The sequence below is a fragment of the Faecalibacter rhinopitheci genome, assembly GCF_015234135.1.
GTDB lineage: Bacteria > Bacteroidota > Bacteroidia > Flavobacteriales > Weeksellaceae > Empedobacter > Empedobacter rhinopitheci.
On the sequence record NZ_JADGIK010000005.1, the window covers coordinates 172,493 to 230,163 of the forward strand.

Here is a 57,671-nt window from a genome sequence, read left to right on the forward strand (position 1 = left end):
TTGTTAAGATATCTGGTAAATTCTTAACTAAGGTACACGAAGTCGTATTGACATAATTATCGTACGTACAATGTGGCGAAACTCGAACCCAATCTGCTGGATAAACCTCATCCAATTCCGTTACTGGACCTGTATGATTAATAACTGCATCCAACATTATTCGAATACCTTTCGCGTGCGCTTTATTCACTAACTCTTCTAGATCCTTTTCCGTTCCAAAGTTCTTGTCTAAAGTCGTCCAATCCTTCGTCCAATACCCGTGGAAACCATACGTTGGACCTTGACCTTCGTCAACCGAACCGTGAATTTGCTCCACCAAAGGCGTCATCCAAATCGCATTTACGCCTAAATTGGTAAAATAACCTTCTTCAACTTTTTGGATTACGCCACGTAAATCGCCTCCTTCGAAACCTCTTAATTTCGCCGTTTCTTGCGTTCTTCCGTAATTCACATCATTGGATGTATCCCCATTGTTGAAACGATCTGTTAGTAAAAAATATACGTTTGCGCCGTTCCAAACAAATGGTTGGTCACTTTTCGAAATTTGTTGCGTGCTTTGTAAAGTTGTTTTTGAACAAGAAGTCAAAAACAAACTTCCTAACGCTATACTAAATAATACTTTTTTCATTGGATTTGTGTTTTGATGGATGAATTAGAAACTAAAATTGATTTGTGATTTACCTACAGCTTCTAAAGCTAATTCTACAATAAATTGTTTTTTAGTCGCATCATAAGTACCATTTAAACCTTCATTCAATTTCAAGTTAGATGGTGCATTATGAATCACTAATTTTACTTTCTTCGTTGAACCTTGATAATTCTTACCCTTTTCAGTTGCTATCTCAATCTTAAGAGATGATTTATCAACTTTTGATGAGAAGTTAATTTTTTCAAACATTCCTTTTTCAAAAGCATTTGGAGTTTTCCCATCATCATTATAGATATAATCTGAAGAATTTTTAACCTCTTGATCAAAGAAGTAATGTACCTCAAATTCATCTAAGTTATAATCTTCTGTTGTCTGAACCAATTTCGCCATCGGAATAAAACTTCCTCCACGCACATACGTTGGGATAGAATTTTCGACTGTTTTTATTGCTTTAACTTGTCCACCTTCTACTTTCTCGTCTGTATAAAAACCGAACCAATTTGCGCCTTTTGGGAAATGTACTTGCTGTGTTTTTAAACCTTTTTCTACAATTGGAGAAACTAAGAAGTTTTTACCCCAGAAATAGGTCGTCGAAACATTTAATAATTCTTTGTTCGAATCATCTTCAAAAAATAAAGGTAGCATTAAAGGTTGTCCAGAAATACTATTCTCGTAAACCAATGTATAATTGTAAGGCATTAACTGGTAACGTAATTCAATTGCTTGTTTCGCTAATTCTTTTGTCGCTAAATTTTTAAAGATTGGTTCTGATGGAACATCTTCTTGTGCGTGTGGACGATATATTGGTTGAAAAACTCCGTATTGTAACCAACGCGTGTACAATTCATCGTCTTCGTAATTACCTGCAAATCCACCCAAATCTGAATGCATATAAGGAATTCCTTGCATTCCCATTTGTAAACTGATTTCGGTTTGACCGTGAAGTCCACCCCACGTACGGTTTACATCACCCGACCACGGAATCATTCCATAACGTTGTGCTCCAGAATAAGCTGAACGCATTAATATAAAAGGTCGTTGTTCTGGGAAATCTTTCTTATAGCCATCATACACCAATTTTGCCCATTCTGAACCATAAATATTATGTACCTCATCAGCAGAACCATTGATGTGTTGTAATGCTTTTGGATGAACTTCTGGTTCACCTAAATCTCCCCACCAACCATCAATTCCTTGGTTAATGAATTTCTTGTACACATTCCAAAACCACGTTTTTGCTTCTGGTTTGAAGATGTCGATTAAACCTGTATTTCCAAAGTAGAAATCGTAGGTAAATGGTTTTCCATCTTTTGTTTTGGCTAAAACATCTTTTTGAACCGCTTCATCCCATTTCGATGAAGTGGTCAAAATAAAAGGCTCCGTAATTAAAACCGTTTTAACTCCTTGCTTTTTGTTATAAGCAATCATTTCATCAGGGCGATTGAAATTATCTTTATCCCAATCTAAATTCCCCATTGTTCCTTGCACCGTTTTTCCGAACCAATACAAGTCTAAAATGATTCCATCCAAGGGAATTGAATCACGACGGAATTTATCCACCACAAATTTTACTTCGGCTTGATCGTGATAGCCCATTCTTGAAGCAATATTTCCCATTGCCCATCGTGGTAACATTTCTTGTTTCCCCGTAAGGTTAGTATAATTGCTTACCATATCTGCCCACGAATCTCCTACGACCACTTGATATTTTTTATTCCCTGAAATGGTCTCGTACGTTAATTCGTTTGCTTTTTTCGAATCGAAATCTAAGAATCCAATTGGTGCATTATCAAAGTGAATCATATATTGATTCGATGAAATCGCAATCGGCATCGTAAAGTTCATCAACTTCGATTCCGTTTCGTAACCATAGTGCGCACGATTGTATAATTCTAATCGATTTCCACGACGATTCATTCCTAACACACGAGCTCCAGCACCATAAAGCGCTTCGTCTTTTGTTAAGTTGAATTGAATCGTTTCAGTCGAATCGTTCACTTGTTGATATCCTAACTTTTCAGAAGTGACTAATTTATCTTTGTAGTAATATTTCACTTGAAACGGCGCCTTATTAATCACCGTTTTTAAACCTTTCGTTTCAATCACTAATTCTTTTTTTGAATCTTTGATTTTAGATGAAACAGATTGTGGTTTCATAATTACAGCGTGAGAACCATCTTTTGATTGTTGACCATTCGGCACAAAAGAGGTTTCAACAATTTTTTCTGAATAAGGTTGTATATAATATGTTCCATCATTCGTCTTTACCTCTACTCCATTCTGTACTTTTTTGTACGATTGGAAACTACGATTTGGGTTTTGCGCCCAAGCTATAGTTGAAAGTAATATGATTGAAAGTGTTAGTTTTTTCATTTTTTTACGTTTTACGTTGTATGATTTTTATTTTCATTTTTGTCTTGACACAAAAACGAAACAAAAAAGTCAAGACTTCGATTTTCGACGATCAATTATCATTTCGTTTCACTAAAATGTTTAAATCATTCGCTATCGCTCAGTAAACATTTTTACGTTTCTCTCAATGAATTGACGCTCATCTACAAATCGGATGTCATTTGTTTTGTCAAGCTGAATTTATTTCAGCTTCTCGTCCTAATTTGATGAGATCCTGCACTTCGACTTCACTCTATGTGACAAATTGTTGATGAGAATTGAAAGAAGTTCCACGTAAAACGTATCACGTAGAACTTAAAACATTTTCTACTTTATAGGAAAAATCGAAATTGCTGTTCCTCCACTCGCCGCTAAATTCAATTTCAGTTTTGACTTTGAATTGACTTTCAATTTTTTGATGTCGTACGCTTTTGGATTTTTATCCCAATGTGCATTTTTCGCATCTTGGTAAATCGTTGCTTCGTACGTTACTCCTGGTGCTAAGAAATCTAATTTAATTTCTGTCTGACGAGCTTTTTCATCTGTAATCGCACCTACAAACCAATTCTCTGTACCTTTTGCTTGACGAGCTACTGTTAAATAATCACCTGGTTCAGCTTCTAAGTATTTTGAATCGTCCCAATCCACTGCAACATCTTTGATGAATTGAAAAGCATCAGCATATTTCTCGTAGTTTTCTGGTAAATCAGCTGCCATTTGTAACGGAGAATATAACGTAACATATAAAGCTAATTGTTTCGCTAAAGTCGTGTGCACTTTTGTATCACGACCAACATTATACACTTTCATTTCTGTTTCGAAAATTCCCGGCGTGTAATCAATTGGTCCACCTAATGAACGAGTGAAAGGTAAAATCGTTTCGTGCGCCGGAGGATTTCCATAACTCCATGCATTGAACTCATTTCCACGTGTTGCTTCTGCAGCGATATAGTTTGGATAGGTACGGTGATAACCTGAAGGACGAGAACTTTCGTGCGTGTTGACTAAAATTTTATTTTCCGCAAAACGCTCTACCGTCCAATTGAAGTGGTTCACCATCGTTTGCCCATCGTGAAATTCTCCTCTTGGAATGATTCGACCAACATATCCTGTTTTTACTGCAGGGTATTCGTATTGTTTCATTACCTCCATTGCACGATCAAAACGACGTTCATAATTAGCTACTGAACCCGAAGTTTCGTGGTGCATAATCATTTTTACACCTTTCGATTTTGCATAGTCAGAAATCTCTTTGATATCGAAATCAGCATAAGGTGTTGTGAAATCGAAGACATCTTCTTTCCAGTTCCCGTACCAATCTTCCCATCCTTCGTTCCATCCTTCCACTAAAACTCCGTCGAATCCGTGTTTCGCTGCAAAGTCGATGTAACGTTTTGTATTTTCTGTAGTCGCACCGTGAGGAAATTTAATAACCTCCTGTCCGACTTGGTTTTGTGCGTTTTGAGTTCCTTGACGATCCCATGTTGATTTCCCTACGTGCATTTCCCACCAAATTCCGACATACTTCATGGGTTTAATCCAAGACGTATCTTCAATTTTTGAGGGTTCATTTAAGTTCAGAATCATTTGAGGGCCCTTCCCTACAATATCACGAGCATCATCTGATACCATTATCGTACGCCAAGGTGTGTTGAAAGGCGCTTGTAAATAAGCCATATCACCAATTGCATTATTCGCAGAATGTGATTTGAATTGATACGTATTTTTATCAAATTCTAAATGCATTACGGGGTAATTAACCACTGCTGCTTCGAAAATATTCAAATAGATATTGTCGGCAGTTTTCATTTGTAATGGCGTTTGAACTGAATTTGGTTTCCCAATTGATTTCACTCCAATTCCATTATTCATATCAATTTTGCTGTGATCGATTCCTGAAATTTTAGATTCGATGTAGGTATATTCTTGTGTATCGAAGTCACCAGGTAGCCAAAATGTTTGGTGATCTCCTGTTAAATTAAATTGCGTTTTTTCTTCTTTAACGATAAAGTAATTTAAGTTTTGTTGCTTCGGAAATTCGTAACGGAAAGCCACCCCTTCATCAAAAACTCGAAACGTAACATTTACATTTCTGTTGGTAGAAGTTTGCGTTAATTGAAACGTTCCTTCGTTATGAATATCTTTAATTTCTTTGTATTCTCCTAAAACAGGTTGCCAAGCATCGTTCACCGATTTAGTCGTATAATTTGTAACTGTAAATCCATTTTCTAAAGCTTCTGCATCTTTTAAAACGAAACCTAATGTTGAAGGTTTTACAATTTCTTTTCCTTTATATATTACCGAATACGATGGTTGACCATTACCCGTTAACTCGAAGTTAACTTTTACTTGTTTTGATGGCGATTCTATGGTTTGGGCATTTAATGCGCCAATAGCAAGTAGGGTAAATATTGTTGTTGTTAATTTTTTCATTTTGATTAATGTATTTTATTTTTTCATTTTTGTCTTGACACAAAAACGAAACAAAAAAGTCAAGACTTCGATTTTCGACGGTCAATTATCATTTCGTTTCACTAAAATGTTTAGATCATTCGCTATCGCTCAGTAAACATTTTGACGTTTCTCTCAATGAATTGACTCTCGTCTGCAAATCAGATGTCGTTTTGATTTGTCATTTTCAATTTAGTTATTTCTTCAACTCAATAATCATTGAAGATTTTCCATCGATTGTAATTTCTCCAGTCGTATTGATTGTGAAATCTTGATTCGATAAAATATCTTTTCCTGAATTGTAACCTTGCAATGATTCTACAAATCGATCCAATTGGATGGTTTGCTTTTCTGATTTGTTATTTAAAATCACCATTACCGATTCGTTGTGATTGTATCGGAAATACACATAGACATCATTGATTGGCGCATAATGTTTTGTTTCACCAGAATGAATCACTTCCTTGTTTTTACGCCAATTGAATACTTTAGCAGTAAAATCATAAAAAGCATTTTGTGCTACTGTACGTGAATTTGGATTGAATGCATTTTGTGTATCATTCTTCCATCCTCCAGGAAAATCTTGACGAATCGCTGCATCTCCACCTATATTTTTATCACCTGCCATTCCGATTTCAGTGCCGTAATAAATTTGTGGAATTCCACGAACCGTTCCGATTAAAGTCGTTGCTAATTGATACGGCTTAATATCACCTTTGTAGATTTGATTCCAACGTTCGGTATCGTGATTTTCAAAAAAGACCAATAAATTATTGATGTCTGGATATAAGAAATCGTTTGTAAACGATTCGTAAATTTTTACCAAACCTTTGTCCCACGATTCTTCCTCTTGAAACGCTTTTGTCATATTCGTATACAACGAAAAATCCATTACCGCAGGTAAATTCGAATTGTAACCCGCCATTTCTCCAATTTTCGAATTTTTTTGCCAATATGAAACGTGAGCTGGCGAATGCATCCACGCCTCTCCTACAACATTTAGGTTAGGATATTCATCTGTAATCGCTTTTACCCAAGTTGCCATTCCCTCTTTGTTATTGTAGGGATATGTATCTACTCGGATTCCACCTAATTCAGCATATTCTACCCACCAAATCGCATTTTGCGTAATGTATTTTAAGACCAAAGGATTCGCTTGATTGATGTCTGGCATTGTGGTATCGAACCAACCGTTTAAGGCTCCGATTTTATCAATTTCAGATGCGTTAGGATCAAATTGAGTTGTTGTTCTGTAATTTGAACGACGGAACCCATTTTCTCCTTCAGGAAATGTATGCATCCAATCTTTTGAAGGTAAGTCTTGAATTATCCAATGTGAAATTCCCCAGTGATTCGTGACATAATCTTGAATCAAATACATTCCTCGTTGATTCAATTTTTGTGACAGTTCACGGTATTCTTCATTTGTCCCGTAACGTCCATCAATTTTATATAAATCCGTTTGGGCATAGCCGTGATACGAATATTCTTTTTCGTTATCCTCGTTAACTGGAGTTAACCAAACTGCAGTAGCTCCTAAATTTTGGATATAATCTAAGTTGTTGATAATTCCTCGTAAATCTCCCCCGTGACGACCACCTGGCAATTGACGATTCGCTTTCTCACGCAATTCTTTCATCGAATCATTGCTTTCATCTCCGTTTGCAAAACGATCCGGCATAATTAAATACACCACATCTTTTGATGAAAACGACGAACGATTTGCTGAATTCGGTTGACGATTTTTCAATTCGTAAGTATAAGAATCAACAATCTTGTTTTTGTTCTTGATGTTAATCTTGAAAGATGACGAATTGATTTCGTTTGTGTTTACCGTTACAAAAACATAATTTGGATTCTCTGTTTTTGTGATGTCCTTTATTTGGATTTTATCCGATAACTCGATGTTATATTTACTAATGTCTTTACCGTATACTAAAATTTGTAGTTCCGGATTTTTCATTCCTTTCCACCAAAACATTGGTTCGACCTTTTGGATTTGTGCAAAGGCAAAGGATGATAATAAAGAAGTTAGTATGAATAGTTTTTTCATTTTACGTGTTACGTTTGATGTTTTACGTTGTACGATAAATCGTCATTTCGAGTGATTCTGGTAAGAATTGTATCGAGAAATTAGACGAAATTTATTTTCATTTTTGTCTTGAGACAAAAACGATTAATTTCTTCAATACTTTTTTCTTGATAAAAAAGTATTCAAAAAATCAAGGCTATAAATCTATTTGACTAAAAATAAATTTCATTTCGGGAATGAATTAAATGATTCCCTTCGGTCACTAATTCATTCTAATCCTTCACTTCATTTATTTTCTTAACGTCATAGATTAAAAGGCCATTTTTATGTATTTTAATAACCAAGCTGAATTTCGTTCAGCTTCACTTCCTAATTTGATGAGATCCTGAAACGAGTTCAGGAAGACGGAAGTTTAATCTATGAATTGATAAAAAAATACCTCAAAAGCCGAAGCCTTCAAGGTATTCTATTTTCCTATATTAAATAGAAGGCTGAACCACTACTTTTTGGTCGAAAACATAAACCTCTAATGGTTCAGTTCCTTCCAATTCAAAAGTTGTTTCACCTTTATTTACATTTACTTTTAAGATTTGGTTACGGAAATTGATTTTGAACGAGAATCCTTCCCATTGTTCAGGCAAACGAGGCTCAAAATATAACGTATCATTTTTTACACGCATTCCACCAAATCCTTCTACAATCGACATCCACGTTCCCGCCATTGATGTGATGTGTAATCCTTCGTGAACTTCTTTGTTGTAATCGTCTAAATCTAAACGAGAAGTTCTTAAATAGAAAGTATACGCTTGTTCCATACGACCTAATGTAGCTGCTTGAATCGAGTGCACACAAGGCGATAAAGACGATTCATGAACCGTTAATGGTTCGTAGAAATCAAAATGTTTTTCTAATCGATCTTTCGAGAATTGATCTTCGAAATAATAGAATGCTTGTAAGGTATCCGCTTGTTTGATGTAAGCCGAACGTAAGATTCTATCCCAAGACCATTTTTGATTAATTGGACGTTCTTCTTTCGCTAATTCAGAAACAGGAGTTAAATCCTTATCTAAGAATCCGTCTTGTTGTAAATAAATTCCTAATTCTTCGCTGTATGGGAAATAAATATTAGCCGCGACTTCTTTCATTTCTGCTAATTCCACATCTGTGATGTTTGTTTTAGCAGCGATACGAGAGAAATCTTCCGGATAATTTGCTTTCACGTTTTCCACTTGCTCCACTAAATAGTTCATACACCATTGTGCACAGTAAGACGTGTGGAAATTGTTATTCACATTGTTTTCGTATTCGTTAGGACCAGTAACTCCTAACATTACGTATTGTTTTTTATCTGCAGACCAGTTTACACGTTGTTTCCAGAAACGAGCGATTCCTAATAACACTTCTAAACCAGCTTCAGGAATATAAGACTCATCACCTGTGAAACGTGTATAATTGAAAATGGCAAATGCAATGGCCGCATTACGGTGAATCTCCTCGAATGTAATTTCCCATTCGTTGTGACATTCTTCTCCATTCATGGTTACCATTGGGTATAATGCTGCTCCTTTGTTGAATCCTAATTTCTCAGCATTTTCAATGGCTTTATCCAATTGGTTGTAACGGTATGTTAATAAGTTACGCGCTACCTCTTGGTTTTTTGTCGCCATATAGAATGGTAAACAGTAGGCTTCTGTATCCCAATACGTTGATCCTCCGTATTTTTCACCAGTGAAACCTTTAGGACCAATATTTAAACGAGCATCTTTACCAGAGTACGTTTGGTTTAATTGGAAGATATTGAAACGAATTCCTTGTTGGGCTTTTACATCACCATCAATTGTGATATCTGCCATTTCCCACGTTTTTGCCCACGCTTCTTTTTGGTTTGTTAACAATTGTTCATAACCTAAAGCATTGGCTTGTGCTAACACATTTTTTGCTGCAGCAACTAACTCGTCTTCTTTATGATTGGTTGAAACGACATACCCCCCAAATTTTTGGATCGTTGCTGTTTCGTTTGCTTTAACATTAACTTCGTACGTGAACTCAACTTTCCATTCTGTTTTCTTAGCCGTTGGAGTAATGGCTTGTTTTTCACTGTTGATGAAAATTGCATTCTCCATATACGTTACTACATTGTAATGTGTTTTGAATGTACGCGCTTGTACAAAACCTTGTTCACCTTTGATTTCAGATCCGATCGATTCCCAAAAAATTTCTTCCCAGTTCGCATCTTCGTTCTTTACATGAGCATCTACATAAGGTTTAAAAACAATATTCGCTTTACCATTTAATGGTTTGATGTCATATTTAATTGCACCTAATTCATCTAAATCAGCAGCTAAGAAACGACGTACAAACACCTCAATTTCTAATCCTGAAGGTAAAGTTGCTACAAATGAACGATCTAAAATTCCTTCTTTCATATTTAATTCGCGACGGAAGTTTTTCACTTCTTTACACGTATTTAAATCGAATTGTTCTCCATTGATTTCAATGTTGATTCCGATCCAAACCGGTGCATTTAAAACTTTCGCGAAATATTCTGGATAACCGTTTTTCCACCATCCCACTTTTGTTTTGTCTGGATAGTAAACTCCGGCGATATAGCTTCCTTGGAACGTATCCCCTGAATAAAATTCTTCGAAATTTGCACGTTGCCCCATTGCACCGTTTCCTATAGATAACAAACTCTCAGAGGATTTTACTCGATCTATTTCAAACCCTTCTTCTATAATTGACCACGCATTCGGGATGATATAATCTTGATTCATTTTTGTTATATTGTATGTTTGTCTGTGTACTATTTATTAATCAATTCTGTTAAGAATTCTTCTGTAATCTCTGTGAAGTCGTTGAAAACAACATCTGCCTCATTTAAAACTGAAGCTTCACCGATACCGATACTCATCATTCCAGCAATATTTGCTGCTTGAATTCCAGCAACTGAATCTTCAAAAACAATTGCGTTTTCATTTGTTTGATTTGCTTTCTTTGCTCCTACTAAAAAAACTTCTGGATCTGGTTTTGCATTAGAAACATCATTTCCATCCACAATATCATCAAAGTAATTTAAGGTGTTTACCTTCTCTAAAATTGGACGCGCATTTTTTGAAGCAGAACCTAAAATAATTGGTTGATTATTCGCTTTTAAAAATTCTAAAACCTTCATCACGCCTGGTAAGATTTCAGAATCATCCATTTTATCGATATACTGTAAATAATCTTTGTTTTTCTGAACTAACCACTGCTCTTTTTGTTCTTGAGTCGCTTCTACATTACCCAATCCAAGAATAATTTCTAATGATCGCACACGAGAAACGCCTTTTAATTGTTCGTTATCGTCGTGTGTAAATGTAATTCCTAAAGACTCCGCTAATTTTTGCCAAGCTAAGAAATGGTATTTTGCAGTGTCTACTATAACACCGTCTAAGTCGAAAATAAATGCTTTAGTTTTCAAAATAATTATGCTTTGATTGGTTTTTCATCGTCCTGAACGCGTTGTACTAGTAAAGCTGCTATAATAAATGCAACACCACTCATCATGATTGCGTAAATTGGATTTCCACCATAAATATATTTAACAATTGGACCTCCTAAAATCGAATTGATGATTTGAGGAATACAAATAAAGAAGTTGAAAATTCCCATATAAACTCCCATTTTCTTTGCAGGAATTGAACCAGCTAATATGGCATAAGGCATCGCTAAAATACTTGCCCAAGCCACTCCAACTCCAACCATGGATAGGATTAATAAATAAGGATTATCAATAAAATAGATTGAGAGTAAACCTAAACCTCCCATTATAAGTGAAATTGTATGAGTTGTTTTACGTCCAATTTTTAATGCTAATGCAGGTAAGAAAAATGCGAATATTGCAGAAACAGCATTATAAACTCCAAAAATGATTCCGACCCAATCTCCTGCTTCATTATAAGTAGCTGAGGAAATATCAGACATTGGAAGTTTATATACGTGATGTGCAATAGCTGGTGTAGCAAAAACCCACATACCAAATAATGCAAACCAAGTAAAAAATTGTACCAAACCAAGCTGTTTCATCGTTTTGGGCATATTCTTGAAATCAGTAAATATTTGAGAGATACTTGCATGCTCTTCCTTTACAATCTCTTTACCTTCTGCACGATCAAAAGCCTCTAATTCTTCTGGTGAATACTCTTTTGTGGTAGTCACAGTAATTATTACTGAAAGAATTAAAACTAATGCACCTATTAAAAATGAAAATATAATATGAAAAGGGAGATGACCAGCTTGTGCAACACTTTCAATACCTATCCAATTACTTAAAATATATGGCAACCAAGAACCAAGAACGGCTCCGAAACCAATTAATGAAGTTTGAATTGAAAATCCTAATGTTCGTTGATCAGAAGGTAGTACATCGGCGACTAAAGCACGGAAAGGCTCCATTGCGATATTGAACGAGGCATCCATTATCATTAAAAATCCTGCTCCCATCCATAGCGCAGGTAATAATGCAGTGAATGCACCAGCTTGAGGCATTAAAATTAATCCTAAACTTGCTAATACAGCACCAACTAAAAAATAAGGTTTACGGCGACCGAAACGTCCCCATGTTTTATCAGAGTAATGTCCTATAATAGGTTGAACTATTAAACCCATCAAAGGAGCAACAATCCAAAACCAAGACAATTGATGTACGTCTGCACCAAATGTCTGGAGGATTCTACTTGCGTTTGCATTTTGTAATGCAAACCCCATTTGGATTCCGAAATATCCGAAACTTAAGTTCCAAATTTCCCAAAATCCTAATCTACGCTTTTCCATTATCGTAATTTTTATAAATTATTTACGATAAGCGTTTTCAGCTTATCAAAACTATATTTTAATTTTTGAGAAGTAAAAATATGTTTTGATTAAGCTACAATTTTATGAAATATATTTGGGATTATTACTAGTTAATCAGCAATTTAACGCTAAAAAAGTTACTATAACGATGTAGTTTCACGATGCAATAATTCTGTACCTATAACTTCTGTAATATAATGTTCATGTTCATTTTCCTCTTCTAATTTATTAATCAAAAGTTTAGCAGAAATTTCTCCCATTTTGAACGCATTTTGCTTAATTGTTGATATTGCTGGAGTAGAATGTTGTGAAATAATTCCGTCCGTAAATCCAATAATATTTAATTCATCCGGCACTTTAATTCCCCTTTTTAATGCAATTTTTAGAGCTGCTACAGCATACAATTCATTTACTGCTACTAAGGCATTAAACTTTTGAGTATCGAAGAGATGTTCTAATTGAGTTATTAATTCTTCTTCATTTGCAATACGAACGATTAAATCTTCATTAATTTCAATATCATTTTGTAACAACATCTTTGTGTAACCTTCCGTACGAAGACGACCTACTGAAATATAATCTGGAGTAGTGATGAATGCAATATCTTTTCTTTGTTTACTTAATAGAAATTGTATTGCCTCTTGTGTTGCTAAAACGTCATCTATAATTACTTTATCTGTATAAACTTCGCGCGTCACACGGTCAAACATTACTACGGGCATTCCTTGGTTAATAACTTCTTTGATATGATGATAATCTTTCTTTTCTTGGGATTCTTTTGCCAATGAAATGATGAACCCATCGATGCTGCCTGAAGCTAACATTTCAATATTTATAACTTCTCTTTCATATGATTCATTTGAAATACAAATGATAACATTATAACCGCTTTTATTGGCCACGCTCTCTATTCCACTGATTACCATTGCAAAAAAATGATGAACAATTTCTGGAATAATTACCGCAATCGTTTTCGTTTTTCTATTCTTTAAACTTAGTGCAATATTATTGGGTTTGTAATTGTATAATTTTGCAAAAGCTTGAATTTTTTGTCTAGTAGATTCACTAATTTCTTCACTATTTTTTAATGCTTTAGAAACAGTTGAAACTGAGACTTCTAATTCTTTAGCAATTTGCTTTAATGTTAAATTTTTTTTCATTTATATACTTTAACCTTTACTACATTCTATCCTAGGCTTAAAACTACCTTGATTTTTCCGTCATTTTAACAAAATACTTAATTAAGTTAGTTTTTTATTAACACGAAAACGTTTTCGTTAGTTAGATAGTGTAACTTCTACACAACTAATCATTTAAATAACTTAATTTAGTCCCGAGAAGTAAAAATATAACAAATAATCACACAAACAAAACAAATAACATATGAGAGTTTTAAAGCAATCTCTTATCGCTTTAGTTTTTTCATGCCCTGCCTTATTAATGGCACAAAATGTTGTAAAGGGTTCTGTTGCTGATCAAATAACTAACACGAATTTAACTGGTGCAGAAATCACCAACTTAACTTCGGGTAATTCAGTTATGTCTGACAACAATGGTAATTTTACAATTGAGGCAGAAAACGGTGATATCATTATAATCAGTTACTTTGGTTACGATGAACAAGAATATACATACAATGGCCAAAGCCAATTAACTTTCCAATTAAATAAAACATCTGAAACTAATTTAGATGAAGTTGTAGTGATTGGATATGGTACGGCGAAGAAAGAAGATATTACAGGATCTGTAAATCAGATCAGTGAAAAAGATTTTAATAAAGGTTCTATCACCTCTGCACAAGAGTTAGTTACAGGAAAAATTGCTGGGGTAGTTGTTACATCTGCAGGAGGTGCTCCTGGTGACGGACAGAACATTATTATTCGTGGTAATAGTTCATTATCATTAAACTCACAACCCCTTTATGTGGTAGATGGAGTTCCATTATCTAACGAAAACGTTGGAGGTTCTCGTAACCCTCTAGATTTCATTAATCCAAATGATATCGAGTCGATGACCATCTTAAAAGATGCTTCTGCAACAGCCATATATGGTTCTCGTGCTGCTAATGGAGTTGTAATGATTACGACTAAAAAAGGGAAAGGTCGCCAATTTACATTCAATTATAACGCAACAACATCTATTTATACTCCATCTGATTATGTAGATGTTATGAATTCAGATCAGTTCAGAGAGTTAGTAAAAAATGTTGGTTCAGCAGAGGAAATTGCTCGCCTTGGTACATCAAATACAAATTGGCAAAAAGAAATTTATAAAAAAGCTATCGGATTTGATCATAATTTTAGTGCAATGGGTAATATTGGTGGTAATATGCCAACGCGTTTCTCCATCTCTAATACAGATCAAGACGGTATTTTAAAAGGTGATAATATCAATAGAACTACTGCCTCTATCGCATTATCTCCTTCGTTCTTAGACAATCATTTAAAGTTTGAATTTAATGGTCGTGGATCTTATATCGAAAATAAATTCGCAAATAAAGGTGCTATTGGTGCAGCTTTAGAATATGATCCTACTCAGCCAGTTTATTCAGGTGCTTCTATATACGGAGGTTACCATACATGGATGGACGGGCCTGTAAAGCATAATTTAGCTCCTACTAACCCTGTTGCATTATTAAATGAACAAGATGACACATCAGAAGTTAGACGTTTTGTAGGGAACGCAAAGGTGGATTATAAGTTACATTTTTTTCCTTATATTACAGCTACGGTAAATGCTGGTTATGATATTTCTAATGCCAATGGAAGAAATAACGTAAGTATGAATATGCCTAACAACTCCTTAACATGGGATGGATCTAATACAAACTATAGCCAAGAATTTTATAGTAAGTTGTTTGATGCGTATTTAACATTCAACAAAGATTTTGGCTTAAGTAATATTAATGCAGTTGTTGGATATGGTTATCAATATTTTAATACTTTTAAATATAACTTTGATAGCGAATTATTACAACAAGGTAATGATGAGTTCGAATTTATAGATAGAGATCATAATACATTATTATCATACTACGGACGTATTAATTATAACTACGATAATAAATATATCTTAACTGTAACTTTACGTGCTGATGCTTCTTCTAAGTTTATTAAAGATGAACAATGGGGATATTTCCCTTCTGTTGCAGCAGCATGGAACATTACAAGAGAGGAATTTTTAAAAGGATCTTCTGTTGTAAATGATTTAAAACTTAGAGCTGGATATGGACAAGTAGGTAATGTAAATGGTTTAAGATCATTTCAATACATGACACGCTACGACGGTTCTCAATCTACTGCATATTATCAATTCGGAAATCAGTTTTACCAAACTTATCGTCCTGCGCCAATTAATCCTGAATTAAAATGGGAAATTGCAGAAACATTAAATGCTGGTATAGATTACTCTTTATTTAAAAATCGTATTTACGGATCTTTAGACGTTTATATGAAAAAAACAAAAGATTTAATCGCGAAAGTATACGTTGATCCATTCACAAACTTTGGAAATATGATCGATAGAAATATCGGTGATATGGAAAACAAAGGAGTTGAATTTAATATTAATGCAGATATCGTAAAATCTAAAGATATCGACTTTACGGTTGGATATAACATTGCATTTAACGATAATAAAATTACAAATTTATCAACTGATAACTTAACAGGTGGTATAGATGGTGGAACTGGAAATAATATTCAAATTCACCGTGAAGGATATTCTCCATATAGTTTTTACACTTATAAACAGATCTACGACTCTAATGGAAAACCAATTGAAGGAGCTTATGAAGATCTGAATGGTGATGGAATTATTAATGATAACGACCGTTATATTAATGAAAGTCCTTATGCAAAAATCACAATGGGATTCAATGCTTTTTTACGTGTTAAGAACTGGGATTTTAGTGCAAGCGCTCGTGCAAATTTAGGAAACTACGCTTACAATAACGTTGCTTCTGCTAAAGGTTACAGTAGAAAAGCAACAGGTAATGGACAAAACTATTTATCTAACGTGCATACAGATTACTATAACACAGGATTTGTTAACATAACAGAAACGAATTTATTAAGTGATTACTTTGTGCAAGATGCATCGTTTCTACGTATAGACAATATTACTTTAGGGTATAATCTTAATCAACCTATAAAAGGGATGGATATTCGTCTTTATGGTGCAGTACAAAATGTAGCTGTTTTCACAAATTACGATGGGTTAGATCCTGAAATGTTTGGTGGTATTGATAATAATTTTTATCCACGTCCTAGAACATTTGTATTTGGTTTAAATGTTAAATTCTAATTGAAAGAATCATGAAAAAAAATAAAATTACTAAATATATTTTAGCAGCGGCAGTAGCATTTTCTATTTCTTCTTGTCATGACGATTTAGATTTAATGCCAAACGATCCAGATGTATATACAGAGTTTGATGTATTTTCTAATGCAGAACAAGCAAAATTAGCTTTAGCTAAAGTATATGCTTCATTAGCTTTAACGGGTCAGAAAGGCCCATCTGACATGCCAGATATTGAAGGTATTGATGAAGGAGCATCTCAGTATACACGTTTATTATTTAATCTTAACGTTATTACAACAGATGAATCTGTTATAGGTTGGGGTGATCCAGGAATGCCAAATCTACATGCAATGTCTTGGGGAGCAAGCAACAGTTTTGTACAAGCTATGTACTATCGCTTAGCACAAACTGTAACTTTTTCAAACTCTTACATACAAAATGCACAAAAGTTAGTTGATTCAAATCCTGAATTAAAAACTTATATCGCAGAAGCTCGTTTTATACGTGCTTATGCATATTACAACTTAATGGATATGTATGCTAATGTTCCATTAGTTACAGAGATTTCATCAGAAACGCCTAAGCAAAGCAACCGTCAAGAGATTTTTGCATTTGTTGAAAGTGAATTATTAGATATCCAGAATTCTTTATCAGATACGAAAATAGAATATGGAAGAGTTGATAAAGTAGCATCTTATGCATTATTATCTCGTTTATATCTAAATGCTGAAACTTGGATTAATCAACCAAAATATACAGAAGCTATCACATATTCTAACTTAGCTATCCAATCTCATTACTCAATTCATACAAATGATGTTAATGAAAATGGAAGTGCTTACGACGAATTATTCTTAGCAGATAACGATTCTAACGGTGCCCAAAATGAATTTATTTTCGCTTTAAATTTTGACGGAAATAACTCTAAAACTTATGGTGGTTCAACTTTTATCGTAAAATCATCAATTGGTGGATCTATGAAACCAGCTGATTCTGGAGTAAATGGTGGATGGGGAGGTCCTCGTACGACTAAATCTTTGGTAAGCAAATTTGAATCTTCTCAGAACAACAATGATGGTAATCCTATTGCATGGAAAGATAAACGTGCCATGTTCTTTACAGATGGACAATCATATGAAATTTCGAATATCAGCCAGTTTGGAGAAGGATATGCAGTAACGAAATTTTCTAACAAAAAATCCAACGGAACAAATGGTAATGACGCAACAGGAGAATTTGTAGATACAGATATTCCTGTAATTCGCTTAGCAGAGATGTATTTAAACTACGCTGAAGCTGTAATTCGTGGAGGTGCTGGTGGAGACCGCGGAACTGCCGTTAATTATATTAATGCCTTAAGAGAGCGTGGATATGGTAACAACTCAGGAAATATTACTACTGCACAATTGGATTTAGATTTTATTCTGGATGAACGTGCAAGAGAATTATACTGGGAAGGAACTAGAAGAACTGATTTAATTCGATTCAATAAATTTACAACTGGTACATATTTATGGCCTTACAAAGGAGATGCTCCAAATGGAACATCAGTTTCGGATACTAAAAACATCTTCCCTATCCCTACAAATATCATCGTAATTAATCCTAATTTAACTCAAAACCCTGGTTACTAAGATGAAAAAATTAATCAAATATTTATCATTAGTCGGTATAGGAGCTATAGCTTTAAATAGCTGTTCTGATGATGACATTATACAATTAGACCCTCAGAATTATAGCACTCCTAAAATAACTACAACTGCATCTACAGCAGAATTATCTGAAGAGACACAAGTAGAAACTGCATTTAATTTTGAATGGTCGGCTGCAGATTACGGTGTTACAACACCTCCTAAATATGATATTGAAGTCATAGCAGAAAACGGATCTTTTGACAATGCTAAAATTTTAGGATCAACACAAGATTTAGCTTATGCAGTGAGTGGGAAAGATTTAAATTCATTTGTTGTGGAATCTTTAGGCTTAGTTCCGAATGTAGAAACTACTATTAACTATAGAATTGTATCTTATCTAGGAACACATAAAGCTGAAAAATTATTTTCAGAAACTAAATCAATTACGTTAACTCCTTTTTCTACTGATTTATCTACACCTTGGGGATTAGTAGGTGGCGCAACGGTAAATGGTTGGAATGGTCCTGATGTTCAGTTTTGGAAAACAACTACTCCAGGAGTACTAGAAGCTTACGCAAACTTATCTCCAGATAGTGATGGTAAAATGGAATTCAAAATCAGAAAAAATAATGAATGGGTTGAAGATTTTGGAGGTACTGTTACTGCAACGACAGATAATGGTTTTTCAGGAACGTTAGCTGCTGGAGGAAGTAACATTGTTGCTCCAAAAGCTGGAAATTATAAAATCACAATTGATTTAAATAATTTAACTTTTACAGCTGTTCTTTTTCAATGGGGAATAGTGGGTGACGCTACTCCGAATGGTTGGGATGGTCCTGATGCTCAGGTATTATCTTTTGATGGAACAAAAGAAATATGGTACTTCAATGGTGCTGTTTTAAAAGATGGAGAAATTAAATTCCGTCAAAATGATAAATGGGAAATTGATTATGGCCAAGGAGCTACTCCAGGAACTCTAATAGAAAAAACTGGGAGCAACATTCCTGTAAAAGCTGGGACATATGATGTGATAATGGATTTAAAAAATCTTACTTATACTTTAACGCCAGTACAATAAATAAGAATTTATATCTCTTAGTTTTATAAATAAAAAAAGGCTCATACAAGATTGTATGAGCCTTTTTATTGATACTGAAATATAAAATATTTAATAATTAAACGTATAAATTATTAATTAACAAGACCAATATAAATATTTAGGTAATAATCTTTAAAAATAAAGAGCTTTTATCAATTATTTTACTATTTTTACGATAGAGAGATTACTTCCTAAGAGATTTCTCCATATTAGCACTAAAACTTTTATAAACTAATGTCAAAAAAACTCCAATCTATTGATCGGAGTTTTTTTTATGTAGTACTAAAAGTTTAGTTTAATATTATGTTTTTCATAAAAAGCCTGTATATGGCCTACAGCCTCTTCAGCTGTATCTACCAAACGATATAATTCGAAATCTTCTTCACTAATATACCCCTCGGCAAACATTGTATTCTTTATCCAATCAAATAGACCAGACCAATATTTTTTACCTACTAAAACAATAGGAAAACGACCTGTTTTCTTAGTTTGTACTAAAGTTAATGCTTCAAACAATTCATCTAATGTTCCAAAACCTCCTGGCATCACAATAAAACCTTGAGAATATTTTACAAACATTACTTTACGAGCAAAGAAATAATCAAAGTTTATCTCATATTGTCTGTCAATATAATCATTTAATTTAGTTTCGAATGGTAATCTAATTCCTAAACCTACAGAACTACCTCCACCTTTCTGAGCACCTTTATTTGCCGCTTCCATAATAGCAGGTCCACCACCAGTAATTACCCCAAAACCAATTTTTGATAATTGAAAAGCAATATCTTCTGTTAATTTATAATAAGGATTATCTGGCTTAGTTCTGGCTGATCCAAAAATGGAAACGCATGGACCAATTTTAGACATTGTTTCATATCCTGTTACAAATTCATTCATGATTCTGAATAATGCCCAAGAATCATTAATTCTTATCTCATTCCAATCCTTTGGTCGGAATGGTGATTGTATTCTGTCGTCTTCTCTTTCTTTATCTGTCATTTTCAATCATTAAAAAAACCGTAACAAAAGCTACGGTTTTTTGAGTTTATAAAATAATAATTTTTAATCTCTACTCATAAAGATACGTAATACATACCAAAATAATAACATTAAAGATGAAAATAATCCTAATGCTGCAGGCACATATTGTGTAGTTGCATATTGATATTGTATTTGTTGCGTCTCATATAAAATAGATCCAGCTGCTAATGCACACATTGCTACTGAGAACCATAATCCTAAAGTAAATCCGAACATCATTCCTGCTATTATTGCACCTAAAGCTAAGATAAATCCTATTGTCATTATTCCTCTTAAAAAAGAAAAATCTACTTTAGACATAAATGCAATTGCTGATAATGCAACAAATAATGCAACTGTAACTGCTGCTGCTTGCTTTAGTACTACTGTTCCTGTATAATTTATAGCAATATATAGCATAGGAACAAATAATAAAGCTTGACCTACAATATATAAAAAATAGCCTAAATATTGTTTCGATTTTGAGACCTCATCCATCGCCATTTTTTGTGCTAACCAAGAAATTCCCATAAATCCTCCGATTAGTACTAACCAAAGATATCCTTGGGTAAAACTTAATAACGTATTTACAATAAATGGAACTTGTAAGAATAGCGTTTCTAAAATTATAAATACTAAAACTCCACCTGCTACATGCCCATAAGTGTGTCTATAAAAAGCTGCTTTTTCTGCAGATGTAGCTTCTGCCACTACTTGTTTATACTCTTGATACATCATAATTTTATTAAATGAATTATTACGAAGATAATGATTTTTCGTTTCTTATAACACTTTTCTTCCATTGTAATAGTCCTTGATAGGCTATAATTGTAAAGATAAAATATTGCAAAGAAGATATTCCGTACCCTTTATAAAGTAATAAAGGAATCATAACTATATCACCAACAATCCAAAAAATCCAATTGTCAATTTTTCGGCGTGCCATTAGCCACATTCCTATAAGAAAAACCCCTGTAAGAGTTGCATCTACAAAATCTATAAAAGTGTAATTCCATGTTAAAGTGGCAAACGATCTATAAGGTATAATTCCATCGATAATAGGTCTGAAATGATAAAGAAGCAATATGAATAAAAAAGTTGTAACAAAAAGCCAAATAGATTTTAGATAATCTTTAGCAAGTGCCCACTCAACTTCTACATGTATATTATCATCTTCCGTTTTTTTATTCCATAATATCCAACCATAGAAAGACATTGAGGTGTAGTATAAATTAATTAACGTTTCTCCATATAATCCCCAAGAAAAGAATAAATAGATATACAAAAATGTTGAGATAATTCCTGTTGGATAAACCCATATATTCCTATTTTTAGAAAAAATAACAGATAATATTCCAAAAAAAGAAGCGGTAATTTCTAAACCAATTTGCAGAGGAGAATAATCTCTATAAGGTGCAATTAAAAATTCTATGAGATTATTCATAATCTAAAACCCAAATTAAATAATGATCCTCTATCATCTTATAATGTGCAATATATCTTTGACTTTTATCATGATCAGAAATCCAGCAAATAATAGATTGGTTTTCGACAAGGTCAAATTGTTCAACACGATAGTGATGCAAGAAATTCCAAAGATTTCCTCCATTCAATTTATACAATCCTTCTTTTATTCCCCAAATAATATGTAAATATTCATTCTCATCTATTTTAGGTAACCATTCCTGCTCATCTAACCGAACAAATTTATTTTTAATATTACTAATCTTATGAGGACGAGAAAGTTCTATATCAATTCCTATCGCAAAATCGCTCACTCCTACTGACACTTTTCCGTACGAATGTGTAATAGAAATTTGTGCATCAGTAGGAAGATAAGGCTTTCCTTTCTCATCATAATTCACATCATAATCTACGCCCAACTCTTTAAGGCATGCGCGTAAGCCAAGGTATTCCCGAGCTTGTTTAGGCCTTAAATTTTTATATTTCTCAATTCTATAATCATTTAATTGAAGCAAATCGAGCAATTCCTCATTAGTTTCAGTCACTTCCCAAGTAATGATTTTAACATGGTTTGACTTATTGATATAATCGATGATTGGCATTTTTATAATCGTAATTTAGTTTGTAACTTTGTCTACTTTATTTATAGAAAATAATAGTTAAATATATCATTTTGATGGATACAAATACGCAATACATTCCATACAAAGTTAAAGATATTTCTTTAGCTGAGTGGGGAAGAAAGGAAATTACATTAGCAGAGGCTGAGATGCCTGGGTTAATGGCTATCCGTGAAGAGTATCAAGCATCTCAACCATTGAAAGGTGCTCGCATAGCGGGTTGTCTACACATGACAATTCAAACTGCGGTGCTAATCGAGACGTTGGTAGCTTTAGGAGCAGACGTTACATGGTCTTCATGTAATATCTTCTCTACACAAGATCATGCCGCTGCTGCAATTGCTGCTGCTGGTATTCCTGTGTATGCTTGGAAAGGGATGAACGAGGAGGAATTCGATTGGTGTATCGAGCAAACTTTATTCTTCGGTGAAGATCGCAAACCATTAAACATGATTTTGGATGATGGTGGAGATTTAACGAATATGGTTATTGATCGTTACCCAGAATTAGTTGCTGAGATCAAAGGATTATCAGAAGAGACAACTACAGGTGTGCACCGTCTTTACGAAAGAATGGAGAAGGGAACATTACCTATGCCAGCTATTAATGTAAACGATTCTGTTACGAAGTCAAAATTTGACAATAAGTACGGATGTCGTGAGTCTGCTGTAGATGCTATTAAACGTGCTACCGACTTAATGATTGCTGGTAAACGTGTAGTAGTTTGTGGTTTTGGTGATGTTGGTAAAGGAACTGCGGCATCTTTCCGCGGAGCTGGAGCTATCGTTACTGTGACTGAAATTGACCCGATTTGTGCTTTACAAGCTTCAATGGAAGGTTACGAAGTGAAGAAATTAGATACAGTGGTTGCAAACGCTGATATCATTATTACGACAACTGGTAACTTTGGAATTGTACGTGCAGAGCATTTCGAGAAAATGAAAGACAAAGTAATTGTATGTAACATTGGACATTTCGATAATGAAATTGATATGGCTTGGTTAAATACGAACTACGGTTCTACTAAAACTGAAATCAAACCACAAGTTGATATGTACAATATCAATGGGAATGATATCATCATTTTAGCGGAAGGTCGTTTAGTAAACTTAGGTTGTGCAACAGGTCACCCATCATTCGTGATGTCAAACTCTTTCTCTAACCAAACTTTAGCTCAAATCGAATTGTGGACTAACTCTGAAGCTTATGGTAATGAAGTTTATACTTTACCTAAGAAATTAGACGAGAAAGTTGCTCAATTACACTTAGCTAAATTAGGAGTTGAATTAGAAACTTTATCTACTGAACAAGCTGAATACATCGGTGTAACAGTGGATGGACCTTTCAAACCAGAATATTATAGATATTAATAATTTTTAATTAGATTTTATTTGAAGTAAAAAAATCATACACTTAACTATAGCCCTCGCCCTGAACAAGCGAGGGCATTTTTTTTGACTACCATTCAATTTTAAAAATTACATTTAAAACTTACATACTTTTATTTTATTCGTATCATGTTTAAATTCAAAACTTATTAATCATAGCATTACTTAGCACTTCATTTGTCCGTGCGCAATCTGAAAAACCAGCTGAAACATTCTGGAAAAATATATCCAAAAATTGCGATAACCCATAGGAGGGAAAGTTAGCAGCTCACATCAAAGAGATGATTTTGCTGGGAAATTATTAACCATGCACGTTAAAAGTTGTACTGAGAACGAATTTAAGATACTGATTTACTTTTTTATGAGTAAATCAGCATTGATTGATGGAGCTATTCCAAGTGGTGTTTTGTGCCATTGTTTATCATTCTCTGGTTGGTAATAGCATTTGGAAAACATAGCAGCATTAAAAAAAACAGGTTTTTGCGATTCCTCCAGCAATTCTACATAAATGTAAAATGCATCATTACCCTTAATATTTTGCTCCTTTAAGTTATAATGAAAAACATGTTCTTCGTCCTGTTGATCTTGATTTATCGTTAAAAAAAGTGGTTTTTCTAGTAACGATTCACTATCTAATTGTTTACGCAAATCAATTTTTAATTTCACATCTTCAGTAAGTAAATTTCCAAAATTAAAATTCAATTGTTCTACAGTATAAGATTTTTTTGGTGCATTGATGTATACCGAAAATCCTTTGACAATCTTAGGTAACGAATCTTTTTTCATGTTCAGATCTGCTTTTAAACCAACTAAAACAGTCTTTGACTTGGTATCTGGACCAACGCGTTTCAACTTAAACTTTGTCTTATCAAACAAAACCGTCTCATTTAGATTGATGGTGTCCTGATCCAATTGTTGCGCATGCGCTATAAACGTAAAAAAAGTTAAAATAAATAATGTATATATCTTCATATGAAATTGATTATATTTTATAGACTAATAATTATTGAAAAGGTTACAAGAGTTTGTTCTTAATTTATCCTTAAAAAAAAATCAACTATCCAAAGTGATATATATGTTATCATTTCTGTTAACTAATTAAAAAAAGCGAACCTTTCGATTCGCTTCTATTTATTCTTCTAATTGATTTAAGATTTCTTTTAATTCTTTCAATGGTTTTCGATATAATTTTTTTATCCACCATTTCAACATCCAAATGCAAAATCCAATATAAATAATTAATACTATAAAGTAAAAAATTCCAAAATTTATTAAACTATCAAAATGAGTATAAGTTTGTTTTTCTATCAAAACTGTACCTATAAATAATATACAAAGTATGCATAAAGTATACATATATAAACTAAAAATGGTTATTGATGATTTAAAGTTATAATAAAACCAATTGATGTTTCTTAACGAGTTATATTCTAATTTGTAAGATGAATTATAAAATTTTATTAAATAATATAAAGGTACAATCATTATGGCAACGATACATGCTAATACCCACCATACGATAGGCGTATTCAACCCAAATATATAGGGATAAATTAATAACATAGGAAAATTTGTTAACTGAAAAAAGAAATCTTTTTTCATCACTTTTCTTACCTTATCAATTGTCGTATTTGCTTCTTTTTTTATGTCTAAATCTGGGTTAATCTTTACTTCGTCTGAAGATTGACTATCCCACTGTTTTTTTAATTCATCAAAATTCATAGCCGTAGGTTTTTATGATGGTTTGCAATTTATCTTTTGTTCTATTTAATTTTACTCGTGCATTTACTTCCGTAATACCCAAATTTCGTCCAATTTCTTTATGACTTTGTCCTTCAAGAAATAAAAATATCAATGCTTTTTCGACTTTATTTAATTGGTGTACCGCTATATAAAATAATTCTAATTGGGTTTCTTTTTCTGATGGATCATGATCATCTACCCGATCAATATTTTCTAAAAAGGTATAATGAGTTGATTTTTTCTTTTCCTTTTTAAAATAGGTTAAAGCTGTATTTAAGGACACACGATACATCCATGTGGAAAATTGACTATTTCCTTCAAAACGGTCATAAGAATGCCATAATTGCAACACAATTTCTTGCACCAAATCATTTTGATCCTCCACATTATCCATATACATCTTGGAGACTTTGTGTAAAATTCCTTTGTGTTTTTCGATGAGGTTTAAAAACTCTTGTTGTTTCGCTTTCAAAGATTAAAAATTAAAATACTGGACTTACTTGATACCCTTTTGCTCTTAATAATGAAATTAAACCTTTTTCACCCGCTAAATGCCCAGATCCAACAGCTATTAATGTCGATTGCTTTGATATAATTTCAGGAATTCGCTCTGTCCAAATCATATTACGTTCTACCATCAAAATATCATACATTTCCGGATTTGCTCCTGTATATTTTACCATTATATTATCTAGCCCTACGATATCTTCTTTTTGGTATAAATGTTTTATCGATTCAAAAACAGTTTTAAATTCTTCACTATCTAATGATTTAATGGTTTGTACCATCTCTTTGACATTTACAAAACGATCTAAATAATTATACTGCTCTTTTACAGAAGATAAACCTCCCATCAACTTTTCTTCATTTTTTAGTTGATGAATAATTTCACCTTCTAAACTAGTCAACTCACAAGGGAATGAATATTGCATTAACATTGACATCACAATCATCGGCTTCATTTGATCAAATGCCTCGATTCCTGTTCCAAACTTGGTTTTTAGTTGTTCACTAATATAGGATGCATCTTCTTTAGATAGCTGAGAAGATATTGATTTATCTCCCATCATATTGGCTTGCATTTCGCTCATAAAGTTGGGATTGCCCATATCAATTTCAAAGTAAGCTTGTTCCGATAAATTGATTGCTTTTTGCAATTTATCCAACATTTGGAACTCATTTTTACAAATCATATGTACAGTTCCAAATAAATAAGAAGGTTTTTGTAATCCGTTCCCTTCAATTTTCCATAACAATGAATTTTGACTGAAGACAAAAACAAATAGGAATAAAAATAAGATTGAGAATAACTTTTTCATTTCAGTGATAATTTATAAAGTAAGTATTCGAATTAATGATTCGTTACACTATTTATAAATAAATTTTTCGAAAAAATATCAGAATATAAAATTTTAGGTAAAAAAAATACTCCCGAAAGGAGTATTAAAATATCGTTATTACTATAAGTTTAACCAAATTGGCAAACTAAATTCTTCTAATAAGTGGGCTAATTGGAATTCTTTATAATTATCTTTTGTCAGCCAAGCCATTTCTTCAATTTCTGAAGCTATTTTAAGCATTTCTAATGAATTTAATTGCACATGGAACACATTGGCATGTACACGTGTGTTTTCTTCATTAACAGCTGTCGTTTCATGCTTACCAAGAAACTTAACGCGGTGGAAATTTATATCTATATTAATTTCTTCTAAGAATTCGCGTCTTAAAGTCTCTAGAGCCTCTTCCTTTCCATCAATTTTTCCTCCCACCATCTGAAAATACTTTGAATTCTTTTTTCGAACAGCTAACATTCGTCCAACTGTATCTGTTACTAAAGCATTGGCTAAATAAATATGATTCATTATGCGTTATTCAAATTTTAAATAATAATGTAATAGGAATTCAAAAGTAAAGAAATAAAAAAAGCCTTACTAAAAATTAGCAAGGCTTTTACAACAATGTTGGCGATCCGGACGGGACTCGAACCCGCGACCACTTGCGTGACAGGCAAGTATTCTAACCAACTGAACTACCGGATCAGTTTCGTATAAAAATTTATAATTTCCAATATCGATCTAAAATAGAAAAAGAAATAGATGCGATCCGGACGGGACTCGAACCCGCGACCACTTGCGTGACAGGCAAGTATTCTAACCAACTGAACTACCGGATCAGAAATTATAAATTATAATTATAATTATATTTTTAAGACGAATTAACGTTGGCGATCCGGACGGGACTCGAACCCGCGACCACTTGCGTGACAGGCAAGTATTCTAACCAACTGAACTACCGGATCAGTTTATTTATAAAAATATAATTTATTTTAAAGAACGAAACTTTTTGTTGGCGATCCGGACGGGACTCGAACCCGCGACCACTTGCGTGACAGGCAAGTATTCTAACCAACTGAACTACCGGATCAGTGTTGTTTTGAGGTTGCAAATATAGGGGTGATTTTATATTTTCCAAAGAAAATTTCAAAAAAAATCTCGGTTTTTTTTCAACCGAGATTTTAGTATCTTATTTTCAGCAATTTAAGAACTTATAAAATTGCATTTAATTTTTCAATTAATTGTTCTTTTGGAACAACTCCTACAACTTTATCTACAACTTGACCATCTTTAAAGAACAAAATTGTCGGAATATTACGGATTCCATATTCAGCAGCTACTTCTTGATTAGTATCTACATCAACTTTTCCAACAATAGCTTTACCTTGGTATTCTGAAGCAATTTCTTCAACTATTGGTCCAACCATACGACATGGTCCACACCATACAGCCCAAAAATCAACCATAGCAGGTTTCCCTGATTCGATAATATCTGAAGCAAATGAAGCGTCTGTTATCTCTAATGCCATAATTTCAATATTTATTAATTCAATTTAATCTTACAAAGCTAAGCAAAATATCTATGCTATAAAACTCCTGTTATATTTTCTATCAATATCTTGATAGGTTTAAAAGATATCTAGTTTAATTTAAATATAATATTTGTATTATCCTCGATTTCTTTTAATAAATCTCGACAAATATTTACACGAATTTTTTGTGCTGGTAAATCTACAACTTGATGATCATTTGCGTCAAAAATCTTAAGTCTTAAAATCTTATCTCCTTGGTATTTATACATTATTTCTACAAGTTTACTCATTAAACCTTCATTAAAATCATTAATATCAATGTTTAATGTAATTTTTTCGACTTGTTTTTCTATAATTTCGTCTAATAGCTGTAATCCATTGACTTTGGTAAAAACTCTACTACTTGTAATATTTCCTTCTCTATCTTTAAACTCTCGTTTAGAAATATTCATTCTAAGATTTAGGAACATATTTTCTTGCATAAAGTGTTTATACTTTAAATAATCTTCTCCAAATAAAGTAATATCATAAGAATCAGTATAATCACTAAATGTAAAACTTCCAAATTCATTGCCATTTTTGGCTATTCTATGATTTATATTAGTCATCATACCTGCCATAGAAATATCTCTCCCTATTAATTGATCCTCATTTCCTTTAAGATCTGAAATCGTCATATTAGAGACTAATCTCACTTCATTTTTAAAATCATCCAGTGGGTGAGCTGATAAATAGATTCCTATCACTTCTTTTTCTTTGGCTAGTGTTTGAATCATATTCCATTTTTCGCAATCTGGTAATATTGGCACTACGTCATCTACAACTTCTCCTCCATTTTCATCAAAAACACCAAACAGTGATGTTTGAGCTGAATTTTTTTGTTCTTGAAAATTCCCTCCATATTTAATTAATTTTTCAAGATTTGTAGTAGCTCCATCAATATAAAAATAACGACCACGATGAAACTCAAACGAATCAAAACCTCCAGCCAAAACTAAATTTTCCATCGTTTTTTTATTCACCGTTCGTAATTCAACACGTTTGACAAAATCGTAAATATCTTTAAATGGTCCATTCTCATTTCTTTCTTTAATTAATGAGTTTACGGCAGCTTGACCAACACCTTTTACACCTCCCATTCCAAAACGAACCTGTCCGTTTTCGTTTACGTTGAATTTTGTAATCGATTCGTTCACATCTGGTCCTAAAACGGACAATCCCATACGCTTGCATTCTTCCATAAAGAAAGTTACTTGCTTAATGTCACTCATATTATTAGAGAGTACCGCAGCCATATATTCGGCTGGATAATGCGCTTTTAAATAAGCCGTTTGATACGCAATCCAAGCATAACACGTGGAGTGTGACTTATTGAAGGCATAAGATGCAAAGGCTTCCCAATCCGTCCAAATTTTCTCTAACACAACTGGATCGTGTCCTTTTTCAGCCGCTTGATTAATGAATTTTGGTTTCATTTTATCAAGTACAGCTTTTTGTTTTTTACCCATCGCTTTTCTCAAGACATCGGCATCACCTTTCGAGAAATCGGCTAATTTCTGAGAAAGTAACATTACTTGCTCCTGATAAACCGTAATTCCATAGGTTTCTGCTAAATATTCTTCACACGCATCTAAATCGTATTTAATAGGTTCTTCCCCATTTTTACGACGAACGAAAGATGGAATATATTCTAAAGGTCCCGGACGATAAAGGGCATTCATCGCAATTAAATCCGCAAAAACTGTCGGTTTTAAATCACGCATATATTTTTGCATCCCAGGTGATTCATACTGGAACACTCCTATCGTTTCACCACGCTGGAATAACTCGTATGTTTTTTCGTCATCAATCGGAATGGTATCGGGATCGATTTCAATCCCATGACGCATTTTTACTAATTTTACAGTATCCTTAATTAAGGTTAATGTTTTTAACCCCAAGAAGTCCATTTTTAATAACCCCGCACTTTCAGCAACCGAGTTATCAAATTGAGTAACGTATAAATCAGAATCTTTTGCGGTTGTTACTGGAACAAAATTCGTGATATCATCCGGGGTAATAATTACTCCACACGCATGTATACCCGTATTACGAACCGAACCTTCTAAAATTTTTGCTTGTTGAATTGTCTCAGCAATTAAATCCGTTCCATCACACAAACGTTTTAATTCGTTTACCGCTTCTAACTCCTCTGATCGTAATGAATCTTTTAAAGATTTTTCATCTAGCTTAAAGATTTTTGCCAATTTCATATTCGGGATTAGCTTCGCTACTCGTTCAGATTCATATAATGGTAAATCTAAAACACGAGCTGTATCTTTAATCGATGACTTAGCCGCCATCGTTCCGTATGTAATAATTTGGGCAACTTGACTTGCACCATATTTATTAATTACATAATCCATTACTAATGATCGACCTTCATCATCAAAGTCGATATCGATATCGGGCATGGATACACGATCGGGATTTAAGAAACGCTCAAAAAGTAGATCGTATTCAATCGGATCTAAATTCGTAATCCATAAACAATAGGCAACCGCCGAACCAGCAGCCGAACCACGACCTGGTCCAACCGAAACGCCCATCTCTCGAGCAGCACGAATGAAATCTTGTACAATCAAGAAATACCCAGGATATCCTGTTTTCTCAATTGTTAATAACTCGAAATCTAGACGGTCTTTAATCTCGTCTGTTAATTCAGGATAACGTTTTTTAGCACCTTCGTAAGTTAAATGTCTTAAATAAGCATTTTCCCCACGTTTACCGCCATCGACCTCATCTTCAGCATGAATAAATTCTTCTGGAATATCAAATTTCGGAAGTAATACATCACGATATAATGTAAATTCTTCGACTTTATCAACAATTTCTTGAATGTTAATAACTGCCTCTGGAAGATCTTGAAACAACTGTTTCATTTGATCTTGAGACTTAAAATAATATTCTTGATTAGGCAATCCAAAACGAAATCCACGACCACGACCAATTGGCGTAGCTTGTTTTTCCGCATCTCTTACACACAATAAAATATCGTGCGCATTAGAATCGTCTTGGTTGATGTAATAGGTATTATTAGTTGCAATTAATTTTACCTCATGTTTACGAGCTAATGCTAAAAGCGTTTGGTTAACGCGATCTTCATCTTCTTGTCCATGACGCATCATTTCGATATAAAAATCTTCACCGAATTGCTCTTTCCACCAAACTAAGGCTTCTTCAGCCTGACGTTCACCAATATTTAAAATTTTGTTCGGAATTTCACCTTGTAAATTTCCAGACAAAATAATTAAGTCTTCTTTGTATTGCTCAATTAACTTTTTATCGATACGAGGAACGTAATAAAAACCTTCTGTATAGGCGATAGAAGATAGCTTCGCTAAATTGTGATACCCTTTTTTGGTCTTCGCTAAGAAAACAATTTGGTAGCCATTATCTTTTTTTGATTTATCTAAATGATCTTCACAAACAAAAAATTCAGAACCAATAATTGGTTTAATGATTTGTTCCGTTGGTTCTTTTCCTTCCTCAATTAATTCTGCATTTGTTGCTTTTGCCGCTTTATTATGATTTTGTACCGCTGCATTAAAATGAAACGCACACATCATATTCCCGTGATCGGTTACGGCAACGGCTGGCATTTTATTTTTTGCTGCTGCTGACACTAAATCATTCACCGAAATCGTCGACTGAAGAATGGAAAATTGAGAATGATTATGTAAATGCGAAAATTGTGCTTGCGCTAATTGTTGCTTAACCTCATCCGAAATCTTAGGCGTATCAATCTTTGGTTCGTCCTTCGCCTTCTGTTTCGCAATTTCTTCCGAAGCTTTTTTAAGGTTGATGTGATTTAAACCAACTGGCGGAATATTCGTTGGATTCGCTTCTGCAAATCGTATAAAATAATCATCTTGAACTTGTAGCTCTTGCTTTGTGAAAATTTCTCGGCGAATTAATTCAAAAAAACAACGTGTTGTTGCTTCCACATCGGCAGTTGCGTTGTGTGCCTCGCCAAAAGGAACATTAAATAAATATTGATGTAATTCTGTTAACGTTGGTAATTTAAAACGACCTCCACGTCCACCAGGAAGTTTCAGTAAGTTTGCTGTAACTTCTGTACACGTATCTAGAACTGGTTTCTTCGTTAAATCATTTTCATAATTCATACGATAAAACTCTGCTCCCATAATCTTGATATCGAAACCAAGATTTTGTCCTACAATAAATTTAGCTTTTCCTAAAGCTTCATTAAATTTATCCAAGACTTCTTTTAAAGGAATTCCTTTCTCTGTAGCTAAATCGGTAGAAATACCATGAATACGTTCCGAATCGTATGGAATATCAAAGCCATCAGGTTTTACTAAATAATCCTGATGTTCTACCAAGTTCCCCATTTCGTCGTGTAATTGCCAAGCGATTTGTATACATCGAGGCCAATTATCTACATCCGAAATGGGCGCATTCCAATCCTTTGGTAAACCTGTAGTTTCTGTATCGTATATTAAGTACATTGAGTAAGTTTGTCTATTTATTTACTTGAAATAATATCGTAAGTATTCCAATCTACAAAGTTAGGAAAATATAACCTTTTTTTCCTTAAAGCAAATTGATTGATTAGATGGTATTATAAGTTTTAACATCAGATTAATATTAATTAAAAAAGCAATCTTTTACAGATTGCTTTCTTGTTCTATTTCTTCAAAACTCATTTTAAGTTTTAAGAGTTCATCTTTTAAATTTTCTAACCGTGTAACGACATCTATTTCCTCTAATTGATGAGGTTTTTTAATCAAAGCAAGCTTAGCTCCTTCTAAGGTATGTCCTTTTACTTTTACTAAATAATAAATGGTTTTAAATGATTCAATATCTTTAGGTGTAAATAAGCGATTTCCTTTATTATTTTTTTTAGGCTGAATAATATCAAATTCTTTTTCCCAGAATCGAATTAAAGATGCATTTACATCAAACGCTTTGGCAACTTCTCCGATAGAGTAATATAATTTGTCTGGTAATTCGATATTCATTTTTAAAATAGATTAAATTTCGTTACATACCAAACATAATCAATTACTTGCAAATAAAAAAGCGAAGAATTCAAGTTCTTCGCTTTTTTATATTCTATATAATTAAAAATTTAGTCTAAGGATAAAGTACTCTTTTTAGCACTTTGATAAATTTTAATAAATGCATCTGGATCTACGTCATCATAGAAATACATTAATGGATCCACTGGTTTACCATCTTTATGAATTTCGTAATGTAAATGTGGACCTGTTGATAAACCAGTTGTACCCACATAGCCTATAAGATCTCCACGTTTTACTTTTTGTCCATTTCTTGCTTTGATACGACTCATATGTGCATATAAAGTTTCAAAACCTTTACTATGTTTTAAAATTACTACATTTCCGTAACCAGCATTCATTCCAGCCATTTTAACTGTTCCGTCTCCTGTTGCATAAATTGGAGTTCCTGTTGCTGCCGCAAAATCTAATCCATTATGCATTTTATTCACCTTTAATATCGGATGAAATCTAGATCCATAACCTGATGCAACTCTACTTAAATATTTATCTGCAACTGGTTTTAAAACAGGTAATGATGTTAAATCTTTATCTTTTACATCCGCTTTTCTAATAACTTCTTCCAAAGACTTTTTTTCATCTTTAATTTTTGTTAACAAATTTTCAATATCTTCTGCGGTGTAGTTATTAACTTCATTATTAATAGAATCAATATCTTCATCCACTTTTAAATCATAAATTGTACGGTATATATTTCGATCCTTTTCCTCAATCTCAGAAAGAGCAGCCTCAACTTCTTTAAATTTTTCATTTAAATGTTGTTTTTCTTTCTCAATTTTTTGTAGCTCAGCTAATAGTTTCCCTTGATTATTTTTAAATTTTGATGCTTTTTGAGCAAATTCTGAATCATTAAAATGATAACCAATCATTCCTCCACAAACAGTTGCTAAGCATAAAAATAAAAATCCGTAATAAAATGTTTTAGGAATATTGCTTAATCTTTTTACAGACCAATCCTTTAAAACATTAACAGATTTATACTTATAGTCATTATTTTCCATTTCAACCAAACCTTTTTATATCTTTGTAAAACGAATGCAAAGTAAAGAATATTGTGCGAGCATCCGTGTTAATCAAAATATAAAAATAATATAATTAAATGAAATCCAAAGATATAAGAAAAGAATTTCTTGGTTTTTTTGAAAAAAACGGGCATTTAATCGTTGATTCTGCTCCTATTGTACTTAAAGATGATCCTACTTTAATGTTCAATAATTCAGGAATGGCCCAATTCAAAGAGTTCTTTTTAGGTAATGGGATTCCTAAGAATAATCGTATTGCTGATACTCAAAAATGTCTTCGCGTTTCTGGTAAGCATAACGATTTAGATGATGTAGGAAAGGATACTTACCACCACACGATGTTTGAGATGTTAGGAAACTGGTCATTCGGAGATTACTTTAAAGAAGAAGCAATCGCCTGGGCTTGGGAACTTTTAACTGGAGTGTATGGAATTTCTAAAGATCAAATCTATGTAACTGTTTTCGAAGGAGACAAAGAAGACGGAACTGAATTAGATACTGAAGCTTTAGAACTTTGGAAACAACATATTGCTGAGGATCGTATTTTATACGGAAACAAAAAAGATAACTTCTGGGAAATGGGTGACATCGGACCATGTGGACCATGTTCTGAAATCCATGTTGATATTCGTCCAGAAGCTGATCGTTTAGCGGTTGATGGTAAAACATTAGTGAATATGGATCACCCACAAGTGATCGAGATTTGGAATTTAGTATTTATGCAATTCCAACGTAAAGCTGATGGTTCATTAGAGCAATTACCAGCAAAACACATCGATACTGGTATGGGATTCGAGCGTTTAGCAATGGTTTTACAAGGAAAAACATCAAACTACGATACGGATGTTTTCCAACCAACAATCAAAAAATTAGAAGAAATTTCTGGAGTAACTTATGGAGCTACAGAAAAAACAGATATCGCCATTCGTGTCGTAGTTGACCACTTACGTGCTGTAGCTTTTGCTATTGCCGATGGACAATTACCATCTAACACAGGAGCAGGATATGTTATTCGTCGTATTTTACGTCGTGCAATTTCTTACGGATACCGTTTCTTAGGATTAAACGAGCCATTCATTTACCAATTATATCCAATCTTAAAAGCTGAAATGGGAGATTTCTTCCCAGAATTAGTGAAACAAGAAACAATTGTTACAGGGGTAATTCGCGAAGAAGAAGCTTCTTTCTTAAGAACAATCGAGCAAGGATTAAATCGTTTAAACCAAATCATCGAGCAATTAGGAGATTCTAAAGTTATTCCTGGTGATGTTGTTTTCGAATTATATGATACATACGGTTTCCCAGCCGATTTATCTCGTATCGTTGCAGAAGACCACGGATTCACAATTGATGAAGCTGGTTTCGAAACCGAAATGGCAAAACAAAAAGAACGTTCTAAAAAAGCTACAGCATTAGTTACTGATGACTGGGTAATTTTAGATCCTGCTGGAAACGAAACATCTATTGCTTACGATAACACAGAAGCAGAAGTAAAAATTACACGTTACCGTAAGGTTAAAAATAAAAAAGGAGAATTCTACCAATTAACTTTCAATCAAACACCTTTCTATGCTGAATCGGGAGGTCAAGTTGGTGATAAAGGAATTTTAGTTACTCCAAACGAAACAATTGAAATTGTTGATACAAAGAAAGAGAATAATGTAATTATTCATTTCGTAGAAACATTACCAGAAAATGTAAACGGAACTTTCCAAGCGAAAGTTGATGTTGCTAAGCGTAATGCGACAACTAAAAACCACTCAGCAACACACTTGATGCACGAAGCTTTACGTGAAGTTTTAGGAACGCATGTAGAACAAAAAGGTTCTTACGTTGGTGACGATTATTTACGTTTTGACTTCTCTCACTTTGCAAAAATGACAGAAGAAGAGATTGCAATTGTTGAACAAAAAGTAAACGAAAGAATTGCAGAAGCTTTACCATTAATCGAGAAAAGAGAAGCGTCTATGAACGAGGCTTTAGCTGAAGGTGCAATGGCATTATTCGGTGAGAAATATGGTGATAAAGTTCGTGTGATTCGTTTCGGTTCATCAGTTGAATTATGTGGTGGTACACATGTAAACAATACAGCTGATATTCGTTTATTCAAAATTCTATCTGAATCTTCTACTGCTGCAGGTATTCGTCGTATTGAAGCAATTACAGCTGACACAGCAATTAATGCATTAAAAGATGCAGAGAAAAACTACAATGATGTTTTAGTTACTTTAAAAACTAAAAATGATGCAGTTAAAGCGGTTCAATCTTTATTAGATGAAAATGCAGCATTAAAGAAACAAGTAGAAAAATTTGTAGCTCAACAAGCTTCTGCTGAAAAAGCAACTTGGAAAGCGGCAATCAAAGAAGTTAACGGAATTAATTTCTTAGCGATTAAAACAAATTTAGATACAAATGCAGCGAAACAAAATGCGATTGATTTAACAAACGAAATCGAAAATGCATTTATCGTTGTAGGTACGAACGATGCGGTAAAACCATCAATTACGATTTCTCTTGCTAAAAACTTAGTAGCAGAAAAAGGATTACACGCTGGTAATATTGTTAAAGAAATTGCGAAGCACATCAACGGTGGCGGAGGTGGACAACCTTTCTTAGCAACTGCAGGTGGTAAAGAAGTTGCTGGATTAGATGCAGCTTTAGCTCAAGCAGAAGAATTTGTAAAATAATTTTCAATCAATAATATTTTAAAAGCGACTCAAGTATTTGAGTCGCTTTTTTTTATCTTTAAACTTCAAACAATTAACACAATGAAGTTTAAATCAATTTTAACTACACTTTTTATTTTTTTTTCCGCTGGTTTATTTGCCCAGAAACATCAATCTTTTGAAATAAAAAATGGCGACTTTTATTACAATAAAAAAGCAATAAAAATTCATGCAGGAGAAATGCACTATCCAAGAATTCCACATCAATATTGGCGTCACCGATTCAAAATGATGAAAGCAATGGGTCTAAATGCTGTTACAACATATGTTTTTTGGAACTATCATGAAATTGCACCTGGTAAATGGGATTGGACAGGCGATCGAAATTTAAAACAATTTATTAAAGAAGCAGATGAAGAAGGTTTATTAGTTATTCTTCGTCCTGGTCCGTATGTATGTGCTGAATGGGAATTTGGTGGATATCCATGGTGGTTACAAAATATCAAAGGATTAAAAATTCGTGAAGACAATGAGTTGTTCTTAAATGAAAATAGAAAATATTTAAACGAGTTATATCTTCAAGTTAAAGATCAATTAATAACTAAAGGAGGACCAGTTGTAATGATTCAAGGGGAAAATGAATTTGGATCATTTGTTATTCAACGTAAAGATATTTCTTTAGAAAGTCATCGCTCTTATAATGCTAAAGTTATCCAACAATTAAAAGAAATTGGGTTTAATGTGCCAATGTTTACTTCGGATGGTTCGTGGTTATTTGAAGGAGGCTCTGTAAAAGGAGCATTACCAACAGCAAATGGGGAAAATGATATTGATAAAATAAAAAAAGTTGTAAATGAATACAACAACGGGGTTGGTCCATATATGGTGGCTGAATTTTATCCTGGTTGGTTAGGACATTGGGCAGAAAATTTTCCGAGAGTAGACGCAGGAAAGATTGCTAGACAGACAGAAAAATACATCCAAAACAATGTTTCATTTAATTATTATATGGTACATGGAGGAACAAATTTTGGATTTACAAATGGCGCTAATTATGATAAAAATCACGACATTCAACCTGATTTAACATCTTACGATTACGATGCTCCAATTACAGAGGCTGGGTGGCGAACACCAAAGTACGATTCGATTAGAAATGTATTACAGAAATATAGCACAGTTAAATTTCCAGAAGTGCCAGCTGCAAATAAAATTATTGAAATTAAAGATATCAAATTTACGGAAGTATATAATTTCTTTGATTACGCAGAAAAACAAGAAAAAATTAATGCAGACCATCCTAAAACTTTTGAAGAATTAAATCAAGGTCATGGTTATGTACTTTATCGTCGTCATTTTAATCAACCTATTAATGGAACTTTAGATGTAAGTGGATTAAGAGATTATGCTACAATATATATAAACGGTGAAAAAATAGGAGAATTAAATCGTTATTATAAAAATTATACAATGCCAATTGATATTCCTTTTAATTCAACATTAGAAATTTTAGTAGAAAATTGGGGACGCATTAATTACGGAGCGTTAATTAATGAGAATACAAAAGGAATTATTAGTCCTATAAAGATTAATGACACAGAAATCTCTGGCGATTGGGAAATGGTAAAATTACCATTTAATGATCAATTTAAAATTAATCTCAAACCTATTACTGATTCAAAAATTAATCAACAAAAAAATATTCCAACACTTTACAAAGGTCAATTTACTGTTAATGAGATTGGTGATACATTTTTGGATATGCAACAATTTGGAAAAGGAATCATTTTTATCAATGGTCGAAATTTAGGCCGGTTTTGGAAAGTTGGTCCACAACAAACATTATATTTACCAGGAGTTTGGTTAAAAAAAGGAATAAACGAAATTGTGATTTTTGATCAATTAAATGAAACTATTCAAACTTCCGTTTCTGGCGTAAAAATCCCAATTTTAGATCAGCTAAAAGATTAAAAAAGTTATTATTTTGAAGGATTATAAACTGCTAATTGCAGTATTAATAGTAGCCATTGTTTGGGGAACTACATTTTTAGGTATTCGTATTGCAGTTGAAACCATACCTGGATGGTTTGTTGCAGGAATTAGGCAATTTATTGCAGGAATTATTATGTTAATTATTCTTATGTTCCGAAAAGAACTAAAATGGATTGGCTGGAAAAATTTATTTTACCAAATTATTATTGCTACATTAATGCTGATTTTTGCCAATGGCATGACAACCGTTGCTGAAGAAAATTTAACAAGTAGTTTAGCCTCATTAATAAGTGCAAGTACACCAATTTTAGTGTTCATTGGATCGATTATAATCGGTTTACAAAAATTTACACTCAAAGGTCTAATTGGGGTTTTATTGTGTGTTGGGGGAATATTATTTATTTTTTGGGATGGTTTAGAGGATCTTGCAAATCCTGCCTATCGATCAGGAATAATTTTAATGTTCTGCGCCATTTGCGGATTTGCATCTGGAACATTATTTTCAAAAAAAATTAAGCTTAATACGGATAATATTACACTGAATTTATTTTACCAATTTTTATTCGCAGGTATATTTCAAATTGGTTTAGCATTTATTTTTAGCGATAACTATAATTTTGAAAATTGGAGTATAAAAAGTTTAACATCTGTGTTATACTTAGCTCTATTTGGTTCCGTTGTTACTTTTTACGCCTTTCATTATGCTTTGAGTAAGATATCACCTATACAAGTTTCTATATTATCATATATCAATACTATTATAGCCATTTTTCTAGGATGGCTTCTATTAGATGAACAAATAACAATAAAATTTATTCTAGCAGCATGTTTAATAATTACAGGTGTTTTCATCACGAATTATAAACCAAAATATTTTTCTAAAAAACGAATTTTATCCTAAAAAAAAGCGACTTAATTATTAAGTCGCTTTTTTATCAATTTAAGATTAATTCATCTCTATAATAAATTCTTCTTTCGGAAGTCTTACTTTTTTCATTGTACGCATCCAATCATTTTCTTCATCTGCATAACCTACATACATTAACGAAACACTTTTAAGTCCTAATTCTTTTAAACCTAAAACTTCATCAATATGTGCATTGCTAAACCCTTCTACTGGAGTGGTATCAATTTTCAGTTCGGCTGCTTGTGCTAATGCTAAACCTAATGCAATATAAGTTTGACGTGCTATATGTGCATGATTTTCTTCTGCAGTTTCATTTAAATAGATTCCTTTTATTTGATCTGTATAACTGCTAAAACGTCCACGAGGTAATCCACGTTCGTCTGTTGTCATATCATATATATAATCGATTCGCTCTTCAGTATAACGATCCCATGCTGCAAATATAATTACGTGAGAACAATCTCTCATACATTCAGGGTTTAAAGCTCCATCAACTAATTTTGCCTTTAACTCTTGATTATCAATTACAATCAATTTAAAAGGTTGTAAACCTGATGAAGTTGGGGCTAAACGTGCAGCTTCAACAATTTTATCTATATTTTCTTGAGATACTTTTTTTGTCGGATCGTATGCTTTTACAGCATGTCTCCATTGTAAATTTTGTATAAGTGACATAATTAATTATTTGTTACATTTATTTCAACATTAATATTTCCTCTGGTAGCATTAGAATATGGACATACTGCATGAGCTTTTTGAACTAAATCTTGTGCAATTTCAAGCTCAGTATTGGGAATATTAACTTCCAATACAACTGCTAATCCGAATCCATTTGTTTCTAGCTGACCAATACTTACATTTGCTGTTACAGAAGTTTCTCCAGTTTTTATTTTTGCCATTTTAATAACCATATTTAGAGCGCTATCAAAACAAGCTGCATAACCAGCTGCAAATAACATTTCTGGATTAGTATAGTCATCATTTGCACCACCTAAAGCCTTTGGCATTTTTACTTCCAAATCTAGAATTCCATTTTCACTTTTTACATGTCCATTTCTTCCTCCTGTTGCAATTACGCTTGTTGTATATAATGTTTTCATTTTTTTATATTTTTGAATGAAGTATTTTGTGTATAATTCTCTTAAAAGTTAATAACTCCTCATCTGTCAAATCAAATTTATCTTTCATTTGCAAAGGCACTTTACATGCATTCATTTTAAGATGGCTTCCTTTTTCAGTTAATGATATTCTAACGATTCTTTCATCAGTTGAACATCTAATTCTAGTTACAACTCCCTTTTGTTCTAACCTTTTCAATAAAGGAGTTAAAGTTCCACTATCTAACCCAAGTTTATCACCTATTTGACCTACAGTTAAATGATCATTTTCCCATAAAACTAACATTACAAGATATTGGGGATAAGTCAAATCTAAGTCATCTAAGAAAGGACGATATTGATTAATCATTTCTTTTGCCAATGCATATATTGGAAAACATAACTGATTACTTAACTTTAAATCATCAAGATTAGACATTGTTTTTAATTTTTATCAAATGTATGTAAAATTATATTGCGCACAATATAATTTTACACAATTAACATTTATTAAACAAAATACCCTACACACATTAACAATTACTCAATCTTTGATAAGATTAATTTTTGCCATTTCTTTAAATTTTCAATCACTTTTTAATAATGAACACATAATTTTAAAAAGAAATATCTGATATTAATAAAAACATACAATAGTTATCAATTAATCATTTTTTTTTAAACAAGTAATTATACCTTCAAATGATTTTTGTAATTTTGCAATCTCATATTAAGTAATAAATAATACAATAAATAAAATGGCAAACATTACATTTACAATGATCAAGCCTGATGCAGTAGCAAAAGGACACATCGGAGATATCTTAAAAGATATTACAGACGCAGGTTTCAAAATTAAAGCTGCAAAAATGACTCAATTAGCTAAACAAGATGCAGAGGCTTTTTATGCTGTACACAGCGAGCGTCCATTCTTCAAAGATTTAGTTGAATTCATGACTTCAGGACCAATCGTTGCTGCAGTTTTAGAAAAAGATAATGCTGTTGCAGATTTCCGTACTTTAATCGGTGCTACTAATCCTGCTGAAGCTGCTGAAGGAACAATTCGTGCTAAATATGCTGAATCTATTGATGCTAATGCTGTTCACGGATCTGATTCTGATGAAAATGCTGCTATTGAAGCTGCTTTCCATTTTGCTGCTAAAGAAATTTTCTAATTAAGAAATTAATTTCTATATATTAATCCTTTCAATTTTTTTGAAAGGATTTTTTTTATGCCCTAAAAATATCTTTCGTATATTTATTAACATAAATTTACTGCTATGAAAAGATTTGTAATTGCCTGTTTAGTGGCTACTGGATTATTATTTGTGTCAAGTTGTAAGAATGAAACTGAGACTGTAGATACTATAAATACAAATGATACTATTCAGCTAGAAGATTCTATTTCTACAGCATCAAATGCCGAAAATTCTATTGATTATATTGGGAGTTATGAAGGTATTTTACCTTGTATAGATACTAATTGTAAAGAAATAGAATTATCGCTAAAATTAATGCCTGATAATATCTTTGTGTATTCTACAAAACGAATTGATATTGATAAAGAAGCATTGATGACTACAGGAACTTATCATTTTGAACAAGACGGTAATACAATTGTATTAGATCAAATTTCAAATGTTCCTAATGCATTTTTTATCGCTGAAGGAAAAATCTATCAATTAGACAAAGAACAGAATAAAATTGAAGGTGCAAACGCCGAAAAATTTATCTTAAAGAAAAAATAAAATAACTGCATAAAAGCCTTCAAAATTTTGAAGGCTTTTTTATTATCTTAATTCTAATTGGCAAGCGAAACAAATTGTATCCTCTTTTTTTACTTTAAAAAGAATATATTTTTCATACTCCACTTTTCCGATGATTATTTCATTTCCGAGGCTTAATTCACGCATAAAGTTTAGATCAATTGCTTTAATTTTATTTTCCAAGACAATCTGAGGATCAATATAATTTAGACACCATTCTAAATATTTCGTATTATTTACATGATTTACAATATCTATATCTGAAAACTGAACTTTATAAGAGTAAAATTCATTAGATTCTTTTGTAAGATCTATTTTTTGATGGGGTATTTCAGTAGCATTTAAATCTGGAAAACGCTCGATATGATCTGTATTAATTGTTAAAACATCTGGACGGCGTCGCTCTGTATTAAAAATTGCCCATAGACTTGATACTCCTACAAGCTTTTTACCATTGCGTTCTATCGTAAAATCTCGTGTAGATTTAGCTCCTTTTAACTCTTCCACCCACGTATTAACTTCAATTTGATTCATCCACCCAGGCATTTCATCAATTTCAATTCGCATACGATTTAATACCCAAGACTGGTTATATGCTTGTAAATCATTAAATCCTACTCCGCCCAAAATTGCGTGCTCTGAAGCTGTTATTTGAAAGAAATTTGTCATCTCTTGTAACTTTAAAAAAGCATTTGGATAACATTGAGGAAAGTAAACATTCCACTCTTTATAGTGTTTTGATTTAAAATTTGGTGCAATTGGCATTATAAAAAATTTATATTCAAAGGTAAAAAAGAGAAAGTGATTTTTTGAGTTTCAAAAGATGTTATTAAGCATAAAAAAATCGGATAGTTTCCTACCCGATTTTTATTATCTTATATTTATTATTTTAACAGATCATTGAAGCCCGTCATCATAACAGCTGCAACACCAGCTTCTACTCCTTTATTTCCATGTTTTCCTCCTGAACGATCAATAGATTGTTGTTCATTTTCGTCCGTTAAGACACAGAAAATAATTGGCATTTTATGTTTAATATTTAAATCTTTAATACCTTGTGTTACTCCCTCACAAACATAATCGAAATGAGCAGTTGCTCCACGAATTACGCATCCTACTACAATAATTCCATCTAATTCTGGTTTAGCCTTTGCTACTTTATCAGCACCATAAACTAACTCAAAACTTCCTGGTACTTGGTATAATAAAACATCCTCAGGATTAGCTCCTAAATCAATCAATGTATCTTTAGCCCCATCACGTAAGTTGAATGTAATATGATTATTCCACTCTGATGTGATGATTGCAAATTTTTTACCTGAAACATTCGGTAATTCAGTTTTATTATATTGCGATAAATTTTTATTTTCTGTTGCCATTTTTCTGTTTTGCTAGTGGTAAAAATACAAAATAGTAGAGGAAATAAAAAAATCGAACCCATTGGATTCGATTTTCTTTTTTTATTATTTAAAAATCAATTGGATTAATTAGCCCCAACTGAATATTTTAATCTTTCAACAAATTTCTCAGCAGTTCCATTATTAGATCCTGGATATTTATCTGCTACTTTTTCAAAATATTTTAAAGCTTCATCGTTTTTACCAACACTCATCGCAATTTCACCTGCTTTTGTGTAATATGTAACCTCTAAAGCTTCTACTTCTGTAGCCTCTGCCGCTTTTACAAAATATGGTAAGGCTTCTTCAATCTTATTAGATTGTGTTAAAGCGTTTCCTAACATTCCATATTTCTGAGCTAGCATTACCTCATCGTTTGTAGAAAATTCTTCTAACAATTTTACTGCAGATGCATAATCACCTAGTTTATAGTAAGAACTAGCAGCTTTGAAACGAGCTAAATTTCCAGCTTCTGTATTGCCATATTCGTCCACTATTGCTTGTAAACCTTGGTAAGCTCCTGCACTACCTTTAAGAGCTTGACTAATAGAATCTTGATCAAATAAACGTTCTGCTTGTACCATGTTTTGTAAAGCTTCATCACTTTTTGGCTCTACAACAAATTTAGAATATGCAAAATATCCTAAAGCAGCAACGATTAAAGCAACCAAAATACCAACGATAACCTTTGCATTATTTTCAACAAAAGTTTCTACGTCGAATGCGGTTTTATCCAATTTATTTACAAATTGCTCAGTTGCAAATTCTTCTTTCTTATTATTTTTTGCCATTGTGTTAAATTTCGAGATTGCAAAAATACATTATGGGACAAATATATCCAATAAATTTATTTTGAAACTATTTGTTAGAATAAATATGTTACAGATAAATTAATATGTTGTGGTCTATTTTCTGTTTGAAAATTACTTGTTCCTTTTACAAATTCAGAACTTAATTTTGAAAAACCTCTTTGATATCTTAAATCAAATAATAATTTTGAAATTTGTACTCCAGCTCCTACATGGAAACTAACTCCAAATTGATCTTGTGTTGCATTTGCAAATTCGCCTACATTTAACTTATCATCAAAATAATATGAAAAAGTTGGACCTACTTGGACATGAGCGATTCCTAAAAATCTTTTTCCAATTCCCACAGGAATGTCCATGCTTTTAGATTTTACTTTGTAATTATCATATTCATTAGTAGTTTGGGTATATAATAATTCTGGTTGTATATATAGACCTGCTAATCTTGCTCTTAAAACAGCACCAACTTGAAATCCTGTAGAACCTTTACCGTCTTTTACAGTTCCTAATCCTTCCCACAATCCTTGGCTACTATTGAACACGACACCACCTTTTACTCCAAAGTCAATCCCTTGAGCTGAAACAAAAGATGATACAGTAATTAGCGCGGCAAATAATAATTTTTTCATAAATATCCTTTTTTTTATTTTTCTTTTAGTAAAGCTTCTCTTAGTTTTTTAAATAGATTGGATGAATATACAAAATCAATAACTGCTGGATTATCAGCAACTAAAATTTCATCTTTAGTTCCTTCCCATTCAAGAAATCCGTTTTTTAAAAACACAATATGATCTCCAATTTCCATTACAGAGTTCATATCATGTGTATTAATAATAGTAGTTGTATTAAGTTCTTTGGTTATATCATATATTAACTGATCAATTACCAATGCAGTTTTAGGATCTAAACCTGAATTGGGCTCATCAGCAAATAAGTATTTTGGTTTATTTACAATTGCTCGAGCAATAGCTACCCTTTTTTGCATACCACCAGATATTTCTGAAGGAAATTTTTTAAGCGCTGTACGTGCTATTTCAACACGATCCAAAACTTCTCTCGCGCGCTGATCAATTTCTGAAGTGGACATATTAGAAAACATTTCCAAAGGAAATTTAACATTATCTAATATATTCATTGTATCGTAAAGGGCGCTTCCCTGAAATACAACTCCAATTTCGCTTCTTAGGCGTTGTTTCTCATTGTAATCATAACTCTCCATATCTTCACCCTCGTATAAAATTTTACCAGAAGTGGGAGAAAATAATCCAATCAGATTTTTTAAAAAAACTGTCTTACCAGAACCTGATTGTCCGATAATTAAGTTAACATTTCCTTTTTCGAATTTTAATGTAAAACCTTTTAATACATCAATATCTCCAAAAGATTTTCGGATTTCCTTTACCTCAATCATTAGCTTAAAATAGTTTGAGTTAAAATTAAATTAATTACAATTATAGTTACAGATGTCCAAACTACAGCTGTAGTTGAAGATCTACCAACTTCCAAAGATCCACCTTTTACATTATAACCATAGTATGCAGGTATAGTTGCGATAATGAATCCAAAAACCATTGTCTTAATAAAAGTATAGACGTATAGTTTGGTAGCCATATGCATTTGTAGACCAATGATAAAATCTGCCTCAGACCATAGCTTTGTACTAATTCCTATTAAGTGACCTCCCAATAGTCCAAAACCTATACTAAGCATTACAAGTATTGGATTAAATAAAACACATGCTATTACTTTAGGTAAGATTAAAAAATTTGGGGAATTAATTCCCATCACATCTAATGCATCTATTTGCTCCGTTACTCGCATTGTTCCGATACTCGAGGCAATGTAAGACCCTACTTTACCAACAAGTATAAGTGACATAATTGTGGGTGCAAATTCTAGAACTAATACAACTTTGGTTGCGTATCCGATATAGTAATCAGGTACTGGTATATCTGCTCCTTGAAAATTCTGCGCCATTTGAATGGCTACTACCGCTCCCATGAATATTGAAATAAATGTCATGATTCCGATAGAGTTCATTCCCAAATCCCAGACTTCTCTAATTGTTAATTTCCAAAAAACTTTTAGTTTCTGTGGTTTACTAAACACTTTTGACAAAAGCATGAAGTATGAACCTATATTTTCAAATATTTTCATTAGCACAAAATTAAGGTTTTTATTGATATTGGTTTTTATTTATATTGCACAATGTGAATTTAGAACAATTAAAACCCTATTTGCCTGAAAATTCAACAATTTTCGTAGAAAAATGGATACAATCATATCGTTTAACATTAAAAATAACACAAAGTCGACACTCAAAACTTGGAGATTATCGCAAAATTACTCCACAAAGTCGACACCAAATTACAATTAATGGAGATTTAAATCCAGAAGCATTCTTTTTTGTATTAACGCATGAGATTGCTCATATGATGGTATATGCGAACTATGAGTATGGAAAAGTAGCTCCTCATGGAAAAGAATGGAAAATAATTTTCGGTAATTTATTATTAGAATCGGTACATTTATATTCAGAGAATTTGCAAAATTATGTAATTAAACATGCACAATCTCCCAAAGCATCAGTAGGTGCAGATATTAATATTGCAAAATATTTGATCAATGATTCCAAAGACCATCAAAATTATTTAGAAGATATTAAAATAGGAACTAAGTTTCTTTTAGGAAATAAATATTTTATAAAAGGGAATAAAATAAAATTAAGGTATGTTTGTTGTGAGGTGACTACAAATAAAAAATACTTAATAAATGCAACTGCATTAGTTGAAATACTCTAACTACTATGACTCAACAAAATAATTATGCAGTAATCTTAGCTAGTGGAACTGGCGTTAGATTATGGCCGATGAGTACGGTGAAAAAACCTAAACAATTTCTTGATGTATTAGGGATTGGAAAAACTTTAATACAAATTACCTATAATAGATTAAAAAAAGTTGTTCCTGCTGAAAATATATTTATTATTACTACAGAAGAATATATTCATCTTGTGAAGGAACAAATTCCAACTATTATAGATTCTAAAATTATATTAGAACCTCGAATTATGAATACAGCAGCTTGTAATTTATTAGCTGCAATGCATATTCATCAATTAAATCCTTTGGCTAAATTAATTGTAGCTCCGTCAGATCATCTCATTTATGATGTACACAATTTTATAGATTGTATTAATCTTGCTTTTGATTATGCTGATAGTGACCATTTAATTTCCATTGGTGTAGAGCCTAATAGACCCGATACAAATTTAAGCTACGTTCAAATCATTGAAAATGAATCACCCATAAAGAAAGTAAAAACTTTTGTAGATAAACCTGATGAAGATTTTGCTAAGACATTTATCCAAAGTGGAGATTTTTTTTGGAATACCGGAATATTAATCTGGTCTACAAAAGCAATCTTAGAAGCCTTTGAAAGTTACCGACCTTCTATGATTGATACATTAAAAAAATATTTTGAACAGCCATTACGAAATCCTCAAGTTTTAAAACCTATTTATACAACTTTAGATGTAATTTCAATAAATAATGCAATTCTAGAAAAAGCTAAAAATGTATATGTTATCCCTTCTGAAATTGGTTGGAATGACATGGGTACATGGAAATCTATACATGATCATACACCAACAGATGAAGATGGAAATAATATTAAATGTAAATATTTTGTAGGCTATAACACAACAAATACATTTATACATACTACTCAAGAAAAAGCTATTATAGTAAATGGTTTAAAAGATTTTGTAGTAATTGATTCTGTAAATGGATTACTTATTTGTCCGAAGGATAACGTTAAGGAAATTAGAAGTTATGTAAGTAATCTACGCCTAAGTAAGGGCGAGAAATACTGTTAATAAAAAAAGGCTATTCAATCCGAATAGCCTTTTTTCCACATTTATTAAAATCTTAATATTTATTTAAGCAATATTTTATTCTGGGCAATTTTAAATCCATTTTGATAAATATCAATTTTATACTCTCCTTTAGGAAAATTATAATCTTTCCAATCAAAAGAGATTTTATTACCTGATTTTGGATCGTAATCAAAACTTACACGATCAGAAAACTCAACATTAGCACCTGATCTTAATGGAATTTTTCCTGGATTTGCTCCTTCAAATTTCCCTAATGTACCATCTGGTTTATATATCGCTACGAACAATTCTTTCTTTTCAGCAATACTATTAGCATTAGAATCTACATCAAAGGAAACCCTTAATTTATTAATTCTACTAGCTTTATCAGTTTCAACTTCTTTACCAGAATTACGCACTTTAACTCCTGATAAGTTATAATTAGAAATTGCTAAAGTAGCATTTACATTAGCCTTCTGCGCTTCATTTTCAGTATGCGCTATTTCAAGATTTTTTGAAATAGATATATTTTTATCTGTTACTTCTTGATTTACTTCTGCAAGCTGTGTGTTTTCATTTTTTAACTTAGCATTTTGAATTTTTAAAACTTCAATTTGTCGTTTGTATTCACCTAACTCAGTTTTTAATGAGACAATTAATCGTTTTGCAGTAGATAAATCTTCTTTAGAAATTGTTTGTTGATTTAATATATTTTGAATCTTTTTTTGCTTTTCAAAAATCTTACGATCTTTTTCTTGCAAATCAACATCTTTATCTAAAATTTGAGTTTTTGCTGTATCATAATCAGAACGAGTAATTCTTAATTCTTGTTTTAATATTTCTCTCGATCTTTCTAAATCATTAATAGTTGCATTATCTATTCCAAGAATTTTATTATGCTGCTGCTTCATATATAAGTTGTAACCAACTGTACCAAGTAAAGCAATAGATAATAAAAGAATTATCATATTTTTAGAAAAAGTAGGTTTATTATCAATTTCAATATACTCTTTCTGTTTCATCACTTTCCATTTTTCATTCTATAAATCTAGAAATAAAACAGCAAAAATTACTCCATAATGCAAAAAACTGTTTAAATAAAAATTATTTAAACAGTTTCTAATTTAAATTGGATTATTAAATCCATCCTTTATATTTCGCTCAATGTCAGAAGTTTCATCTTTTACATCTTCCACTATATTTTCGACCTCCTTTTTTGAAGAAACTAGCTTTTCTTGAATAATATCACGCGTTTCGTGCATACGCTTCTCTGCGATTTCTTTCACATCGTTAAAGTCATCTTTTGCCTTATCTCTTATTCCTCTAGTTGCATCTTTAGAAACTTCAGTAATATCACCTGCCACATCCTTTAGATTATGATAAGTCTTTTTGGCAAAATATTTTGCATCATCTGCAATCACATGTCCAGTTTTTGACAATTTTTCTGTCACAATTTCTAATCGATCACCTTCTCTATCAGTAATTTCGTCCGCTCTCTTTAGCGCCTTTTTAATTAAACGTCTTAATCCCATTTTATTAATTGTTTAAGTTGATTTTTTCATTTTAAATTTACACTTTATTAAAGATATAGTATAAATTATTATCTTCAAAAAAATATGTATATCAACAAATTAAAATTTAACTCTTTATATGTTTTAATTTTTTCTACTTTTTTATTTTGGAATTGTAATCCATCACATAAAGTTGATCAATTAACGCAAGTATCAAACCAAAATGAAATTTCATTTAAATATGCGCATAAAACTAAAAATTTAGTAAGTGCTCATCGCGGAGGAAGTGGAATAGAAAATTATCCTGAAAATTGTATAGAAACTTTTCAGTATTTATATGAGAAAGGTATACAAATTTTTGAAATTGATGTTGCATTAACAAAAGATCAGAATCTAGTTTTGATGCATGACAATAGTTTACAACGCACTTCTACAGGTCGACAAGACGTCAATCAGATTCCTCTTTCTCAACTTAAGGAATACTTTTTGGTAGATGATTTTGGGAATTCAACGTCGTATAGAATTCCAACTTTTACTGAAGCTTTACAATGGGGAAAGGAGAAACCAATCTATTTTATGATTGATATAAAAAAAGATGTTTCTTATCAGAAAATTATTGATGAAATAAGAAAGTATAAAATGGAAAATAATGTTGTCTTAGTTTCTTATTCTACTCAACAAGCAAAGAAACTGCATAGTTTAGCACCAGAAATGTTATTATCTGTCGCAATGAGGAATGAAAGAGAATTTGAAGATGTAATGAAAAGTAAAATTCCTACTGATAAGATAATTGCCTTTACAGGAACAAAACGTTCTCCAAGTTCTTTATATGATAAAATTCATTCAAAAAATATAATGGTGATTTTTGGTACTTTAGGAAATATTGACAAAAGTGCTAAAGCTAAAGGAAATATCATTTATCAAGAGTTAGAAAAACAAGGAGTTGATATATTTGCAACGGATCGTGCACTTGATGTGTACCAAACTTTAAATAAAAATTAATGGAAACGAAAACAATCAGTTTACAAGATTCTAATTATTTTTCTTCTTTAATGTTAAATTACATAGCGCAAAAGGAAGAATTAAACCCATTCTACAATCGTTTTCCTTACTTTGAATCCTATAGGGAACAAGCCAAAGAAAAATTAAAATCATATCCTCATAGAGCAATTTTAGTTGAACAGTTAAATCATCAATTGCATGATTTAAATTTAACTAAAAAGCAAAAAAAGAATCTTGAATTATTACAATTAGAAAATACCGTAACTATAACAACTGGTCATCAATTAAATTTATTTACGGGTCCAATTTTCTTTTTTTATAAAATTTTGCAAGTCATCAAACAATGTAAGGAACTTAATAAATCGAACGACGATATCAATTTTGTACCTGTTTTTTGGATGGCAACGGAAGATCATGACTTTGAAGAAATTAATCATTACAATTTTCAAGATAGAGTTATACATTGGGAAAAAGAGCACGGTGGACCTGTTGGCCAATTATCTACAGAAGGATTGGATGAGGTTTTTGCTATCTACCTAAGTTTAATTCCTAACGGATTAAAAAAAGATGAACTAAAAAGATTGATTGAAGAATCTTATTTATCTTCTAATACATTAACTCAAGCGACAAGAAAATTAGTACAACTGCTTTTCGGAGACTATGGTCTATTAATGATTGATGGTGATGATAAAGTCTTAAAATCATTGATGATTCCTATTTTTGAACAAGAGATAAAAGAAAATTCATCTTTTCATAAAGTTTTGGATCAAAGTGAGAAATTAAAAGAATTACATTATAATATACAAGTAAATCCAAGAGAAATAAATTTATTTTATATAGCTCATCCTTTATCAAGAGAACGAATAGTGTTTGAAAATGATAAATATTATGTATTAAATACTGAATTGTCATTCACTACAAATGAAATTATTTCTGAACTTCATAAACATCCAGAAAAATTTAGTCCAAATGTTATCTTAAGACCATTATACCAAGAAACAATTTTGCCTAACGTAGCCTATATAGGTGGTGGTGGAGAATTAGCTTATTGGTTAGAGTTAAAAACGATGTTTGAAGCGTATAAAGTAGATTTTCCTTTATTAGTTTTAAGAAATTCAATGTTGATCCGAACAAATAAACAAATGAAGAAACAATTGGCTTTAAATTTGAATGATACAGATTTGTTTACTTCGAGCCGAAATATTGTTAAAAAAGAAGTGGAAGAAAATTCAGAATTAGTGGATAAATTACCTTTTTTAAAAAAATCTTTAGAAGATTTATTCTTTCAATTAGAAGAAATTTCAACTTCAACGGATCATACTTTTGCCAATATGGTACAGGCACAACGAACGAAACAATTGAAAGGTTTTGAAAAATTAGAAAAAAGATTAGTAAAAGCTGAAATCAAAAAACGTGAAGATTTGCATCTACGAATTGAAGATTTGTTAGCTGATTTAACACAAGATAAAGGTTTACAAGAACGTAAGCGTCATTTTTCTGATTTTGAATTTGTGAATTTAAAAAAGTTTACTGAATCAATATATTTAAACATTAAGCCATTCGAATTCAACTTTATCATAAATACATTACCCGAAGATATTTAACTAAAGTTATTCGTATATTTATACCGAAAATTCATTTACATGAAAAAAATAGTCTCATTATTTCTTTTTATAGCTTCTACTGCTTTATTTGCACAACAAAAAACTCACACTGTTGAGGCTAAAGAAACGGTTTATGGAATCTCTAAAAAGTATGGTGTTACACAAGATCAATTGTATAAAGCCAATCCTTCTATTGAAAAGAATGGATTACAAATTGGTGATAAAATTGTTATTCCTACAGACAATATAAAAGTTGTTGAAGATAAAGTTGAAATTCCTACAACAAATACACCTGATGTCTTTGAGGATGAAAACTTTATTTATCTAACTATTCAGCCTAAAGAGAGTTTATTTCGAATCACGAAACAATATAATGTTTCTGAGGCTTTATTAAAATCTTTAAATCCTAAACAATTAGAGAATGGATTAAAGGTTGGAGATATTATTAGAATTCCTAATGCTAAAAATATTTCTACACCTACACAACCTACCGTAAATGTTCCGAAAGGAAGTCATATGGTTACTAAAGGTGATACTTTATATAGTTTATCAAAAAAGTATAATGTCTCAGTAGATGATTTTTATGCTGAGAATCCACTTTTACAAACGCAAGGATTAAAAGAAGGTTTAGTTATCTCTATCCCAAAAAAATCTGGACGTGCCATTATAGAGAATAATACAATTAATTATACTGTTCAATCTGGTGATACAGCATATAATATTATCCAACGTTATGAAACAACATTGGACGAATTATTGGCTTTAAATCCAGAAGCTATTGATGGATTAAAATCTGGAATGGTTTTAAAATTGCCTTTACAAAAAAATGCAACAATTGTAAAGTATGCCGAACCAGGAAAAATAAAAAGAGTAAATGATAACGAAATTAATATCGTTTTAATGTTACCTTTTAATGCTGATAATCCTTCAACTTTAAAGAATAATCAAGCAATGCAATTTTTTACAGGTGCAAAAGTTGCATTAAATAGGTTAACTAAAGCTGGTAAAAATGTAAATGTAAAAGTTATAGATACCAAAGAAGAAAGTAACATTCAAGGTATTTTATCTACTACAGATTTATCTAAAGCAGATGCAGTTATTGGTCCTTTAAAACCTGGTGCTGTTGTAGAAGTTGCAGATTTCTTGAAAGGATCTGGTATTGGAATTGTTTCTCCATACGCTAACTCTAATGATTTAAATAATTATGAAAATCTATTTATTTCAACTCCAAGAGAAGAAGTATTAGCAGATCAAATTATTGAGGAAGTACAAAAATCATATCAAGGTGAGCAAATCTATTTGTTAACAGACTCTCAGCATCAAGAATTAGCAAACTACACAAAGAAAAGTTTAGAAAAAGTATTAAAAGCTAATGTTGTAATTGTAAATGAAGCTAATAAAATTGTACAACCTAATGACAAAGTTGGAAATGTAGATTACTTCACTCCTATAATTACTGTAATGGTTGGAGATAATGATGCACTTGGAAAACAATATTTAGAGCGTTTAAAAACTTTTAATAAAGATTATATTAAAGCCTTTGGTATCAAATCTGTAGATGTGTATGATATTTATGATGCAAATAATTCAAAAAATATAGATGCATTACGCGAATTTGGTTTTGTATACAGCACAGGTCATATTATGAATACAAGAAGTGAAGAAACTATAAGTATCCTAAAAGATTTTAAAGATGTGTATTGTAATATTCCTTCTCGCTATGAACAATTAGGATATGATACTGTATTTGATATTGTGGAGAGAATGAATTCTAAAGGAGATTTCTTAAATAATACTTCTGCTGAAAATACTGGATTAGCATATAAATTTGCTTATAAAAAAGTTGGAAACTCAAAAGCTTTTGCTAATGATTCTGCGCGATTAATCCGACTACCAAAAAAATAATTAACTTAATAATATTTATTAAAGCGATCAAGATTTTCTATGATCGCTTTTTTTATTCAAAAAATTAATAAATTCGCACATGAACAAACTAAAAAACAACTTACTTGTTAAAGTTATTTTAGCTATTGTATTTGGTATTGCCTTAGGTAGCTTTATTCCTGAGTCTATTGGTCGTATTTTTATTACTTTCAATAAACTGTTTAGTGAATTATTAAACTTTTTAATTCCGTTAATTATTGTCGGATTAATCGTTCCATCCATCGGAAAATTAGGTCAGACCGCTGGAAAACTACTTTTAGCCACTGTATTAATTGCATATGGATCTACTATTTTTGCAGGATTATTAGGTTATACATCTGCTGTAACAATTTTTCCTACATTATTAGAAAGTCAAACTGGACAAATCAGTTTAGCAGAAAATTCTAACGATTTAAAACCTTATTTTGAAATTGAATTTGCGCCATTTTTTGATGTAATGCCTGCATTAATTTTTTCGTTCTTATTTGGAATTGGTTTATCAAAATTAAAGAATTCAACCTTTGGTAAATTTGCAGAGAATTTTGAAGAAATCATTACCTATTTAATTCAATCTGTAATTATACCCTTGCTTCCTCTTTTCATTTTCGGAATTTTCATGAATATGACTTATTCAGGCCAAGTAATGGTTATTTTAAATGTCTTTCTTAAAATTATAGGAATTATTTTCGTTTTACATGTTGCTCTATTATCTATTCAATTTATTATAGCGGGAACAATTGCTAAGAAAAACCCTTTAAAAATGATAAAATTAATGTTACCCGCTTATTTCACAGCTTTGGGGACGCAATCTTCTGCTGCAACAATTCCTGTAACATTAGCACAAGTAAAGAAAATTGGCGTAGATGAAGATATTGCAAATTTCTCTGTACCGTTATGCGCTACAATTCATTTATCTGGATCTATGATAAAGATTGTAATGTGTTGTATTGCACTAATGATGATTCAGGGAATGCCTGTTAATTTTGTTCAATTTTTAGGATTTATGATGATGCTAGGCGTTGCAATGGTAGCTGCACCTGGTGTTCCTGGAGGAGCTATTATGGCTGCTATTGGTATTATTGCATCTATGTTAGGATTTTCTCCTGAGAATCAAGCCTTAATGATTGCATTATATATTGCAATGGATAGTTTTGGTACTGCTGGAAATGTAACTGGAGATGGTGCAATATCTGTAATATTGAATCGTTTTTTTGGAAAAAAGACTGTTTAAAAATTTAAAAAACTTAACGATAAAAAAAAGGAATCAATTGTATTGATTCCTTTTTTTGCTTTTAAAAAAATGATTTTATAATTTTTTAAATGGTAATTCCACCACCATTTTGCTCTGTTTTGTTTTGTTGAACCTCAGCACGAGATCTTACTTTTCCTCCAAAATTATAATTAAATCCTAGATAAAAAGTTCTAGATTCCCATTTGAATCTTGCAAAACCTTCATATGGATTATCCATATTAACACGAGCTTTCATCGTATTAAATATATCATTAACACGAGCTGTTAAAGAAGCTTTTCCTTGCATGAATGAATATTTAACTCCTAAATTCATGCTCCACATATCTAACATTTCTCCTTGTAAAAATTTTGTTTTTCCACGGTAAAACATAAACTGTTGTACACTAAAATTTTTATTGATTGTATATGTATTATTCATACGAAGAGACAAAGTATTTGCTGTTATTTTTCTCGATACAAATTCATTGTTTTCATCTGGAATTACACTTTGCATTTCTGACGAAGTAAAATCTCCAGCCACGTAAGCACTCATCCATTTTGTTAACTTATAATTCCAACTTGCTTCTGCACCAAAACTATTTACTTTATCATAATTCATATTAAATTGAATAAATGCTGACTCTACATCTGGATCTTTTGTAAATGTTTGTACAATATTATCTGTTACATGTCTATAAAATAAATTTCCTGAAATAGATCCTTTTTCCAATTGCTTTAAATAACCTAGCTCAATTGAGTTTGTATATTCTGGATTTAAATCTGGATTTCCTTTACTCGACATTAGCGCAGTTGTAAATTGTGGAATTGGCGTTAATTGATACATTCCGGGACGATCTATTCTACGACTATAATTAAAAGAAATTTGATCTTTCTCTGTTATATCATACGTTAAGAAAGCCGATGGGAAAAAATCTGTGTAATCTTTCTTTAAATTTCCTTTATTATTTGGAGCAAATAACCAATTTCCCTCATCTTCTACTCGTTCAACACGTAGACCAACTTGAGCACCGAATTTGTCAAATTTTTGTTTATAATTTGCGTATCCAGAATAGAATTTTCGTTCAAATTCAAAATCTACATTTGGATTGAATGAATTTGCACCTTCAGTTACAATATCAGTAGAAACTAAATTATTATCATTCGTTTCACGTCGAAACTGTACTCCGGCTTCAATTTTCCCTGCATCAACAATTTGATTCGTATAATCTAGATTTACACGTGTATTCGTTGTATTATCATCTCTAAATTCTTGATAGAATTCATTGATTGG

48 protein-coding genes and 4 tRNA genes (2 of these 52 running past the window's edge) are annotated in these 57,671 nt (G+C 32.0%); 15 read left to right on the plus strand and 37 right to left on the minus strand.

Features of this window, described 5'->3' with window-relative positions:
* From IM532_RS08805 to IM532_RS08840, 8 genes are all read right to left on the minus strand, one after another.
* On the minus strand, positions 1–628 hold the 5' portion of the coding sequence (locus tag IM532_RS08805; protein ID WP_194183084.1) for an alpha-amylase family glycosyl hydrolase. Its footprint begins 1,028 nt before the window's first position; the window shows 628 of its 1,656 coding nt (coding positions 1–628); it begins with the start codon at positions 626–628; its stop codon lies off the left edge, out of view.
* A gap of 24 nt (positions 629–652) precedes the next feature.
* Positions 653–3,022, minus strand: a complete 2,370-nt coding sequence (locus IM532_RS08810) for a glycoside hydrolase family 31 protein (protein WP_194183085.1) — start codon at positions 3,020–3,022, stop codon at positions 653–655.
* Between the two features lie 345 nt (positions 3,023–3,367).
* Positions 3,368–5,473 carry a glycoside hydrolase family 97 protein gene (locus IM532_RS08815; protein WP_194183086.1) on the minus strand — a complete coding sequence of 702 codons (2,106 nt, stop codon included), beginning with the start codon at positions 5,471–5,473 and terminating at the stop codon, positions 3,368–3,370.
* A gap of 214 nt (positions 5,474–5,687) precedes the next feature.
* Positions 5,688–7,544: a glycoside hydrolase family 13 protein gene (locus IM532_RS08820; RefSeq protein WP_194183087.1), complete on the minus strand. Its 1,857-nt coding sequence runs from the start codon at positions 7,542–7,544 to the stop codon at positions 5,688–5,690.
* Between the two features lie 458 nt (positions 7,545–8,002).
* Positions 8,003–10,297, minus strand: coding sequence for a glycoside hydrolase family 65 protein (locus IM532_RS08825; protein WP_194183088.1), 2,295 nt, complete (start codon positions 10,295–10,297; stop codon positions 8,003–8,005).
* 29 nt (positions 10,298–10,326) lie between these two features.
* A complete protein-coding gene (gene pgmB, locus IM532_RS08830) occupies positions 10,327–10,983 on the minus strand; it encodes a beta-phosphoglucomutase (RefSeq protein ID WP_194183089.1) in 657 nt (218 codons plus the stop codon).
* 5 nt (positions 10,984–10,988) lie between these two features.
* Positions 10,989–12,335: an MFS transporter gene (locus tag IM532_RS08835; RefSeq protein WP_194183090.1), complete on the minus strand. Its 1,347-nt coding sequence runs from the start codon at positions 12,333–12,335 to the stop codon at positions 10,989–10,991.
* A gap of 161 nt (positions 12,336–12,496) precedes the next feature.
* Complete coding sequence (locus IM532_RS08840) at positions 12,497–13,516, minus strand: LacI family DNA-binding transcriptional regulator (protein WP_194183091.1); 1,020 nt, start codon at positions 13,514–13,516, stop codon at positions 12,497–12,499.
* A 223-nt stretch (positions 13,517–13,739) separates the two neighbouring features.
* On the opposite strand from IM532_RS08840, the gene IM532_RS08845 reads away from it, so the two are divergent.
* The 3 genes from IM532_RS08845 to IM532_RS08855 are packed head-to-tail and all read left to right on the plus strand — an operon-like array spanning position 13,740 to position 19,370.
* Positions 13,740–16,661 (plus strand): SusC/RagA family TonB-linked outer membrane protein, encoded by a 2,922-nt coding sequence (locus IM532_RS08845; RefSeq protein WP_194183092.1) that lies wholly within the window; start codon positions 13,740–13,742, stop codon positions 16,659–16,661.
* Positions 16,662–16,672: 11 nt separating this feature from the next.
* Positions 16,673–18,292, plus strand: a complete 1,620-nt coding sequence (locus IM532_RS08850; protein ID WP_194183093.1) for a RagB/SusD family nutrient uptake outer membrane protein — start codon at positions 16,673–16,675, stop codon at positions 18,290–18,292.
* A 1-nt stretch (position 18,293) separates the two neighbouring features.
* The gene (locus IM532_RS08855; RefSeq protein WP_194183094.1) at positions 18,294–19,370 is read left to right on the plus strand and encodes a SusE domain-containing protein; all 1,077 of its coding nucleotides are present in this window, start codon (positions 18,294–18,296) and stop codon (positions 19,368–19,370) included.
* A 303-nt stretch (positions 19,371–19,673) separates the two neighbouring features.
* Here IM532_RS08855 and IM532_RS08860 read toward each other — a convergent pair whose 3' ends face one another.
* From IM532_RS08860 to IM532_RS08875, 4 genes are all read right to left on the minus strand, one after another.
* Entirely contained in the window at positions 19,674–20,390 is a 717-nt protein-coding gene (locus IM532_RS08860) for an LOG family protein (RefSeq protein ID WP_194183095.1), read from the minus strand.
* 63 nt (positions 20,391–20,453) lie between these two features.
* The gene (locus tag IM532_RS08865) at positions 20,454–21,149 is read right to left on the minus strand and encodes a Bax inhibitor-1/YccA family protein (RefSeq protein WP_194183096.1); all 696 of its coding nucleotides are present in this window, start codon (positions 21,147–21,149) and stop codon (positions 20,454–20,456) included.
* Positions 21,150–21,168: 19 nt separating this feature from the next.
* Positions 21,169–21,855, minus strand: coding sequence for a nicotinamide riboside transporter PnuC (gene pnuC, locus IM532_RS08870; protein WP_194183097.1), 687 nt, complete (start codon positions 21,853–21,855; stop codon positions 21,169–21,171).
* Positions 21,848–22,477 (minus strand): 4'-phosphopantetheinyl transferase family protein, encoded by a 630-nt coding sequence (locus IM532_RS08875; protein ID WP_194183098.1) that lies wholly within the window; start codon positions 22,475–22,477, stop codon positions 21,848–21,850. The genes pnuC and IM532_RS08875 overlap by 8 nt, the downstream gene beginning before the upstream one ends.
* Positions 22,478–22,551: 74 nt before the next feature.
* On the opposite strand from IM532_RS08875, the gene ahcY reads away from it, so the two are divergent.
* Positions 22,552–23,865 (plus strand): adenosylhomocysteinase, encoded by a 1,314-nt coding sequence (ahcY, locus tag IM532_RS08880; RefSeq protein ID WP_194183099.1) that lies wholly within the window; start codon positions 22,552–22,554, stop codon positions 23,863–23,865.
* A gap of 369 nt (positions 23,866–24,234) precedes the next feature.
* Here the strand turns inward: ahcY and IM532_RS08885 are convergent, their stop codons facing one another.
* The 13 genes from IM532_RS08885 to IM532_RS08945 all read right to left on the minus strand — a co-directional run bounded on the left by IM532_RS08885 (position 24,235) and on the right by IM532_RS08945 (position 34,577).
* On the minus strand, positions 24,235–24,855 hold the full coding sequence (locus tag IM532_RS08885; RefSeq protein WP_194183100.1) for a hypothetical protein: 621 nt from the start codon (positions 24,853–24,855) through the stop codon (positions 24,235–24,237).
* Positions 24,856–25,014: 159 nt separating this feature from the next.
* Positions 25,015–25,605: a hypothetical protein gene (locus IM532_RS08890; protein WP_194183101.1), complete on the minus strand. Its 591-nt coding sequence runs from the start codon at positions 25,603–25,605 to the stop codon at positions 25,015–25,017.
* Positions 25,595–26,026: an RNA polymerase sigma factor gene (locus IM532_RS08895; RefSeq protein ID WP_394368348.1), complete on the minus strand. Its 432-nt coding sequence runs from the start codon at positions 26,024–26,026 to the stop codon at positions 25,595–25,597. The genes IM532_RS08890 and IM532_RS08895 overlap by 11 nt, the downstream gene beginning before the upstream one ends.
* Before the next feature lie 82 nt (positions 26,027–26,108).
* Positions 26,109–26,945 (minus strand): TraB/GumN family protein, encoded by an 837-nt coding sequence (locus tag IM532_RS08900; protein ID WP_194183103.1) that lies wholly within the window; start codon positions 26,943–26,945, stop codon positions 26,109–26,111.
* A 141-nt stretch (positions 26,946–27,086) separates the two neighbouring features.
* Positions 27,087–27,488, minus strand: coding sequence for an NUDIX hydrolase (locus tag IM532_RS08905; RefSeq protein ID WP_194183104.1), 402 nt, complete (start codon positions 27,486–27,488; stop codon positions 27,087–27,089).
* Positions 27,489–27,588: 100 nt separating this feature from the next.
* Positions 27,589–27,665: transfer RNA gene (locus IM532_RS08910), tRNA-Asp, on the minus strand.
* 60 nt (positions 27,666–27,725) lie between these two features.
* Positions 27,726–27,799, minus strand: a tRNA-Asp gene (locus tag IM532_RS08915).
* 49 nt (positions 27,800–27,848) lie between these two features.
* Positions 27,849–27,925: transfer RNA gene (locus tag IM532_RS08920), tRNA-Asp, on the minus strand.
* A 48-nt stretch (positions 27,926–27,973) separates the two neighbouring features.
* Positions 27,974–28,050 (minus strand) — tRNA-Asp (locus IM532_RS08925).
* A gap of 121 nt (positions 28,051–28,171) precedes the next feature.
* Positions 28,172–28,489, minus strand: coding sequence for a thioredoxin (gene trxA, locus IM532_RS08930; RefSeq protein WP_194183105.1), 318 nt, complete (start codon positions 28,487–28,489; stop codon positions 28,172–28,174).
* 110 nt (positions 28,490–28,599) lie between these two features.
* Positions 28,600–33,003: a DNA polymerase III subunit alpha gene (gene dnaE / locus IM532_RS08935; protein WP_194183106.1), complete on the minus strand. Its 4,404-nt coding sequence runs from the start codon at positions 33,001–33,003 to the stop codon at positions 28,600–28,602.
* A gap of 159 nt (positions 33,004–33,162) precedes the next feature.
* Positions 33,163–33,516 carry a MerR family transcriptional regulator gene (locus tag IM532_RS08940; protein WP_194183107.1) on the minus strand — a complete coding sequence of 118 codons (354 nt, stop codon included), beginning with the start codon at positions 33,514–33,516 and terminating at the stop codon, positions 33,163–33,165.
* Between the two features lie 110 nt (positions 33,517–33,626).
* The gene (locus tag IM532_RS08945; protein WP_194183108.1) at positions 33,627–34,577 is read right to left on the minus strand and encodes a peptidoglycan DD-metalloendopeptidase family protein; all 951 of its coding nucleotides are present in this window, start codon (positions 34,575–34,577) and stop codon (positions 33,627–33,629) included.
* Positions 34,578–34,675: 98 nt separating this feature from the next.
* On the opposite strand from IM532_RS08945, the gene alaS reads away from it, so the two are divergent.
* The 3 genes from alaS to IM532_RS08960 all read left to right on the plus strand — a co-directional run bounded on the left by alaS (position 34,676) and on the right by IM532_RS08960 (position 40,157).
* Entirely contained in the window at positions 34,676–37,285 is a 2,610-nt protein-coding gene (gene alaS / locus IM532_RS08950) for an alanine--tRNA ligase (protein WP_194183109.1), read from the plus strand.
* Between the two features lie 81 nt (positions 37,286–37,366).
* On the plus strand, positions 37,367–39,235 hold the full coding sequence (locus tag IM532_RS08955) for a beta-galactosidase (RefSeq protein WP_194183110.1): 1,869 nt from the start codon (positions 37,367–37,369) through the stop codon (positions 39,233–39,235).
* A gap of 13 nt (positions 39,236–39,248) precedes the next feature.
* Entirely contained in the window at positions 39,249–40,157 is a 909-nt protein-coding gene (locus tag IM532_RS08960; protein WP_194183111.1) for a DMT family transporter, read from the plus strand.
* Positions 40,158–40,202: 45 nt separating this feature from the next.
* Here IM532_RS08960 and IM532_RS08965 read toward each other — a convergent pair whose 3' ends face one another.
* The 3 genes from IM532_RS08965 to IM532_RS08975 are packed head-to-tail and all read right to left on the minus strand — an operon-like array spanning position 40,203 to position 41,699.
* Positions 40,203–40,838: a nitroreductase family protein gene (locus IM532_RS08965; protein WP_194183112.1), complete on the minus strand. Its 636-nt coding sequence runs from the start codon at positions 40,836–40,838 to the stop codon at positions 40,203–40,205.
* A 2-nt stretch (positions 40,839–40,840) separates the two neighbouring features.
* Complete coding sequence (locus IM532_RS08970; protein WP_194183113.1) at positions 40,841–41,263, minus strand: organic hydroperoxide resistance protein; 423 nt, start codon at positions 41,261–41,263, stop codon at positions 40,841–40,843.
* A gap of 4 nt (positions 41,264–41,267) precedes the next feature.
* The gene (locus tag IM532_RS08975) at positions 41,268–41,699 is read right to left on the minus strand and encodes a MarR family winged helix-turn-helix transcriptional regulator (protein WP_194183114.1); all 432 of its coding nucleotides are present in this window, start codon (positions 41,697–41,699) and stop codon (positions 41,268–41,270) included.
* A gap of 319 nt (positions 41,700–42,018) precedes the next feature.
* Here IM532_RS08975 and IM532_RS08980 point away from each other — a divergent pair, with 319 nt between their 5' ends.
* A complete protein-coding gene (locus IM532_RS08980) occupies positions 42,019–42,435 on the plus strand; it encodes a nucleoside-diphosphate kinase (protein ID WP_194183115.1) in 417 nt (138 codons plus the stop codon).
* A 105-nt stretch (positions 42,436–42,540) separates the two neighbouring features.
* A complete protein-coding gene (locus tag IM532_RS08985; RefSeq protein ID WP_194183116.1) occupies positions 42,541–43,008 on the plus strand; it encodes a copper resistance protein NlpE in 468 nt (155 codons plus the stop codon).
* A 42-nt stretch (positions 43,009–43,050) separates the two neighbouring features.
* Here the strand turns inward: IM532_RS08985 and IM532_RS08990 are convergent, their stop codons facing one another.
* The 6 genes from IM532_RS08990 to IM532_RS09015 all read right to left on the minus strand — a co-directional run bounded on the left by IM532_RS08990 (position 43,051) and on the right by IM532_RS09015 (position 47,389).
* Entirely contained in the window at positions 43,051–43,791 is a 741-nt protein-coding gene (locus IM532_RS08990) for an acyl-[acyl-carrier-protein] thioesterase (protein WP_194183117.1), read from the minus strand.
* A 119-nt stretch (positions 43,792–43,910) separates the two neighbouring features.
* Positions 43,911–44,405 carry a 6,7-dimethyl-8-ribityllumazine synthase gene (gene ribH / locus IM532_RS08995; protein WP_194183118.1) on the minus strand — a complete coding sequence of 165 codons (495 nt, stop codon included), beginning with the start codon at positions 44,403–44,405 and terminating at the stop codon, positions 43,911–43,913.
* 104 nt (positions 44,406–44,509) lie between these two features.
* Positions 44,510–45,214 (minus strand): tetratricopeptide repeat protein, encoded by a 705-nt coding sequence (locus tag IM532_RS09000; RefSeq protein ID WP_194183119.1) that lies wholly within the window; start codon positions 45,212–45,214, stop codon positions 44,510–44,512.
* A 74-nt stretch (positions 45,215–45,288) separates the two neighbouring features.
* Positions 45,289–45,861: an outer membrane beta-barrel protein gene (locus tag IM532_RS09005; protein WP_194183120.1), complete on the minus strand. Its 573-nt coding sequence runs from the start codon at positions 45,859–45,861 to the stop codon at positions 45,289–45,291.
* 14 nt (positions 45,862–45,875) lie between these two features.
* Positions 45,876–46,643, minus strand: coding sequence for an ABC transporter ATP-binding protein (locus IM532_RS09010; RefSeq protein ID WP_194183121.1), 768 nt, complete (start codon positions 46,641–46,643; stop codon positions 45,876–45,878).
* Positions 46,643–47,389 carry an MlaE family ABC transporter permease gene (locus IM532_RS09015; RefSeq protein ID WP_194183122.1) on the minus strand — a complete coding sequence of 249 codons (747 nt, stop codon included), beginning with the start codon at positions 47,387–47,389 and terminating at the stop codon, positions 46,643–46,645. The genes IM532_RS09010 and IM532_RS09015 overlap by 1 nt, the downstream gene beginning before the upstream one ends.
* A 53-nt stretch (positions 47,390–47,442) precedes the next feature.
* On the opposite strand from IM532_RS09015, the gene IM532_RS09020 reads away from it, so the two are divergent.
* Positions 47,443–48,033, plus strand: a complete 591-nt coding sequence (locus tag IM532_RS09020; RefSeq protein ID WP_194183123.1) for a SprT-like domain-containing protein — start codon at positions 47,443–47,445, stop codon at positions 48,031–48,033.
* Positions 48,034–48,038: 5 nt separating this feature from the next.
* Entirely contained in the window at positions 48,039–49,109 is a 1,071-nt protein-coding gene (locus IM532_RS09025) for a mannose-1-phosphate guanylyltransferase (RefSeq protein ID WP_194183124.1), read from the plus strand.
* Between the two features lie 59 nt (positions 49,110–49,168).
* On the opposite strand, the gene IM532_RS09030 is transcribed toward IM532_RS09025, so the two are convergent.
* Together IM532_RS09030 and IM532_RS09035 are read right to left on the minus strand one after the other, a co-directional pair.
* Positions 49,169–50,131, minus strand: coding sequence for a coiled-coil domain-containing protein (locus IM532_RS09030; RefSeq protein WP_194183125.1), 963 nt, complete (start codon positions 50,129–50,131; stop codon positions 49,169–49,171).
* Positions 50,132–50,233: 102 nt separating this feature from the next.
* On the minus strand, positions 50,234–50,641 hold the full coding sequence (locus IM532_RS09035; RefSeq protein WP_194183126.1) for a hypothetical protein: 408 nt from the start codon (positions 50,639–50,641) through the stop codon (positions 50,234–50,236).
* Positions 50,642–50,725: 84 nt separating this feature from the next.
* On the opposite strand from IM532_RS09035, the gene IM532_RS09040 reads away from it, so the two are divergent.
* From IM532_RS09040 to IM532_RS09055, 4 genes are all read left to right on the plus strand, one after another.
* Entirely contained in the window at positions 50,726–51,622 is an 897-nt protein-coding gene (locus tag IM532_RS09040) for a glycerophosphodiester phosphodiesterase family protein (protein WP_194183127.1), read from the plus strand.
* A complete protein-coding gene (bshC, locus tag IM532_RS09045; RefSeq protein ID WP_194183128.1) occupies positions 51,622–53,226 on the plus strand; it encodes a bacillithiol biosynthesis cysteine-adding enzyme BshC in 1,605 nt (534 codons plus the stop codon). The genes IM532_RS09040 and bshC overlap by 1 nt, the downstream gene beginning before the upstream one ends.
* Positions 53,227–53,265: 39 nt before the next feature.
* Positions 53,266–55,131 carry a LysM peptidoglycan-binding domain-containing protein gene (locus tag IM532_RS09050; RefSeq protein WP_194183129.1) on the plus strand — a complete coding sequence of 622 codons (1,866 nt, stop codon included), beginning with the start codon at positions 53,266–53,268 and terminating at the stop codon, positions 55,129–55,131.
* Positions 55,132–55,210: 79 nt separating this feature from the next.
* Positions 55,211–56,380, plus strand: coding sequence for a dicarboxylate/amino acid:cation symporter (locus IM532_RS09055; RefSeq protein WP_194183130.1), 1,170 nt, complete (start codon positions 55,211–55,213; stop codon positions 56,378–56,380).
* 85 nt (positions 56,381–56,465) lie between these two features.
* Here IM532_RS09055 and IM532_RS09060 read toward each other — a convergent pair whose 3' ends face one another.
* On the minus strand, positions 56,466–57,671 hold the 3' portion of the coding sequence (locus IM532_RS09060; protein ID WP_194183131.1) for a TonB-dependent receptor family protein. The gene runs 1,197 nt beyond the window's last position; the window shows 1,206 of its 2,403 coding nt (coding positions 1,198–2,403); its start codon lies off the right edge, out of view; its stop codon occupies positions 56,466–56,468.

Excerpts from the sequence above, each read along its gene's own strand:
- pnuC (WP_194183097.1), bottom strand. The coding sequence starts at position 21,855 with ATGAATAATCTCATAGAATTTTTAATTGCACCTTATAGAGATTATTCT.
- IM532_RS08990 (WP_194183117.1), bottom strand. The coding sequence starts at position 43,791 with ATGCCAATTGCACCAAATTTTAAATCAAAACACTATAAAGAGTGGAAT.
- IM532_RS08965 (WP_194183112.1), bottom strand. The coding sequence starts at position 40,838 with ATGTCACTTATACAAAATTTACAATGGAGACATGCTGTAAAAGCATAC.
- IM532_RS09000 (WP_194183119.1), bottom strand. The coding sequence starts at position 45,214 with ATGGCAAAAAATAATAAGAAAGAAGAATTTGCAACTGAGCAATTTGTA.
- ahcY (WP_194183099.1), top strand. The coding sequence starts at position 22,552 with ATGGATACAAATACGCAATACATTCCATACAAAGTTAAAGATATTTCT.
- IM532_RS09035 (WP_194183126.1), bottom strand. The coding sequence starts at position 50,641 with ATGGGATTAAGACGTTTAATTAAAAAGGCGCTAAAGAGAGCGGACGAA.
- IM532_RS08975 (WP_194183114.1), bottom strand. The coding sequence starts at position 41,699 with ATGTCTAATCTTGATGATTTAAAGTTAAGTAATCAGTTATGTTTTCCA.
- IM532_RS08875 (WP_194183098.1), bottom strand. The coding sequence starts at position 22,477 with ATGCCAATCATCGATTATATCAATAAGTCAAACCATGTTAAAATCATT.
- IM532_RS08845 (WP_194183092.1), top strand. The coding sequence starts at position 13,740 with ATGAGAGTTTTAAAGCAATCTCTTATCGCTTTAGTTTTTTCATGCCCT.
- IM532_RS08840 (WP_194183091.1), bottom strand. The coding sequence starts at position 13,516 with ATGAAAAAAAATTTAACATTAAAGCAAATTGCTAAAGAATTAGAAGTC.
- trxA (WP_194183105.1), bottom strand. The coding sequence starts at position 28,489 with ATGGCATTAGAGATAACAGACGCTTCATTTGCTTCAGATATTATCGAA.
- IM532_RS08825 (WP_194183088.1), bottom strand. The coding sequence starts at position 10,297 with ATGAATCAAGATTATATCATCCCGAATGCGTGGTCAATTATAGAAGAA.
- IM532_RS08890 (WP_194183101.1), bottom strand. The coding sequence starts at position 25,605 with ATGAATTTTGATGAATTAAAAAAACAGTGGGATAGTCAATCTTCAGAC.
- IM532_RS09005 (WP_194183120.1), bottom strand. The coding sequence starts at position 45,861 with ATGAAAAAATTATTATTTGCCGCGCTAATTACTGTATCATCTTTTGTT.
- IM532_RS09010 (WP_194183121.1), bottom strand. The coding sequence starts at position 46,643 with ATGATTGAGGTAAAGGAAATCCGAAAATCTTTTGGAGATATTGATGTA.
- IM532_RS08970 (WP_194183113.1), bottom strand. The coding sequence starts at position 41,263 with ATGAAAACATTATATACAACAAGCGTAATTGCAACAGGAGGAAGAAAT.
- IM532_RS08945 (WP_194183108.1), bottom strand. The coding sequence starts at position 34,577 with ATGGAAAATAATGACTATAAGTATAAATCTGTTAATGTTTTAAAGGAT.
- alaS (WP_194183109.1), top strand. The coding sequence starts at position 34,676 with ATGAAATCCAAAGATATAAGAAAAGAATTTCTTGGTTTTTTTGAAAAA.
- IM532_RS08900 (WP_194183103.1), bottom strand. The coding sequence starts at position 26,945 with ATGAAAAAGTTATTCTCAATCTTATTTTTATTCCTATTTGTTTTTGTC.
- IM532_RS08985 (WP_194183116.1), top strand. The coding sequence starts at position 42,541 with ATGAAAAGATTTGTAATTGCCTGTTTAGTGGCTACTGGATTATTATTT.
- IM532_RS09015 (WP_194183122.1), bottom strand. The coding sequence starts at position 47,389 with ATGAAAATATTTGAAAATATAGGTTCATACTTCATGCTTTTGTCAAAA.
- dnaE (WP_194183106.1), bottom strand. The coding sequence starts at position 33,003 with ATGTACTTAATATACGATACAGAAACTACAGGTTTACCAAAGGATTGG.
- IM532_RS09055 (WP_194183130.1), top strand. The coding sequence starts at position 55,211 with ATGAACAAACTAAAAAACAACTTACTTGTTAAAGTTATTTTAGCTATT.
- IM532_RS08860 (WP_194183095.1), bottom strand. The coding sequence starts at position 20,390 with ATGACAGATAAAGAAAGAGAAGACGACAGAATACAATCACCATTCCGA.
- bshC (WP_194183128.1), top strand. The coding sequence starts at position 51,622 with ATGGAAACGAAAACAATCAGTTTACAAGATTCTAATTATTTTTCTTCT.
- IM532_RS08980 (WP_194183115.1), top strand. The coding sequence starts at position 42,019 with ATGGCAAACATTACATTTACAATGATCAAGCCTGATGCAGTAGCAAAA.
- IM532_RS08885 (WP_194183100.1), bottom strand. The coding sequence starts at position 24,855 with ATGAAGATATATACATTATTTATTTTAACTTTTTTTACGTTTATAGCG.
- IM532_RS08815 (WP_194183086.1), bottom strand. The coding sequence starts at position 5,473 with ATGAAAAAATTAACAACAACAATATTTACCCTACTTGCTATTGGCGCA.
- IM532_RS09025 (WP_194183124.1), top strand. The coding sequence starts at position 48,039 with ATGACTCAACAAAATAATTATGCAGTAATCTTAGCTAGTGGAACTGGC.
- ribH (WP_194183118.1), bottom strand. The coding sequence starts at position 44,405 with ATGGCAACAGAAAATAAAAATTTATCGCAATATAATAAAACTGAATTA.
- IM532_RS08855 (WP_194183094.1), top strand. The coding sequence starts at position 18,294 with ATGAAAAAATTAATCAAATATTTATCATTAGTCGGTATAGGAGCTATA.
- IM532_RS08835 (WP_194183090.1), bottom strand. The coding sequence starts at position 12,335 with ATGGAAAAGCGTAGATTAGGATTTTGGGAAATTTGGAACTTAAGTTTC.
- IM532_RS08810 (WP_194183085.1), bottom strand. The coding sequence starts at position 3,022 with ATGAAAAAACTAACACTTTCAATCATATTACTTTCAACTATAGCTTGG.
- IM532_RS08905 (WP_194183104.1), bottom strand. The coding sequence starts at position 27,488 with ATGAATCATATTTATTTAGCCAATGCTTTAGTAACAGATACAGTTGGA.
- IM532_RS08820 (WP_194183087.1), bottom strand. The coding sequence starts at position 7,544 with ATGAAAAAACTATTCATACTAACTTCTTTATTATCATCCTTTGCCTTT.
- IM532_RS09040 (WP_194183127.1), top strand. The coding sequence starts at position 50,726 with ATGTATATCAACAAATTAAAATTTAACTCTTTATATGTTTTAATTTTT.
- IM532_RS08955 (WP_194183110.1), top strand. The coding sequence starts at position 37,367 with ATGAAGTTTAAATCAATTTTAACTACACTTTTTATTTTTTTTTCCGCT.
- IM532_RS08940 (WP_194183107.1), bottom strand. The coding sequence starts at position 33,516 with ATGAATATCGAATTACCAGACAAATTATATTACTCTATCGGAGAAGTT.
- IM532_RS08895 (WP_394368348.1), bottom strand. The coding sequence starts at position 26,026 with ATGTATATGGATAATGTGGAGGATCAAAATGATTTGGTGCAAGAAATT.
- IM532_RS09050 (WP_194183129.1), top strand. The coding sequence starts at position 53,266 with ATGAAAAAAATAGTCTCATTATTTCTTTTTATAGCTTCTACTGCTTTA.
- IM532_RS08865 (WP_194183096.1), bottom strand. The coding sequence starts at position 21,149 with ATGATGTATCAAGAGTATAAACAAGTAGTGGCAGAAGCTACATCTGCA.
- IM532_RS09030 (WP_194183125.1), bottom strand. The coding sequence starts at position 50,131 with ATGAAACAGAAAGAGTATATTGAAATTGATAATAAACCTACTTTTTCT.
- IM532_RS08850 (WP_194183093.1), top strand. The coding sequence starts at position 16,673 with ATGAAAAAAAATAAAATTACTAAATATATTTTAGCAGCGGCAGTAGCA.